Origin of the sequence: Hungatella sp. SB206 (genome assembly GCF_051132295.1) — a bacterium.
GTDB classification, from domain to species: domain Bacteria; phylum Bacillota; class Clostridia; order Lachnospirales; family Lachnospiraceae; genus Hungatella; species Hungatella effluvii.
Genome location: NZ_CP096603.1, coordinates 5,828,168 through 5,870,000, shown reverse-complemented (window position 1 = coordinate 5,870,000; position 41,833 = coordinate 5,828,168). Strand labels below are relative to the sequence as shown.

The window sequence follows — 41,833 nt, the reverse complement described above, 5'->3', positions numbered from 1 at the left end:
AAGAAAGACTAGAAAATTTCTGGTGCCGATGCGCTTAGGGGAAACACCCGTACCCATCCCGAACACGATGGTTAAGACTTAAGCGGCCGATGGTACTATGCTGGAGACGGCATGGGAGAGCAGGTGGGTGCCAGATTATCTATGGGGGTGTAGCTCAGTTGGGAGAGCACCTGCCTTGCAAGCAGGGGGTCAAGAGTTCGAATCTCTCCATCTCCATTCGGTATGAAGAAGGAAGCCGTCAGGCGGAATGAAGCATGCCAGCATGTACCTTGAAAACCACATATTGAATATATCTAGATAGATTCTTTTAAGGGATTTCGATCCTGAGAAAGAGTAAATCAAGACATCCGAGGTGTTATATCGTAACAGATATAACCGAAAAATTATAAACTCGTTATTACTGTAACGTACAGTGATAACAAACCTAAGACCAGAGATTCAACGCTATGAATCTTAGACGAGTAGCCCGCACCCTTAACAGGGTAAGCCCCCTCCTTAACAGTCAGGGGATGGTGCGAAAATCGAACTGGTTAAGCTATAAAGAGCGCAGGGTGGATGCCTTGGCACTAAGAGCCGATGAAAGACGTGATAAGCTGCGAAAAGCTTCGGGGAGGAGCAAATATCCTTTGATCCGGAGATATCTGAATGGGGAAACCTGGCTGAGCAAACCTCAGTCGGCGTATGGTGAATCCATAGCCATACGTTGGGAACCCGCTGAACTGAAACATCTAAGTAGGCGGAGGAAAAGAAAGAAAACTCGATTTCCAAAGTAGCGGCGAGCGAAATGGAAGGAGCCTAAACCGGCGTGCGTGCATGCCGGGGTTATGGACTGCTAAAAGTGACTCGTATGGTAACAGAACGGCCCTGGAAAGACCGGCCACAGAGGGTGAAAGCCCCGTATGTGAAACCAGAAGAGAGCGAGCAGATTCCAAAGTACCACGAGACACGAGAAACCTTGTGGGAATTCGGGGGGACCACCCCCCAAGGCTAAATACTCCTTAGTGACCGATAGCGCATAGTACTGTGAAGGAAAGGTGAAAAGGACCCCGGGAGGGGAGTGAAAAAGAACCTGAAACCCTGTGTTTACAAGCTGTGGAACCACATTTTAGGTGGAACCGCGTACTTTTTGTAGAACGGTCCGGCGAGTTGCCGGGACTGGCAAGGTTAAGCACTGAAGGTGTGGAGCCGAAGGGAAACCAAGTCTTAATAGGGCGAATAAGTCAGTTCAGGCAGACCCGAAACCGGGTGATCTACCCATGTCCAGGTTGAAGTTTCCGTAAAAGGAAATGGAGGACCGAACGCACATCCGTTGAAAAGGGTGGCGATGAGGTGTGGGTAGGGGAGAAATTCCAATCGAACCCGGAGATAGCTGGTTCTCCTCGAAATAGCTTTAGGGCTAGCCTCGTATTAGTTTAGCGGAGGTAGAGCACTGAATTCTTAAGGGGGCGTCAAAGCTTACCAAGAGATATCAAACTCCGAATGCCGCATAAATGATGTACGGGAGTCAGACTGCACGAGATAAGTTGGGTAGTCAAAAGGGAAAGAGCCCAGACCTACAGCTAAGGTCCCAAAGTGTGTGTTAAGTGGAAAAGGATGTGGGATTTCAAAGACAACTAGGATGTTGGCTCAGAAGCAGCCACACATTCAAAGAGTGCGTAATAGCTCACTAGTCGAGAGGTCCTGCGCCGAAAATGTCCGGGGCTGAAACACAACACCGAAGCTTAGGAATTGACGTAAGTCAATTGGTAGAGGAGCATTCTTAACTGCGGAGAAGCGTTACCGTAAGGAGGCGTGGAGTGTTAAGAAGAGAGAATGCCGGAATGAGTAGCGAGATGGAGGTGGGAATCCTCCAGGCCGAATATCTAAGGTTTCCAGAGTAAAGCTGATCTGCTCTGGGTAAGTCGGGGCCTAAGGCGAGGTCGAAAGACGTAGTCGATGGACAACAGGTTGAAATTCCTGTACCGCGTATTATCAGAACTGTGGGGACACAGAACCGAAGCCAAACCCGGGAATGAAAAGACCGGGGCAAGCGCCGGACTGGTTAGACTGGAAAATCCGTTTAACAACAGGAAAGCGTTAAGCGTACCGAACAAAAGTAGGGAAGTTGGTATAGGGGCTGTCAAGAAAAGCCGCTATTGTGTAATACGTGCCCGTACCGTAAACCGACACAGGTGGATGAGGAGAGAATCCTAAGGCCGGCGGGAGAAGCATTGTTAAGGAACTCGGCAAAATGACCCCGTAACTTCGGGATAAGGGGTGCCCACGAGAGTGGGCCGCAGAGAATAGGCTCAAGCAACTGTTTAGCAAAAACACAGGTCTATGCAAAACCGAAAGGTGAGGTATATGGGCTGACGCCTGCCCGGTGCTGGAAGGTTAAGAGGAGAGGTTAGGAGCAATCCGAAGCTTTGAATTTAAGCCCCAGTAAACGGCGGCCGTAACTATAACGGTCCTAAGGTAGCGAAATTCCTTGTCGGGTAAGTTCCGACCCGCACGAAAGGCGTAATGATTTGAGCGCTGTCTCGACAATGCACCCGGTGAAATTGAAGTACCAGTGAAGATGCTGGTTACCTGCGCCAGGACGGAAAGACCCCATGGAGCTTTACTCCAGCTTGATACTGGGATTCGGTGTCGCATGTACAGGATAGGTGGGAGGCTAAGAAGGTAGGATGCCAGTCTTACCGGAGCCATTGTTGGGATACCACCCTTGCGATATTGGGTTTCTAACCTGCGGCCATGACCTGGCCGGGGGACAATGTCAGGTGGGGAGTTTGACTGGGGCGGTCGCCTCCGAAAGAGTATCGGAGGCGCTCAAAGGTTCCCTCAGAATGGACGGAAACCATTCGAAGAGTGCAAAGGCATAAGGGAGCTTGACTGCGAGACTGACGGGTCGAGCAGGTACGAAAGTAGGACTTAGTGATCCGGTGGTATAAAGTGGGATTGCCATCGCTCAACGGATAAAAGCTACCCTGGGGATAACAGGCTTATCACTCCCAAGAGTTCACATCGACGGAGTGGTTTGGCACCTCGATGTCGGCTCATCGCATCCTGGGGCTGAAGTAGGTCCCAAGGGTTGGGCTGTTCGCCCATTAAAGCGGTACGCGAGCTGGGTTCAGAACGTCGTGAGACAGTTCGGTCCCTATCCGGCGTGGGCGTAGGATATTTGAGAGGAGCTGTCCTTAGTACGAGAGGACCGGGATGGACTGACCTCTGGTGTACCGGTTGGGTATCAAACCCATGGCCGGGTAGCCAAGTCGGGAAGGGATAAACGCTGAAGGCATCTAAGCGTGAAGCCCCCCTCAAGATGAGATATCCCATCGCAAGAGTAAGACCCCTTGAAGACGACGAGGTAGATAGGGCAGAGGTGGAAGCATGGCAACATGTGGAGCTGACTGTCACTAATAGGTCGAGGGCTTAACCAAGTTGGTTTAGGTTGTCAGAAATGGCAGAGGAAGTAAGAACGGATGAAAGATATGTACAATGTGTGGTTTTGAGGGTATATGCCCTAAGAGAAAACGGAGAGATGAGAGTCGCTTCGTTTTTATAGAATAAGCGCGAGTGGCTCAGTGGTGGAGTACAACCTTGCCAAGGTTGGGGTCGCGGGTTCGATCCCCGTCTCGCGCTCTTGTTATATAAGAAAACGGATTTCCAGAGATGGAAATCCGTTTTTGCGTTACACCCCAAAGTGTATCATATACTTCTGTTCATCGATCGCCTGGCTGATCTTGTCTGCAAGCGCAATCAGGTTGTGATCGTGATTGATTCTTTTGTCGCTGATCACGATATCCTGCAGTGCGGGGAGAGACTCCGGCGGGATTAAGGTAACACCATATCTGTCGAGGGCAAAGGAGGGGCGGCTGAGGGACTGTGTGTAGGTCCGGATCAACAGCAGCCGCGGCCACCAGTCATTGATATACTTGTCGTCATTGATGGCAACACAGCCATACTTCTGAGGTTCATATTTCACATAATTTTTTTCTGGATCGATTGTATCCATGATTCCAAATTCTGTCTTTATCATAAGCTCACCTGAATTCTACAGCAGCACAGTGTCCCGGTGGATTACCCGCAGGGAACAACTGTTTCAATTAACCGGTCGGCAGTTTCTTCGTCTGCGGCGATGGAGAAGAGATAGACCACTTTGTTGTCCTCATTTCGCAGGTAGACGTTCATCTCGAGGTTCTCCGGTATTTTACAGACCATTTTCTGATAAGTCTGGCCGGCCACGGTCACGGGCCGCGGGGCAGTCGGAGTCAGATCGTATTTCCCCCAGAATGCAGAAAATACATTGAGATCGTCCCTCAGAATCTGCTCCATTGGATCACTGTTATACTGAATGACGACTCCAAACAGCGACTGATCCGGAGTGACAGCCAGGAAATCGTAATAGCTTGGGATATAGTCATGAGCGGAAAGTACATTCAGTTCTTCGGCGGTCTGCACAAAGGTATATTCCGGCAGCGTAATACGGATTCCGGCCCAGGGATGCTCATAGACTGAATTCTCGAACCGGCCGGAGGGAAGATGGACGAAAAGAGGGTCCGTTATGGGCGTCTCTTTCCAGGCTCCCGAGCGTTCGAAGCTGTAGGTATGGCCTTCTATGTCGCGCGTGGTGTCGCTCACCATTATTCCATCGGCATCAAAGTAATACCAGCCGTTTCCATCCCTGATCCAGCCGCCGCGTATCAGGGTGCCGTCAGAGAGCGCATACTGCCATTGATTTCCCTTGTGCAGCCAGCCAGTGCTTTGACTCCTGCTGGCTGTGCTTACCGTGGCATATGCCTCCTGCGGCCGGACAGCCGAAACTGTACCTGCGAGTGCCAGGGACAGACATAATCCTGCGGAAATGGTAAGAAGACGTTGGTTTAATCTCATGAAGCTATGATCCTCCTGTCAGTAATACCGTCTTGCACGGTGAATTACAGTAAGTGTATCTCTTTTTGGATTGTCTGTCAAATATAAGGATGAATGAGCTGACGTTTAAATTTACAGAAGATGTATTATCCGTTATAATCAGGACAGAGGCAGTATCAGATAAGACAGCACACCGAGACGAAAGCGAATAAAGATAAGACCGTGCATTAAGACGAAAGAAAAGCAACCGGCCGGGGCTGGAAAGGGGTGGGAATGTGAGTGAACCTGTTGCAAAGCGCCAGATGTTTGAATATGACGGGGATAATCCGTTTCATATCTATAATATTCCCTATTATCCGTCGAGCAGTGATGAACTTCTGTTTAATCACTGGCACGAGGAACTGGAGATTGTTTATACGCTGCAGGGGAATAGTCTGCATTATATTGATGGGACCTGCATCAAGTCACAGCCGGGAAGGCTGATCGTCGTGAATTCAGAAAGCAGTCATAATATCATACCGGACCGCACGGTATATGGAAGCGGAAGAAAAGTGGTTATTGCGCTGCTTATTTCGCGGGAATTTCTGGAAGGAGTATTTCCGGATTTTAAAAACATGTATTTTCTCAATGAAAAGGAATTGACGACTCCGGAAATAGGGGATTTAATGATGAGGCTGTCCCATTACGGCGATGAGGCTGAGACGTCATGCTATGAGCGGATTTATATAAAAGGACTGGTACTCCAACTTCTCTACCATATCACGCAGGAGGGAGTGGCGGAGAAAAATGTGATCCTGCCGCTGAACAATCAAAAGAACATTGAGCGGCTGAAAGGCGTCCTTCAGTTCATCGAAAACCATTACATGGAAAAGCTTTCTCAGGCGGAGATCGCGGATAAGTTTTACTTTTCCAAAGAGTATTTCGCCCGTTTCTTCAAGAAGCACACGGGGATGACCTTTATCGAGTACCTGACGAAATACCGCCTTCAGAAGGCGCGGATGCAGTTGATGGCTTCTAATTCCGGAATTCTCGAGATTGCTCTCAATAATGGTTTCTCTGACGACCGGAGACTGATTCTGGCGTTTAAGGAGGAGTATGGCACAACCCCGTTCCAATATAGAAAAATGGAAAGAAATAAAGAAGAATAAAGAAGAATAGCGGTTGTATTTTCATGTACAGGTCAATATATGGATGTTTTTGGCTAAAATACGCAAGGAATTCCCTGTCCGTCTCCGTTATAATGAGGATTATAAAAAATCAAGTTACAGGAGAGGGGAAGCAATGGGAAAAAAGAAAACCGGTTTATCATGGTCAGAAAAAATTTCTTATGGTATGGGAGACTGCGGCGCCAATGTGACAGTAGCCCTGTGTTCCACATTTTTGACTGCGTATTATACGGACACTGTGGGGATCGCTGCCGCCGCGGTCGGCACTATGATGCTGCTGGCGCGCGTGTTCGATGGGGTTACCGATATTATCATGGGGGCGATTGTCGATAAGACGAAGACCCGCTGGGGCAAGGCAAGGCCATGGGTGCTGTGGACGGCGCCGCTTATGGCGATCGCTCTGATCCTGGAGTTTAATGTTCCCGGAGGCTTAAGCGGGAATGGAAAGCTGGTCTATGCGTATCTGACCTATATTTTCCAGAACTGTATCGTGTATACAGCCAACAACCTGCCGTTTAACGCACTGCTGTCGCGCATGACGCTGAATGTTCAGGACCGCGCCTCCGCGGCGACTACGCGTTTCGTCATGACTCAGCTTACAACGCTGATTATCAATGGGGTGACAGCAACCCTCTTGTCTACGGCGGGATGGTTCTGGCTGTCGATTATTTACGGCATCGTAACATTTTTTATGTGTCTCATCTGCTTTCTGGGTACCAGGGAGCATATCGGAGAAGACGCGGAAACCGGTGTGGTTCAGGTGGAGAATGTTCCGCTGAGTACAGCACTGCCGGCACTTTTCAAAAACAGGTATTTTTATATTCAGAGTCTGCTGTTTATGTTTCTGTATATTGGAATCGTCAGTACCGGTTCCACAACATTCTATTTTTGCAATATCGTTTTAAATAATCTGGGTTACTTAACCTACATATCCATGGCGACTACGATTCCGGCCATCATCGTGAATCTTATGCTGCCGAAGGCCATTCAGAGATACGGAAAATGGAAACTGATGATTGGCGGTGCATTTCTGATGGCTCTGGGCGGGCTGATCATCGGTGCGGCCGGTTCCAGCTTCCCGCTGGTTCTTCTGGGGCTGATCATAAAAGGAACGGGAATGGGACCAATCATGTCCGGTATCTTTGCAATGACCGCGGATGTCGTGGATTACGGTGAATGGAAGACCGGAGTCCGCTCGGAGGGACTGGTCAACTGTTGTACATCCTTCGGTATGAAGGTTGGAATCGGCCTCGGCTCCGCCCTCTGCACCTGGATCATTACCATGGGCGGATATGACGGGACCGCCGCGGTGCAGCCGGCTTCCGCTGTTACTATGATTCGGTTCGGGTTTGGATACAGCGGTGCGATCATCGCGGTGATCTGCCTGGTTCTGTGTTTCATGATGAATATCGATAAGTATATTGCGTCGATTCAGAATGACCTGGAAGCAAAACGGAATATAAAATAGAGAGGTACAGATAACTATGTCAGAAATGAGTGATACAATTCGTAGACTGTTTCGGGAGGGGGATGAACGGCGGGATGCCGGTCTCACCACACCGGAGGGAATCCGGCGTTTTGACGATATCGTCTATGGGGAAGATGCAGAGCGGCAGATTCTCGATGTATACCGTCCAAGAGACAAGGCGGGGGTACTCCCGGTTATTGTGAGTGTTCATGGCGGCGGATGGGTGTATGGTGATAAGGAGAGGTACCAGTACTACTGTATGGATCTGGCATGCCGCGGATTCGCAGTCGTAAATTTCACCTACCGTCTCGCGCCGGAATATAAGTTTCCGGCGGCGCTGGAGGACACAAACCGGGTGTTTGCCTGGGTGCTGGATCATGCGGAGGAATATGGCTTTGACCGGACGCGGGTTTTCGGTGTGGGGGATTCCGCCGGGGCCCACAATCTGGGACTTTATGCCGCTGTCTGCACAAACCCGGAATATGCGGCAAAGTATCCCTTTCAGCCGCCTGAGGGATTTGTGCCGACGGCTGTTGCACTGAACTGCGGTGTCTATCGGGCACCAGTCTCCGAAGACGAGAAGGACCAGAGCAATCTGCTTATGGCGGACCTTCTGCCGGAGAGAGGGACGAAAGAGGAATACGAGAAAATCAGCCTCGTGAATTACGTGACCAGTCAGTATCCGCCGGTGTTTCTCATGACGGCTGCCGGAGATTTTCTGAGAGAACAGGCGCCGCTTCTGGTGGAGAAGCTGATGGAGTTTGAGATTCCGTTTGTATACCGGTATTATGGCAGCGCGGACCGGCCTCTGGGACACGTGTTCCACTGCAACATCCGCCTGCAGGAGGCTTCGCGGTGCAACGATGAGGAATGCGGTTTTTTTCGAAGCTATTGTTGATTCACCGCGGCCATCTGATCCAGAATAGTGAGAACTTCGGAGAGTTCATATATGCTGTAATCAGCAAGTGTACGGTCAAAATGAAAACGGTCGTCGATGAGCGCAGCTACGGTCATACCGGCTCCGTGGCCGGCCATGATACCGTAAGTGGAATCTTCCACGACGAGACATTGTGACGGTGTACACTGCAGGACGCCTGCCGTATGCAGATAGATTTCCGATTCCTACTGGTCGATGAGGCGAGAGCCAGCAGATAGCCCCGGTCTTTTATTTCTTTTAGAAGGCCGGGTACCATTTCTTCAGACACTGAAACGTGTGGTTCAAATATACGATTTCACTGTCGATCAGAACACCGTCCATATCAAAGATCACTGCTTTTATTATCTGAAATTATCCTCCTGCTCTTTCCTGTCACTCTTTTCCTGTTCCGACCGGTACATTCCGATCTGTGCCTTTCCGGTAGCAACCATCTCTCCGGCAAGCGCGGGCGCGTCATTGTCCAGTCCCATCCTGCATCGAATGGCCAGTTCCAGCGCCATACCCAGATTAATTCCATATAAAACCGTCAGCCGCGGGTCTGTATCTGTCAGCGCGGCGGCACATTTATAAGGAGATCCGCCGATCATATCGCACAGTATGAGAAGCTCGTCACAAGTCTGCATGGTTCCGACTGCATCTTTTAAATGTTCCATCAATGTGTCCCAGCTTTGCCCGAATTCAAAATCCACGGCAGCCAGCAGCTCCTGATGTCCAATCAGCAATTCCAGCGCGCTGACCAAACCGGAGGCAAACTGCCCATGTCCTGTGATAATCAATCCTGTCATGCATTTCTCCATTCTTTTTGTATTTGCCGCAGCTTTTATTTTATAATCTCCTATATCATATACTATATACAAAAAAAGCGCAATTCCCCGTCCCTTTCCGGATGTAGTTTTTCCTGTTTTCTCCCCGGTTTTCAAAAATGTCAGAAAACCTAATAATTTCCACCAAAAACAGAATTGCTATCTCTTTAGGAAACGCTTAGAATAAAATCAGAACATTCTGTTAAAAATCGGGGGATTGCAGTATGAAAATTGGAAAAAAGATACTTCTGACCAGTGTATCCTTGATTACAGCCGGTATTCTGGCAGCGGGAGGGATTATCAGCTCGGTTTACATAAGACGTCAGCTGGACAGTACGGGGGTGTATGTGGAGACGTTGGTTGACCAGATCGCCGTCAACATCGGAACGAGAACACGGGAATATGAGGATACGATGTTAAATATGGTGCAGAACTGGGATTTGTTCGGCAGCTATTTAAATAAAAAGGACAGTAATATCTATTACAACCGCCGCGCCGTGGCTTCCTTCGTGAATCAGAGAAATACATCGAGGTCGCCAATCCTGGATTTCTACGCATTGGACAACAGCTCAGTGATCACCTATTATGATTATAAAACACAAAGCTTTAAGGATGTGAACCAGGAGATTGCAGACTATATCCGGGTCAACAGAAAAGTAATACCGAAAGGCGCCATTTGGAGGTGTTTTGTCTCAGAGCCGGAAAAGGTCTACATGATCCGGTCTATTTACAGTCCGGTCAGGCTGGAGTATGACGGTGTGATCGCGGTGGGGATCAGCAGGGATATATTTGAACGTCAGTTTCTGGCACTGGAACAGAGCAAAAATGGAAAGGTTACCATCTTAAACCCGGAGGGGGAGGTGATCTTTGGAAGGAACGGCGAACAATTAAATCCTGCGTCCATACTGGAGAAGAGCAGGGAGTCCGGTGATTCCCGCCATTTAATCAGGAGCGGAAGCAGGAGCTATCTGGTCCGAAATAAGGAAACCGAGGACAAGAAGTGGAACGTGATCTATCTTATTAACGAGCAGGAGCTCTTCGGCCCCATGAATCAGATGCTGGTGGCAATTCTGATCGTCTGCTCAGCGACCATACTGGCGGCGGTAATCTGCGCCGCGGTGATCTCTGGCAGTATTACGAGGGGAATCCGCCAGCTGTATGATCACATCCAGCGCCTTAAGCAGGGGGAGTGGACCACGCTCTCCGTCCCCTATTCCAAAGATGAGATAGGCCAGATTACCATTGCATTCAACGATATGGCGGTCAGCTTACAGGACATGGTGGAACATCTGGCCAGACAGAAGCTGGAGACGGAGCAGGCGGAGTATAAGGCGCTTCAGGCGGAGTACGGGGCACTTCAGGCGAGAGTGAATCCACATTTTATTTTCAATGCCATGGAGTCCTTAAATGCTGTTGCCAAATTAAACGGACAGGACACAATCGCCTCCATCTGTACGTCTCTGGGACGGCTGATGCGTGTGGCCATTAACCGGAGAAAGAGCACTGTGACGCTGAGGGAGGAGCTCAGCTATGTCAGTGACTATCTGGAGGTCCAGAAATTCATGATGGAGGACCGGCTGGAGGTGTTTTTTGATGTGGAACCGCAGGCGGAGGAGTACCAGGTGCCTTCTCTGCTTTTACAGCCGCTGGTGGAAAATGCGGTCATTCATGGGGTGGAGAATTTAAGCGAGGGGGCAGTGATCTTTGTCTCGTCGGATCTGATTGCCGGGCCGAAGGGAGAAGGGGCCGTGGTGATACAGATTGCAGATAACGGAGCGGGAATGGACGAGGAGACTCTGAAACGATACTGCGATTTTTCTGTCAGTGCGGAGGAAGACAGTTCCAGCCATTTCGGCCTGGTAAGCGTAGAGAAACGGATAAAAATTCTGTACGGGCAGGAGTACGGAATTACAGTGTCGAGCCAGGTGGGGAAGGGGACTGTCGTGAAGGTAGTCCTTCCTGCCATCGACAGAAACGGGGGATTTACATGATTAAAATTATGGTAGTCGATGACAATGCTCTCGTCCGGCGGGCTGTCTGCGAGACTATTGACTGGGCGGCCATGGGCTGCGAAATCGAGGGAAGGCTGACGAATGGGATCGAGGGATTCCGATATGCGAAGGAGCATCATCCGGATATTATTATCACCGATATTAAAATGCCTGGAATGGATGGCCTGGAGATGGTTAAGGCCTTGAAAGTGGAGTACGATACGTTTGCGTCGATTGTCATTACCGGTTTTGACGAGTTTCAGTATGCACAGCAGGCGCTGCGGCTGGGGGCGGCGGATATTCTGTTGAAACCGATTGAAAATAAGGAACTGGTGGAGACGGTGAGGCGGATTGCCAGAGGGAGCATGGAGGGGAGGTACGGAGTCGGAGGCCTGAAGGGAGAAAGAAATCTGCCTGGAGAAGGAAAACCGACCGGAAATGTAAGCCTCAATGGAACGTGCAGCCTGACTGAAAATCAAATCCTGACTGAAATGACCCGAGAGGGGAATATGCAGTATCTGGAAGAGAAGAAGGAGGAGCACTACGCCATAGTGGTGCGCCGGGCGCTGGCGTATATGCGGGAAAACTTAAGCAGGAAGATCACTCTGACGGAACTGGCCGACTACGTAGGATTGTCGGCGGCTCATTTAAGCCGGCTGATCAAAAAAGATACGGGGAAGAGTTTTATTGACGTTCTCAATCAGATTCGCCTGGAGACAGCGGTCCAGCTGCTCCGTGAGGGCAGATATAAGGTCTATGAGGTATCCAACATGGTGGGAATCGACAATTATGCGTATTTTTATCAGTTCTTTAAAAAAGAAACGGGAAAATCACCGACGGAGTATATTCAGAACGGAACGTAATACATTTATTCCGATCGGGCGTCCGCCTGGTAATTTGGCATCGCAGATAAAAAAATGTCATAATAACTAATAAAATATCATTTTTATTAAATTGTTTGTGCATGTTGAATGATATACAATAGTGTCAGTGGGAACCCCAAGAACAAAGAAAAGGAGAAGAGATATGAGAAAGAGAGAAAAAAGATGGGTTAGTCTGGCACTGGCGTCATGTATGGCCATCGCGGCTGTGACGGGATGTAGCTCGGGATCCGGGAAGACCGGAGAGACGAAGAGTGCTGCCCAGGCAGAGGCAGAAACAAAAGCAGAGGCAAAGAAGGAGGAGGGTAAGGAAGAGAAAAAAGAGGAGAGCAAAGAGGAAGTTACACTGACATTTCTTCACCACATGGGGGAACAGGGGAAGAAAGACGGACTGGTAGCGCTGTCGGAAGCATTTACGAAGAAGTATCCGAACATAAAGATCGAAGTGGAGTTCCTTTCCAGAGATGATTTTATCAATCAGTACAAACAGCGGGTAGCGGCGGACAATGCGCCTGATTTCATCAATTACCGGCCGTTTGAGACGCCGGAGGTCATCGAAGCCGGGCTGGTGGAACCGCTGGATCCCTCCATTTTCCCGGATAATATCGACAAGAATTGTATCGATTCCATATCACTGGACGGAAAGATCTATGGAATTCCTCTGGACAGAGGCGGATACGGCTTCTATTACAACAAAAACATGCTGGAGAAGGCAGGAGTGAAGCCGGAGGATTTAGATACGATGTCGGGAGTTTTAGAGGCCTGCCAGAAGATAAAGGATGCAGGAATGGTTCCGCTGGCTTCCGGTTATGCGGAATCCTGGACAGAGAATATCATCATTGAGGGCCAGACTTTTACGGGACCGATGGTTGCCGATCCGATGATTTTTGAGAAACTGATGAGTGGGGAAAAGAAATTTTCCGATTATCCGGAGTTTGTGGACATTATTACGCACGGTCAGAAGCTGGTTCGCGATTACGCGCTGGTAGATGAGAAGGCGGCAAGCCAGCAGGCTTCCGACCAGTATGCGCAGTTTGGACGCGGCGACGCAGCCATGATGATGCAGGGAACATGGGCGATCTCCGATATCCGTATTGCACAGAAGGCAGCAGGCAATACGGATGAGTTTGGATTTACGTATTATCCATGGTCTGATGATCCTGCAAAGAACTATATGCCGGCCAATGCCGATGACTCCTTCATGATTTCATCCGGGAGCAAGCACATGGAAGAGGCCATGCTGTTCGCAGAGTTTGTTCTGACACCGGAGGCGGGAAAAGTATGGGCCAACGCATCGGGCTGTATCAGTGCTCTCTCGGGCGTCAGTGCGGATAATCCGGATCCGCTTCTCACGATCTTTACGGAGGTTCTGGACGAAAAGGGATACTATTTTGAGATGAATCCGGGCCTGGCGGGCCAGTATTACCAGGATTTTGACAAGATCTATATCGAGGGAAGAATTGCGGGGGATTCTCCGGAGACGGTGATCGAGAAGTGGCAGAAATCATTTGACAATATCCGGGCAACAGGGGGCTGACGGGAATTGACGAAAAGGGAGCGGCCGGAACGCGGCGGCTCCCTTTTTTAGAAAGGAGGCGTATGCTATGAAAGGCAGATGGAAGTCTGTTAAGAGAAACAGTATTGATTTCATGTTTTTACTCCCGGCCGCCCTGGTATTCCTTTTCGTCATCGCAGTCCCGTTTTTTCAGGCGTTCGGGATTGCGTTCACAAACTGGAACGGTCTGTCGAAGGAGTATGATTTTGTGGGGCTTAAGAACTTAACCGCCCTGTTTCACGATACACAGACGATCAATGCAGTCTCCAATACTATGGAGTACACAGTAATTACCTGCATCGGCGTCAACATCCTGGCACTGGCCATAACCGTAGGATTAAATTTAAACGTCGCAGGCAACCGGTTCTTGAAAAGCGCCATGTTCCTTCCGATTATCGCCAGCCTGGTAATCACGGCTTTTATCTGGCAGAGAATTTATGGAGACGTATTTCCGGTGAACTTCGGCATTGTAAGCCCTCTTACCAGGCTGACCACGGTGATTCCGGGAATTGCCCTGATGTGTCTGTGGCGGGATACGGGGCTGGCCATGGTGATCTACAACGCCGGTATTCAGTCGGTGCCCGGAGACCTAAAGGAGGCGGCCCGAATCGATGGGGCAAACGCGTGGCAGTCCTTCTGGAACGTGACATTTCCCATGCTGGCCCCGGCCTTTACCACCTGTGTCACACTGTGGCTGGGGTATGGGTTAAAAGTCTTCGACTATCCGAAGGCGGCAACGGGTGGGGGACCGGGAAAGGCGTCCGAGACGTTTTCCCTGTTCGTATACAATCATTTCTTCACGAATAACAGGGCTGGATACGGGCAGATGGCCGGCCTGGTGATGCTGATCTTCGTAGTGGGAATCACGGGAGTGGTTACGAAGCTGCTGCGGAAGAGGGAGGTGCAGCTGTGATGGGAAAGAAATTACATACGGCCTCCGGCCGGCGTTTTATCCTGCTGAGCCTGGTCATGTGGTGTGTGACGATTCTGTTTCTGGCGCCGTTTTACGTCCTGATTATCTATGCGTTTAAGCCGAGGGAGGCGACTATGCTCAAGAACCCCCTCGCATTTCCGGATACGCTCTATCTTCAAAATTTTGTGGAGGCGGTGCAGAAATCTGATTTCCTGAGGGCCTTTACCAATTCCACGGTATCTACCGTGTGCGGAGTCGTTGTTCTGGTTCTCATCTGTTCCATGGCGGCTTATATCGTGGTGCGGCGGGGAAACAACCGGTTTTACGGAGTCTGGCAGTACATTTTCCTGGCTTCCGTCATGCTGCCGTTTCAGACCATCATGTTTCCGCTCTATAAGAATCTTATGAACCTTCATCTCTTAAACAGCCGTCCAGCCTATGTGCTCGTGTCTGTGGGATTTCAGATGGGATTTGACATCTTCCTCTACTGCGGCTTTATCAAAACCGTTCCGGTGGAGCTGGAGGAAGCGGCGGCGATCGACGGATGCAGCAGGATGGGGACCTTTTGGAGAATTGTTTTTCCATTATTAAAGCCGGTTACCATGACGGTTGTCGTATTATCGGCGCTGGGAATCTGGAATGACTATCAGATCGCCCTGGTTGTGGTATCCAAGGAGGCCGTGAGGACACTGCCCGTGGCGCAGCAGTCATTTATCGGGCAGCAGATCTCGTATCTGAATTTGGCGTCTGCGGCGTGCCTCCTCTCGATTCTTCCCATGTTTTTCTTATTCCTGTTTTTACAGAAATTCATCGTGCAGGGAGTGACCGCGGGGGCGGTTAAGGGATAGTTGGGCTTTATCAAAATGCTCAGGAAGGAGATGCAAAATGAAAATAAATAGAACGGATCTGCCCGGAAGGGCGCGGGAACTGGCGGCGGCCATACAGAAACGGTATCCGGAGGCGGATGAGTATCCATACCGTTCCTGGAGCTATCCGCAGGGCTATCTTTTGATGGGATTTATTCATTTATGGGAGAAAACCGGGGATGAGCTGTACTACCAGTATGTGCTTGCATACTGTATGGACCATGTAGCAGAGGACGGAAGTGTCCGGGGCTTTACGGGATGCAGCATGGACGACATGATGACTGGGGCCGTGCTGGTCTGGATGTATGAGCAGACGGGGGAGAAACGGTTTGAGAAGGCATGCAGAAAGATCCGGGAAACCTACCGGGATTATCCGCGGACGAGAGAAGGAGGTTTTCTTCATAACCGTACCGAGTTTCCGGGAGAAATGTGGGTGGACGGCGTCTTTATGGGGCAGATGTTTTTATGCCGGTACGGTGCCGTATTCGGGGAGACGGAGTGTTTTGACGAGGCGGTGCTGCAGCTGGAACTGATTTACCGGTACTGCCATGTGCACGACGGTCTTTTGGTACACGCCTACAGTGAGGGCTGTCTGGCTCCCTGGGCCGGTCCGGACGGCAGATCAGGATGTGTCTGGAGTGAGGGACTGGGGTGGTATGCCCTGATTCTGACTGAAGTTCTCGATCTCCTTCCCGCCGGTTATGAGGGAAAGAGAGCGGTGGAGGATCAGCTGAATCAGCTGCTGGCCGGCCTGGAGAAATATCAGAATCGGGAGAACGGTCTGTGGAGACAGGTAGTGGACCGGACTGATGACGTGGATAACTGGTGCGACACCTCGGGAAGCGCCATGTTTTTGTACACCTGGAAATGGGCGGCGGATAAGGGAATGGTGCCGGAGGAGACGGCGGAGCCTGTCTTAAGAAAAGGATACGAAGGGCTTCTTGCCCGCATCGTCCCGGGGGAAGACGGGCTGCCTGATGTCCATACGGCGTGCCAGGGGCTCTGCGTCCAGAAATGTTATGAGGACTATATCCATTATCCAAAGACCGTAAATGCACAGGAGGCGGTATGCGGCTGTCTATGGGCTCTGGTGGCAGCGATTGGTTAGGATCTGCTTGAACAGACCAATGCATTCCGGGCAAACAAAAAAGGAGAAGCGTATGAAAGCGTTAATTGTAGATGGGGAAGGCCGTTTATCGGTGGAAGAGATAAGCATGCCGCAGATTGGCCCGTGCCAGGCTCTTGTGAAAATGGAGAGCTGCGGGGTATGCAACGGAACGGATAGTAAGCTGATTCACAGGACATTTAAGAATTTCCACACATACCCTGCCATACTGGGGCACGAAGGTGTGGGAAAAGTGGTAAAAACGGGAGAATTTGTGGAAAACCTCCATGTGGGCGACCGTGTGCTGCTCCCATTTCTGGAGGAGGCGGCCGATGGATACATTCCGGGCTGGGGCGCCTATGCGGAATACTGTGTGGTGGGAGATGAGAAGAGTGCCATCCGCCATGGGATGGGTCCTGGCACAAAACAGTGGAACGAGGCCTATGCAGCTCAGACCGTTATACGGCCGGAGGATCGGGTGGATGCGGTGGGCGCTTCTATGATTATCACGTTTCGGGAGGTCTTAAGCGCCATCCGAAGGTTTGGATTTCAGCCTAATGAGACCGCAGTGGTATTCGGTGCGGGTCCGGTAGGACTCTGTTTTACCAGGTTTTTAAAGCTGCTGGGGCTTAAGACGGTCATCACTACGGATATTCTGGAGGACAAGGTGGAGACAGCGAGGCGGATGGGGGCTGATTACGCGTTTCATTCTGCCTCCTGCAATGTGACGGAGGAGGTGAAGCGGATTTTCCCGGATGGCGTGGATTATGTGGTGGACGCAGTGGGCGTCAATGCATTGATTAACGAGGCGATGGGGCTGGTGAAATACAACGGAAAAATCTGCTGCTACGGTATCTCTCCTGAACTGTCCATGAAGCTGGACTGGAGCAGCGCTCCCTATAACTGGACGCTCCAGTTCGTGCAGTGGCCCAGTAAGAGGGGGGAAGGGGAAGCCCATTCCCAGATTATGGCGTGGATTAACCAGGGGGTCCTGGATCCTATGGACTTTATCTCCGATGCGTTCCCCTTTGAGCGGATCACCGACGCATTTGAACTGATCGAGGCGAAGAAGCCGGATACGAAGAAAATCGTGGTTCGATTTTAGAAATGGAGGAGTTGGAATGAGAGAGAGCAGACTGTTTTGCACGCTGCCGGAGTACGTATGCACACCTGACGGGATGGCAGTAGACCGCCATGGAAATCTGGTGCTGTCCTGCCCGAATTACGCGGATGACAGCATTTCCGGCTGTGTGGTCCGCATCGATAAAGAGGGCCATGTGCGAAAGTGGTTCGACGTACCGGTTCATCCGGAGACCGGGGTGGCCAGAAATATGGGGATCGCCTTTGATGACGAGTGGAATCTCTATCTCTGCGACAACCAGGGCTGGAGTGAACGGGAAGAGCTGCTGTACAAGGGCAGAATTCTGAAGCTCACGGTAGATGAGGAAGGTAACATCTTAAAGACTGTCGTCGTGGCGGAACACATGGAGCATCCTAACGGTATCCGCATCAGAGGCGGGTACATGTACGTCACACAGAGCTATCTGCATCCGGTTAAGAGGCCGGATGGAAAGTTGGTGAGCTGCGTATACCGGTTCGGCCTTGACGAGGAGGGGATTCAGATTACCAATACCCTGGAGGACCGCCATATCTTCGCCACCTTTGTGACGGAGAATCCGGACTGCCAGTATGGCGCCGACGGGATCGTCTTTGATCAGGAAGGACGGCTCTATGTGGGGAATTTCGGGGACGGAGCCGTTTACCGGATTACGTTTAAGGAAGACGGAAGCCTGGACGAAAACACGCTGTTCGCCCGGGATCCGGAGGAGCTTAAAAGCACGGATGGCATGATATTCGACGAGGAAGGAAACTTGTATATTGCGGATTTCTGTGCCAATGCGATCGTGCAGGTGACACCCGGAGGAACGGTACGGCGGATTGCCCAGAGCCCGGACTGCAAAGGCGCGGACGGGGGACTGGATCAGCCAGGGGAGCCGATTGTATGGGACGGCCGGATTATCGCTTCCTGCTTCGACCTTGTGACGGGACCGGGAAAGGTGAATTTAAAACATGAAATGCCGGCTGCGCTGGTGCAGCTGCCGCTGTAAGGAGGCGCCATGGGACAGGGAACTTTAGGAAATGCGGAAGGCTGCGGGGACAACTGTATTCTGGCCCACGATCTTGGAACCAGCGGAAATAAGGCCACACTCTATCGCGCAGACGGAACGCTTATAGCCAGCTGTGTCCACGAATATCCAACGAGTTACCCGCAGCCGGGGTTTGTAGAACAGGACCCGGAGGACTGGTGGAATGCAGTCTGTGCGTCGACGAGAGAACTTTTGGAAAAAAAAGGGATACGTCCGGAGAGGATAGCCGCCGTGTCCTTCAGCGCCCAGATGATGGGCTGCCTGCCTGTGGACCGGGAGGGAAATCCCCTGCGCCCGATGATCATCTGGGCGGATACGAGAGCGGTGGAAGAGGAACGGTGGATGGTGGAACGTATCGGTATGGAGCGCGGATATGAGATTACGGGCCACAGGCTCAGCGCCTCCTATTCCGCGGCAAAGCTCTTATGGGTGCGCCGCCGCGAGCCGGACGTCTATCGCCGCTGTTATAAGATGCTGCATGCCAAGGATTTCATCATCTGCCGTCTGACGGGGAAGTTCGTGACGGATTACAGCGACGCGTCGGGAACGAATCTCTTCGATATCCGGGCGAAAATGTGGTCCGAAGAGATATTAAGGGCACTGGACCTCGATGAAGAGCTGCTTCCGGAGCTGCATCCATCGACCGATATCGCCGGGGGCGTGACGAAAGCAGCCGCAGAGGCCACCGGACTTTTGGAGGGAACGCCTGTCGTGATCGGAGGCGGGGATGGAAGCTGCGCCTGTGTCGGGGCCGGTGTGGTGGATGAGGGGAGTGCCTATCTGGTGCTGGGATCATCGTCCTGGATATCGCTGGCGTCGAGGGGGCCGTTATTCGATCCTGAGATGCGGACATTTAACTGGGTTCATTTAGACCCGGAGCTCTATACTCCCTGCGGTACCATGCAGGCGGCAGGCTATTCCTATCAGTGGTACCGCAATACGCTGTGCCGCGGAGAGATGGAGGAGGCCGCGAAAACGGGAGAAAGCCCTTATGAGCGGATCAACAGGGGAATCATGGAATCCATACCGGGAGCGGGCGGTCTTCTATACCTGCCCTATCTTCTGGGGGAGCGCTCACCGCGCTGGAATCCGGATGCCAGAGGCGCCTTTTTGGGCATGTCGGTGACGATTGGAAAGCATGACTTATCCAGGGCCGTGCTGGAAGGCGTTGGTTTCAATCTGCGGGTTATTTTAGAGAGTATGCGGCGGGAACGTGAGATGAAGGAGCTGATGCTCATCGGCGGAGGCGCCAAGGGGCAGACGTGGCCCCGGATTCTCTCGGATATCTTCCAGATGCCATTAAAAATACCGGCATACCGGGAGGAGGCAACCAGCATGGGCGCGGCGGTGTGCGCCGGCGTGGGCGTGGGAATATACCGGGATTTCTCCGAGGCGAAAAAAATTAACACCATCGTGGATACGGTGATGCCGAGGGAGGAAAACCGTCTGCGGTACGACCGCCTGTATGAGATATTTAACCATGCGTATGACGCTCTGACGGGAGTCTATGGCGAACTGGGGGCTTATCGAAAAGAGATGGGGGAAAAACATGAATAATTTTATCTGGTACAATCCTACCCGCATCCTGTTTGGAAGGGGTACCCATAACGAGGCGGGGCGGGAAACGGCTGCTTACTCCAGGCGGATTCTGCTGCTGTATGGAGGAGAGAGCTTAAAAGCTGCGGGGACGTACGGTGCGATCACAAAATCACTGACAGAGGCTGGTGTGGAATACCGGGAGCTGGGGGGCGTCCGTCCCAATCCCAGACTGTCGCTGGTGCGTCAGGGGATTTCGCTGTGCAGGCGAGAAGGGCTGGATTTCGTGCTGGCAGCAGGAGGAGGCAGCGTGATCGACACGGCGAAGGCCATTGCGGCAGGCGTCTTATATCCGGGCGATGTGTGGGATTTTTACCATACTAAGAAGCGGCCGGAGAAAGTCCTTCCCACGGGGGTGGTCTTAACCATTCCGGCGGCCGGGAGCGAAAGCAGTGACGGCAGCGTGATTACGAGAGAGGAGGAGAATGAGAAGAAGTCGTTCTGCTCACCGCTTTTGTATCCGAAGTTTGCCATTTTAAATCCGGAGCTCTGTTACACACTTCCGAAACGGCAGATTGCAGCAGGGAGCGCCGATATACTGGCCCATGTGATGGAACGGTATTTCTCTCCCAATGGGAACACGGAGCTGTCAGACCGTCTCTGTGAGGCGGCCATGAAGACGATCATCCACAATGTGCCGCTGGCATTAGCGGATCCGGACCGGTACGAGGTCTGGGCCGAACTCATGTGGGCGGGAAATGTGGCCCACAACGGACTGTTGGGAAAAGGAAGGGAAGAGGACTGGGCCAGCCATAACATTGAGCATGAGCTGAGCGCCCTCTACGACATTGCCCACGGAGCGGGGCTGGCCATCGTATTTCCGGCGTGGATGAAGGCTGTGAGCAGGAGAAATCCGGAGCGTTTTGCACAGTTTGCGGAAAGGGTATTCGGAATCGAAGCGGAGGATAAGCGGGAGGATGAGATGGCCGCGCTGGGAATCAGCTGCCTGGAGAATTTCTTTAGGAAACTGGGGCTTTTTACCACGCTCTCAGAGGCCGGAATTGATGACAGCCAGTTTTCGCGAATGGCCGGGCGTGCAGTTGCGGGCGGCAGCCTGGGAAGTATGGAAAAGCTGGACCAGACAGCGGTAATGGAGATTCTGGAGCTGGCCAGATAAGGAATGAGGAGGGAGACAGACATGAAGATAACGCCAAAGGAACTGGCCGGGTATTTTGATCACACCCAGCTGAAGGCCTATGCGGTACGGACTGATTTTGAGAAGCTGTGCAGGGAGAGCAGGGAATACGGATTCCGGATGGTAGCCATCAATCCGGCCCCGGTGGCTCTGTGCAGAGAGCTGCTTTCCGGCTCCGATGTCCATGTGGGAGCCGCCATCGGTTTTCCGCTGGGGCAGACGACGATCAACGACAAGGCCAGTGAGACGAAAGAGGCCATCCGAAACGGGGCCGATGAGATCGACTACGTCGTAAACCTGACGGAGCTGAAAGAGAAGAACTACGGATACGTGGAGCGGGAGATGGCTTCCATCGTGGAAACGTGCAGGGAGGCGGGAGTAATCTCCAAGGTCATCTTTGAAAACTGCTATTTAACGGATCAGGAGAAGGAGGCGCTCTGCCGGATTGCCCTGGAGGTGCGGCCTGATTTTATCAAGACCTCGACTGGCTTTGGCAGCGGCGGCGCCACGACAGCTGATATCATGCTGATGAAACGGATGGTGGGAGATGCGGTGAAGATAAAGGCGGCGGGGGGAATCCGTACGCTTGACACGGCGCTTGAGATGATCGATATGGGGGTGAGCCGGATCGGATCGACGGCCAGTGTTTCGATCGTGGAGGAACTGAAAGCGCGGCAGCGCGAGTCCTGAAGTATGTTTGTCATAATCTGAAGAGACTCTTATAAAGACTCCCGGACAGGCACACAGAAACGGTATGCAAAATGGTGTACAGAAACAGCCGGATGTGGTACAATGCAGGTATGAGTTTTAGCACATACATCGTACACATGCGGCCTGTTTCAGCCGTTTTGAGTGCTCAGGACAAGGAGGAATGATTTATGGAAAGAGCGATTACAATCAGTCGTGAATTTGGAAGCGGCGGACGTGAACTGGGAGTGAAACTGGCTGAGAGTCTGGGAATTCCGTTTTACGATAAGGAATTGATTTCCATGGCTGCGGAGGAGAGCGACATGTCAGAGGACGCATTTCTTCATTATGATGAGAACATGCCATTCATAAAAGATCCGCTGGACCGCCATTTTTACTCGCCGTTTTCTTCCATCTATCAGGTTCCCATGTCGGATCAGATCTTTTTGGCGCAGTCCAGGGTGATTCGGAAGCTGGCGGACCAGGGCCCCTGTGTGATCGTTGGACGGTGCGCGGATATGGTTCTGGAGAACAGTGTGAATCTGTTCATTTACGCCAGGATGAAGGACCGGATCAGACGTATGAATTCCTTGGAGACAGGCGTCGATCCTGTGAAGATGGAGAGCAGAATCCGCGAGGTGGACCGGAAACGGAAGGATTACTATCAGTATTACACCGGCAATGAGTGGGGAAAGGCCCAGAACTACCACCTTTCTCTGGAAAGCGGTCTGGTAGGCGTGGACGGCTGCCTGAAGGCGGTCCTGGCCTATTTGGAATCGGTGCAGTAGGATAAATACGATATGCCCCGGAGCGGGACAGGCCCGATGCAGTACGCAGAGCTGCGCGGCCGTGAATATGGATATCAGATTCCTCAGAAGTCGGGCAGCCGGCTTTTGGGGAATTTTCTTGTATTATGTCCACCTTTGTACTATAATAATATACATTATGGATTTTGATAAAATCTTGATGGAAGTGCGAGGTGGAAAGAAATCGATGCAGTTTGCTGAGAGAATGGACCGATTCGGAGAAGGAATATTTTCTAAATTACTGGAGATAAAAAGACAGAAGGAAGAGCGGGGAGAGACCGTGATCGATTTAGGCGTGGGGGCGCCTAACATACCGCCGGCCAGACATATTACCGATGCCCTGTGCGAAGCGGCAGCGGATCCGAAGAATTACGTCTATGCCATCAGCGACCAGAAGGAGCTTTTGGAGGCGGCAGCCCAGTGGTATGAGAGGCGCTACGGCGTGAGCCTGAAACCGGAGACAGAGATCTGTTCTCTTTTGGGATCTCAGGAAGGACTGGCCCATATTGCGCTGTCTGTTGCCGATGAGGGAGATGTCGTTCTGGTTCCCGATCCCTGTTATCCTGTTTTTGCGGATGGTCCTCTTCTGGCGGGTGCCACCCTTTTTTATATGCCTCAGAGAAAGGAAAACGGATACATCATCGATGTGAGCGAGATTCCGGAAGAGACGGCGAAAAAGGCGAAACTCATGGTCATTTCCTACCCGAACAATCCGACCACGGTCATGGCACCGGACTGCTTTTACGAGGAGGTCATCGCGTTTGCGAAAAAGTATGACATCATCGTCCTGCACGACAACGCGTACAGCGAGCTGGTATTTGACGGGAAGACGTGCGGAAGCTTCCTTCATTTTCCAGGTGCGAAAGAGGTTGGCGTGGAATTTAACTCCCTGTCCAAGACCTACGGGCTGGCAGGCGCGAGAATCGGCTTCTGTGTGGGCAATGAAGAGGTAGTGAGCCACTTGAAGATGCTGAAATCTAATATGGATTACGGCATGTTTCTGCCTGTCCAGAAGGCGGCGGTCGCGGCGATTACGGGAGACCAGGCCTGTGTGGAGACCACGAGAAAGGCCTATGAGCGCAGGCGGGACGCCCTGTGTGACGGGATGACGGAGATCGGATGGAAGATGGACAAGCCGGAGGCCACCATGTTCGTGTGGGCAAAGATACCGGATAATTTTTCCGATTCCACCTCCTTTGCCATGGAACTGGCCGAAAAGGCAGGACTTCTGGTCACTCCGGGAAGCGCCTTCGGACCTTCCGGCGAGGGATATGTGAGGCTGGCCCTCGTCCAGGATGAGGACGTACTTAAAAAAGCGGCGAGGCTGGTCGATGAAAGCGGTATGCTGCGATGAAAATGAAGAGGAGACAGTATCTCTGGAGTGCCGCGGCGGTGCTTTACGTGCTGTTTATTTTTTCCAATTCCATGAAGACGGCCGACCTCTCCTCCGCGGACAGCGGGGCGGTGCTTAAGCTGGTGCAGCAGGTTCTGACAGCGGGAGGCGTGGACAGCACGATCATTACGGAGCATGTGATCCGCAAGACGGCGCATTTTACGGAATACGCCGCGCTGGGAATACTGCTCTGCCTCTGTTTTCGGACGTTTGCCCTGTCACTGGACAGGCGCGTTCTGTCTCAGGTGCTTGTAAGCTTTCTGGTGCCGTTTACCGATGAGACAATACAGCTTTTTGTGGCTGGCCGGTCAGGACAGATCAGCGATGTCTGGCTGGACTGTGCGGGAGCGGCCTTCGGAACCGTGGTATTTATGGCAGCTGCACGGATTTTAAGCAGGACGGGAGTAAAAAAACGTGATAAAAAATTATAAGATAGTTCTTCAGTATGACGGAAGCCGCTATGACGGCTGGCAGAAACAGGGCAATACGGGAAACACGCTTCAGGGTAAGCTGGAGGGGATTTTACTGAAACTCACCGGCCGGCCGGTGGAGGTGCACGGATCGGGGCGGACAGACGCCGGAGTCCATGCTCTGGCCCAGACGGCTAATTTCCATGCAGATACCGGTATGACGGAAGACCAGATCAGGGCATACTTTAATCAGTACCTGCCGGAGGATATCGCCGTGCTTTCTGTGGAGACGGTGCCGGACAAGTTCCACAGCAGGTTGAATGCTGTGAAAAAGACGTATTTATACAGGATTGAGATGGGACTAAAGAAGGATGTATTCGAGCGGAAGTACTGTTACGGACTCGGAAAATCTCTGTCGGTGAAACGGATGGAGGAAGCGGCGGCCTGTGTTCTGGGGGAACACGATTTCAAGAGCTTCTGCGGCAACAAAAAGATGAAAAAGTCCACAGTGAGGACGATTTCGGATATCACATTTGAAAAAGAAGGAACGAAACTGTTGATCCGCTATACGGGAAACGGTTTTTTATATCATATGGTCAGAATTCTCACGGGAACGCTGATCGAGATTGGGCTAGGAGAGCGCAGTCCACAGGAAATGAAGGAAATCCTGCTGAAACTGGACCGACAGGCAGCCGGCTTTACGGCGCCGCCGGAAGGTCTGTTTCTGGAGCAGGTTATGTATGAGGACAGGGAGTAACATGACAGATTTTTTAGTGAAGACATTTGTTAAGGATTATGAGAATACAGGAGATATCGGCGTGAGAACGGAGTATGGCCTGATGGCCAGCACCGTGGGCATCTGCTGCAATGTGCTTTTATTTGCGGCAAAGCTGTTTATCGGACTGCTGATCAACAGTATTTCCGTCATGGCTGACGCATTTAACAACTTATCGGATGCAGCCTCCTCCATCATCGGCTTTATCGGCGTGAAGATGGCGGGCAAGCCGGCGGATGAGGACCATCCCTTCGGACACGGCCGGGTGGAGTATATCGCGGCGTTTATCGTGGCATTTATCGTCATCCAGGTGGGTTTTTCGCTGTTTAAGACGTCTCTTGGCAAGATTCTTCATCCGGAAGAGATGACGTTTAAGTATATTTCCATAGTTATTCTTCTTATGTCCATCTGCGTGAAGCTGTGGATGGGAATGTTTAACAGAAAGCTGGGAAAGAGGATCCATTCCTCTGTCATGATGGCGACCGCGGCGGATTCCATGGGCGATGTGGGCACAACATCAGCGACCATACTGTCCATTCTGGTTTACGGAATCTGGGGGCTCAATATCGATGGAATCGTGGGCCTTATCGTGTCGCTTATCGTCATGTGGGCAGGTGTCGGGATTGCCAAGGACACTTTGGCGCCCCTGATCGGAGAGCCCATCGATCCGAAGCTTTACCGGGAGATCACGGAATTTGTTGAAAGTTTTGACGGAATTGTGGGGAGTCACGATCTGATCGTACATAATTACGGGCCTTCCAGAAGCATGGCGTCGATCCATGCGGAGGTACCGAATGATGTAAGCATTGAAAAATCCCACGAAATCATCGATTATGTGGAGCGGGAGGCACAGCGCCGCTTCGGTATTTTCCTTGTGATCCATATGGATCCCATCGAGACGAAGGACTGCAGGGTAACGGAATTTAAGGAAATGGTGGAAGCTATCGTTAAGAGCATCGATTCCAAATGCAGTTTCCACGATTTTCGTATGGTTGAAGGTGAAAAACAGATTAATCTGATCTTCGATCTGGTCGTTCCCAGGGATTACGACAGGGCGGCGAGGGAACAGATCAGGACAGAGATAACAGAGAAGGTAGCAGAGCGGGATAGCAGGTGCTGTCTGGTCATGACGACAGAAAGCGGCTTTGGTGTGGAAGAATAAGGAAACAAAAAAATTTCCATAATATGCAATAAGAAGACAGCATCCTGCATTAACTTAGTAGAAAGGAAATCGACTCCATGTTGTTTATGGGTATGATGAGCCTTGATGGGCCGGAAGACTACGGCCGGTTAAGCGATGAGGTGCTCCTTAATAAGGTTGGAACGGGAGACCAGGAAGCGTTCAGACAATTATATCAGAATACAGACCGGTCAATTTACGGGTTTATCCTGTCTATTGTAAAGAATCCCCAGGATGCCGAAGAGATCATGCAGGAGACCTATATAAAGGTATGGACTTCCGCTGCGGGTTACAAGTCCCAGGGGAAGCCGCTGGCATGGATGTTTACCATAGCCAGGAATCTATGCTACATGAAGTTTCGCAATCAGAAGCATGAGTCCGATATCGCATTTGAGGATCTGGAAGGCGAAGAGACAGGGGAAGTATGCCCGGAGATTGAACAGGCGGCGGATAAGCTGGTTTTGGCCGCGGCGCTCAAGATCCTGAAAGAAGAGGAGAGGGAGATTGTCCTTCTGCACGCGACTGCCGGGATGAAGCACCGGGAGATCGCAGCTTCATTAGGCATGCCTTTGGCTACCGTCCTGTCTAAATATAACCGTGCAATGAAGAAATTAGAAAATTATCTGACATAAAGATCAAGGAATAAAAAGAGAGGAGGAAGTGTTCATGTTTCACAAAACCGACAGACAACTGAACAGAGAACAGATAAAAGCGCATTTGAAGTCTGCGGTCATGGACCTGACTCCGAATGTATTGGATAAAATCGATTTGAGTGTGCCCCAGATGGCAGCGGAGGAGCTGCATGAGGAGGCGGGAAGAGCCGTGAGCTCCATCACTGTGATGCGAAAGCGGATGCGCGTGGTTGCAGCTCTGGCCGCAGCGTGCCTCTGTATGGTGGCAGTCGCCGGAGGCACATATACGTACCGCAACGGAAAAGTGGACTCCGTGATCGGCATCGATGTCAATCCCAGCGTGGAGCTGTCCGTGAACCGGAAGAACCGGGTGTTGGAGGCAGCGCCGCTGAACGAAGACGCGAAAGCCATTATGGAAGACATGAATCTAAAGGGTGTTGATCTTAATGTGGCGGTGAACGCGGTGATCGGTTCCATGGTGACCCATGGCTACCTGGATGATCTGGACAACGCCATTCTTGTAACTGTCTCTAACGACAGCGTCAGCAAGGCATCGGCCCTGCGGTCGTCGGTCGTGAATGATATTCAGAATTCCCTGGAAGAAAATCAGGTGAAAGCCGTGGTATACGACCAGCAGGTCATCGAAGAGGACCATGTGAAGGCGCTGGCGGACGATTACGGAATATCCTATGGAAAAGCATATTTTTTGAAAGAACTGATCGATCAGAATCCGGCTCTGACCATGGAGGACATGGAGAAGCTGGCTCCCCTGACCATGGAGGAGATTGCAAAGGAGATTACGGAGCGTTCCTATGCGGTAGGAGGCCACGCAGGTGTGAGCGAGGATATGACCACCACCGCCCAGACGACCACGCAGCCGGTCACGACAGTGCCTGTGACAACAGAGGCGACGACAGAGGAAACGACGACGGCGGAGGAATCCGAGACCGAGACGGGGAATCAGACGACAGCGGCTCCGGTTCCGCAGACGACAGCGCCGGCTCCCACCGATCTGCCGGTGATGACGACAGAGGCGCCGACGACGGAAGCGCAGGTGCCGGTCTCAGACGCGAAGATCAAGATCGATTACGTCGATTATGAGAATGGTGTGGTGACAGTCAACTTTAAGACAAAGGTAAAGTGGAAGAACCCCACCGTATCGGTAAAGGATGAGGGTGGAACCACGTATTCCGCCATGGTAGGCGATACGGACAGCTCCACCTGTGAGATCTACGTAAGCGGCCTGGAAGGCGGAAACTCATATACGTTCGTTCTCGGCGGAATATCCCCGAAGAACGGGAAGCAGACGACAGTGAAGGGAACCTTCGAGACTCCGGTAATCGGGGATGGCGATGCCAACGAGGAACCGGTAATGCCGCCGGATACAGAAGAAACAAAGGAAACGGAAACACAGCCTCAGATCACGGAATCGTCTGAGGCTTCTGCCACATCAACGGCCGAAACAGAATCCGTACCGGAGACGGAGAGCACCCAGGCCACTGAGCCCACGACGGATGCACCGACCGAACCACAGACCCAACCGCCGGCTGCTGCGACGTCTGCGGTGTAATGCGAACCCTGTCATTTGCTGCACACGAAATATGGTCTAAACTGTTTGATTTGAAGGAATAATAAAGAAAATAGAAAAAATATGGAAAAAGGGCTTGACGAGGAGAATATGGTATAGTATAATACAACCGTTGTGTTGATGGGCTATCGCCAAATGGTAAGGCAACGGACTCTGACTCCGTCATTTCAAGGTTCGAATCCTTGTAGCCCAGTTAAAAAGCTTTTAAGCATAAGATCTTGTGCTTAAAAGCTTTTTTATTTTCCAGGATTAGGGTGTCAAAAGGTCATTAATCTTTTGACACCCTAATCCTGGAAAATAAAAAAGAAGCTCCATATAGGAACTTCTTTCTCATATAATTTATTACGTCCAATCTTCTATCTGTAATCCGGTGACACGTGCAAACTCCCTTGTATTATTTGTCACAAGCACAAGGTTCTGTGATTTGGCATGTCCCGCGATTAACAAATCCATGGGGCCAATCGGCGTGCCTTTTTTCTCCAGTTCAGCCCTAATCTCCCCATAAACCTCCGCAGCGCGGCTGTTAAAATCTAAAACAGTAATTGCAGATAAAAATAAAGACATCGCAATGCGGTTTTTTTCTACGGCTTGGCTCTTTTCTACACCATGCATGAGTTCCGCGTATGTTATCACGGAGATACATAAGTCTTCAGGGTTCTGTGCCAGTACTTTTCTGATCACCGATTCCGGCTTGTTTTTTATAGCATAAATACAGATGTTTGTATCCAGCATGTATTTCATAAAACTTCCCTCTCCTGCTCTACAGAATCACCGCGCCCTTCATTCATAAAATCGTCAGAAAACAAACTCAATCCGCTTAAAAAACCGGCCCATTTATTTTCTGTCGGCATTAAAAGTACTACGTCTCCTATTTTATTAACTGCGACCTCCTCACCCTGGAAGCGATATTCCTTCGGCAGCCTTACGGCCTGGCTTCTACCATTTTCAAATAATTTTGCTGTCATCATTATGATACACCTCCTTATGGTTTAAGTATATACCACGATATATACTATGTCAAGGATACTGTATTGACTGTTTTTGAATGATATTTTTTTGATAATTATCAGCGGTTTCTGAATTCACTCGGCTGAATTCCCGTATAACTCTTAAATGCACGGCTGAAGTAGAAGCCGTCTTTATAGCCGACCAGCTCTCCGATCATCTGGATCTCCATATCCGGATTGTTAAGGAGCAGCCGCTTGGCTTCGTTCATTCTCAGCTTTGTCAAATATTTGGACGGAGTTTCTCCCGTATATTTCTTGAATATTTTCCCCAAATACTCCGGCGTATAACAGAATTTCTCGGCCAGCTCCTGAAAGGAGACATCGTGCTGATAGTTTTCCTGAAGATATTTTTCCAAAAGCTCGCAGATGGACTTCTGATCCAGGGCGCTGTTCCTGGTCCGGTAGGTCTCCAGCTCCTCGGTCTCCGTCCCCATCGTGATCAGCAGTTTCTGAAGCGACTCGGAGAGCGCCTGAGCGGTCACCGGTTTCAACAGATAATCCCTGACTGCGAACTTGATGGCGGCCTGAGCGTAGGAAAAGTCGTCATAGCCGCTGAGGATGATGATCTTCACTCCCGGATGATTCTTGTGCAGATACCGGGACAGCTCCAGGCCGTCGCACTGCGGCATGCGGATATCGGTGATGACAAGGTCGGGACAGTCCTTTTCCACCTTTACGATAGCCTCCATTCCGTTGGCTGCCTCCCCAATCAGGGTAAGCGGCAGGTCCAGGGCTGTGATCTTTTTTATTAAGTTTTTGCGTATCAGGCTTTCGTCCTCCACGACCAGATACTTATAATGGGGGATGCTGCTCATGGTATTCCTCCTTTTAATGGTAAACAGGCCCGCCAAGGATAAAGATCGTCTTAAGCGGCAGTGTATTTTCGATTTCAAATACTGCCTTCTCTCCGTAAAGCAGTTTTAGCCGGAGATATACGTTCTTCAGTCCCATGCCTCCGATCTGCATGGATTTCAACTCCTCATTGAGGTTTAAGTTCCGGTACAGGTGAAGCAGTTCCTGCTTCTTCTCATCTTTTAGATTGCCGCCGTTGTCCTGGATTCGCAGCAGCCAGCGGTCGTGTTCGATGGAAGCGGAGATGGTGAGCTCCCAGGGCGGCTGTTTGTCGAAGGCGTATTTGAAGGCGTTTTCCACCAGCGGCTGGATGATCAATTTGGGAATGCAGATGTTTTCGGCCTCTTCCTCAATGGTAAAGGTGTAATGGAATTCCTCGGTGTAGCGCATCTGCATGATCTCTAAGTACCGTTTGGTGTAGAAGATCTCCTCTTTTAACGGAACGATCATCTCGCTGGAGGAGGAGATATACCGGAAATAGTCACACAGGGCCTGGCACATCTGAATGATGTCCTCATTCATCTCTTCCTCGGCCATGACGCTGATATTTGTCAGGCTGTTGTAGAGAAAATGCGGATTGATCAGCGATTGTGTGGCCTGCAGCTTGGCTCTCGTCTCCTCGCTCTGGGATAAGAGCACTTCCTGGGAGGTGCTGCGGAGTTTCTCATACATGCTGCGGATGGATTCGCACAGCATGGAAAGTTCTGTGATATTGCTGTCCGCGGAAGTCAGATTCACCTTATTCTCGTCCAGCACCCGGTTGATGGTGATCTTGCCGGTGGCCGCCGTCAGCTTCCGAAGCGGTGCGGTCAGCCGTTCTGAGATGTAGAAACAGATCAGGAGGGTGAGTAAAATGGAGAAAATACCGATCAGGGCGAACATTACCCGGAAGGTGTTAAGAGGCTCGTAGATGGCCGCTTTCGGCTTCGTTAAGATCACGGTCCAGTTATAGTCCGGCGTGGTCCGGTATGTAAAGAGAAGGTTCTCGCCTGCGTCGGTTTTTAAAAGCCTGCCGGTATTTTCCGGAAGGCCTCTGTGCTCAATCAGCCCATAGTAATCGGGCACAGCTTTCGTATCATTGTAGGGGTAGACCAGCTCTTTTCTGGAATTGTAAATGTAGACGCGGCTGTCAGGGTTCTGGTTTTCCAGCTGGGTCGCCAGAGAGAAGATGGTATCGCAGTCCTGTATGACCTCGACGATGCCTTCCGGCTGTCCTCCGGTGTCGAGAAACAGACGCACCAGGGATATGAACTTCTGAGAATCTTTATTGCCGCCCCTTGCAGGTAAATCCTTCTGCACTTCCGGATTGCTGATATACATGTGGCCGTTTTGCGCCATGGTCTCCTCGTACCAGGGAAGTGACTCCAAGTCTACGGAAGAGAGCAGCAGCCAGTATCCGGCCACGGAACCGTCCATGGTGTAGATCCGGACATCGGAGGCAGACTGATAGGCGCCGATGATTGCGGTGACGATATCGTGGATGGCCAGCGCCTTCTCACGGGAGGCCGCCAGACGGCGCGGGTCCGTTCCATACCTCTGATAGGAGGCTGAGAACTCTTTGAAATTGGACTTTACCGCGTTGGAGTATACGATATTCATGGAAATGGTCGATATGTTGTTTAATTGGGTTTCCACAGAATTTTCCACAGAGGCGCACATGTTTTCTAAATCTTTTCTCGCCTCATCCAGGGCATTTTTCCTGTAATGTGTGTAGGTGAAAAAGAAGAAAATCCCCAGCAGAAGCAGGATGAACAGGCCATATATGACAAAAAGATACATCTTTTGGGAATAATGCTTTGTCGTCTTTTTGATAAGAACGCCACCTCCCTTCGTGAGTGCTATTATACAATGTAGTTCAAAAAAATGCAAATGGTAGTTCGGAATTGTCTATTTTGTAAAAATGACTCTTATGTTATGATGAATTTACGCTAAAGAAAACGTATTTTATCGATAAAATATAGACGCAAAAGACAAGTGTGGAAAAAGAGTGAGAATCAGTTGAGAAAAGGAGAACAGATATGAAAAAGATGATAAAGAGAGCATTAAGCCTTTCTATGGCGGCGGTCATGGCGGCGGCAGTGGTGACGGGCTGTGGATCAGACAGCAATACAGGTGCGGAAAAGGATGGGAAGAAGAGCGTAACCCTGACCTTCGGCAGCCACCAGAGCGGTCTTCCGACATCGGGAATCGTCCAGGATTTAGCAAAGGAATTCGAAGCTGAGACCGGAATCAAAATCGACTTCCAGATTTCCCCCGACGCCCAGTGGAGAGACTTAATCAAGGTGAAGCTGGATTCCGGGGAGGCGCCGGATATCATCTGTGTGGATACGCCCATCGGTCTGGCCTCCAGCATTCACATGGACCAGTACAGTGCTGAGCTGACCGGACAGGAGTGGGTGAGCCGCATGGAAGACAGCGCCCGTTCGGCTGTCTCCGTGGATGACAAGGTATACGGCATCACCTTCCCGGGAGCGAAGATGTATTTCTATCTGTATAATAAAGACATATTCAGCCAGCTTGGACTGGAGGCGCCTGCTACATACGAAGAATTCAGGACGGTATGCCAGACCATTCAGGATTCCGGAACGACACCGGTCTATGAAGCCACCACAAACGGCTGGCATCAGGTACTTCCCCTGTTTGAGACCGGCGGATTATGGCTGGCCGATGATCCTGAGGTCTACAACAAGTTAAATGCGAATGAAGTGGATTTAGACTCCATTCCCCACTTACTGAACATCATTACAGAATTAGATGAGTGTGCAAAAGCCGGATACTTCGGAGATGACTACTTAAGCAACGCATGGGAGAATGCAAAAGAGGCCATAGCCACGGAGCGGTGTGCCATGACCATTGCCGAGCTGGGATTCCGCGGTGAGATCGAAGCCGATTATCCGGACTTCAAGGCGACAGAGAAGCTGGGGGCGTTCGTTATGCCGTGGGATGACAACAAAGCAGTCGGCGTCAATCCCGCCAGCAATGCCTACTTTATCAACAAGGACAGCAAATACGTGGAAGAGGCAAAACAGTTCTTCGAGTTCCTGGCGAAACCGGAAAACCTTCAGAAGCGTCTCGACGGACAGCCGGAATTGAGCGCACTCTGCTGGCCGGAGATTAAGAGCAAATACTCCGATGAGGACCAGAAGTTCTTAGATTCCCTCACAAAAGCCAACGTGGTGCAGACTTCTGTGAACTACATCGACAGCCAGTGGATGGATGTTGGAAAAGATTTGGAGGCAATGTATACCGGAGCCATGACGCCCCAGGATGTGCTGGATACGATCATGAGACGGCGTACCGAACAGGCGGAGCTGCAGAAGGACCCGGGCTGGGTAAAATAACGGCGGCGGAAAGGAGGTACGGTCATGAACAGAAACAAATTATATCCCTGGTACTTTGCCAGCGGCGCGGCGATTCTCTTTTTCCTGCTGTGCTTCCTTCCAGGTCTGCTGGGTATCGCATATTCGTTTACAGACTGGAACAATTTCAGCGATGAGATCAATTTTGTCGGCCTTACCAACTATAAAAAGATCTTTCAGGGCAATTCTGAGTACTTGAAATATATCGGCAACACCGTGCTGTTCACGGTTGTTACCACAGTCATGAAGACGGTTGTCGGCCTTGCGCTGGCCCTTCTTCTGACCCAGAAGTTTATCAAATGCAAGAATTTCCAGCGTATGATCATCTTTTCCCCACAGGTCATGTCGTATCTGGTGGTAGGCCTCGTGTTCCGGAGCATGCTCCATCCGACCACCGGCTTCTTAAACAATTTTCTGAGGGGAATCGGGCTTGACGGGCTGGCTAAAAACTGGCTGACCGATTTAAGTCTGGTGTTCCCGACGGTCATGACCGTGGATACCTGGAAGGGCATGGGCTACATCATGGTTGTCGTCATCGCCGGGCTGATGTCCATCTCGCCGGAGTACTACGAGGCGGCCAGCATCGACGGCGCCAATTTCTTCCAGAAGCTGTGGGATATCACGCTGCCCTTATTAAAGCCGGTTCTTGTCAATGTAACGGTTTTAAATGTTACATACGGCCTGCGCGTATTCGATATGATCTATTCCCTGACAAACGGAGGCCCGGGAAACGCTACAGGCGTAATCAACACAGCTGTTTACAAGGAATTCTCCAAGGGAGATTTAGCTATGGGCACCACGCTGTCCAGCGTCCTGTTTTTCTTTGTGCTGGCGCTGCTTTACTTTATCATCAAATCCATGGAAAATAAGGAGGTGGAAGCATGATGGGAAGAACCGGCAGAACTATCGGCAGTGTGGCCGGAAACCTGATCTCGATCGTAATCAGCCTGATCGTCATTATCCCGCTGGTGGTGCTGTTCTTAAATTCCTTTAAGACCTCAGCCGAGGCCAACCGGATGACGCTGTCACTCCCGACGAAATGGGTATTTGAAAACTATGCTACCGTCATCGAACAGGGCAAACTTGTGTCCTCCTTCTTCAACGGACTCCTCTATGCGGCCGGTAGCGTAATCATCGTAGTCGGACTGGTTGCGGCAGCAGCCTTCGTCATATCCAGAAACCAGAAGGGCGTCAACCGTTTTCTATATTACTTTATCATCTCCGGCATCGCCATGCCGATCAACAATGTAGCTTTGATGAAGGTCATGCAGGCGTTTCATCTGGTCAACACCAGAATCGGCATCATTCTCTTATATGCCGCGATCAACATACCGCTGAGCCTGTTTCTGGCCTACGGCTTTGTGGCGACGATTCCGCGTGAGATCGACGAGGCGGCGGTCATCGACGGATGCAAGCCGTGGCAGCTCTTCTTAAAGGTGATTGCGCCGCTGTTGAAACCGATTGTTTCCACGCTGTTTGTGCTGGATTTCATGGCAGTATGGAACGATTTTACCATGCCGCTGTATTACTTAAACAATTCCAGAAAATGGCCCATGACGCTTGCCGTCTATAACTTCTTCGGGGCCTTCCAGAATTCCTGGAACCTGGTGGCGGCGGATATCATGCTGACGCTGGCGCCCGTACTGCTGGTCTTTATTCTGGGGCAGAAATACATAGTGGGCGGTGTGTCGGCCGGATCTGTAAAAGGTTAAAACAGAGCCGTTAAAGACGGCTGAAAAAATAAGCCTGCAAGGAGGAAGAACGAATGACAATGCAGAAGATCTGGGATCTGATCCGGGAAATGACCCTGGAAGAGAAGATCGGGATGATTCATGGACAGGGGATTTTCCATACGAAAGGTGTGGAGCGCCTCGGAATTCCGCCGCTCTGGATGTCGGACGGCCCCATGGGGGTCAGAAAGGAACTGCAGGACGACAACTGGGCGCCTAAGGGGACGACGGACGATTACGTGTCCTACCTTCCCAGCAATACGGCCATCGCCTGCACCTGGAACCGGGAGCGGGCGGCAGACATGGGATGCGTGCTGGGGCAGGAGGCCAGGGGACGTGGAAAGGACGTGATCCTGGCTCCGGGAATCAATCTGATTCGTTCCCCACTCTGCGGCAGAAATTTTGAGTACATGAGTGAGGATCCCCATCTGATCTCGGAAATGGCAGTTCCGCTTATCCGGGGCATTGAGGAGCAGGATACGGCGGCCTGTGTGAAGCATTTTGCCTTAAACAATCAGGAGACACGCAGGCTCGATGTGGAGGCTGCCGTGGATGAGCGGGCGCTCAGAGAACTCTATCTCCCCGGCTTCGAGGCCGCGGTGAAAGAGGGAAAGACGAAGACGCTGATGGGAGCCTACAACCGGTTCCGCGGAGAACACTGCTGCCATAACCATTACCTGCTGCAGGACATTCTCCGCGGGGAATGGGGCTTTGACGGCGTGGTCATATCCGATTGGGGAGGCGTCCACGACACGATGCAGGCCGCCGAAAACGGACTGGATATCGAGATGTCGGTGACCAGTGATTTTGATCAGTACTGCATGGCGGATCCGCTGGCGGAAAGGGTCCGATCCGGAGATATCCCCGAGGCGCTGCTGGACGAGAAGGTTAAGAATATTCTGGTTCTCATGGACCGGCTCCATATGCTGGACGGCGTCAGAAAGAGAGGCTCCTATAACACGAGGGATCATCAGGAGGCAATCCTCAAATGTGCCGAAGAGGCGATTGTGCTGTTAAAGAATGAAGGCGGGATTCTTCCGCTGAAGCCAGTGAAACGCCTGGCGGTAATCGGGGAAAATGCAGGGAAGATGCATTCTGGCGGCGGCAGCGCGGCGATCAAGGCGCTTTACGAGCTTACACCGCTTATGGGACTTAAGATGGAGCTGGGCGGAGCGGTCAGCGTAGAGTATGCTCCAGGCTACCAGAGCGACGGTGAAAAGTCGGTGGAACAGGAAAACTGGCAGGCGGAGAGCCTGGAGGAACGGGCCTATAAGGCGTCATATAAGGGAGACGGAAGCGATGCGGCGGAGAAACGCCGCAGAGAACTCATAAGGGAAGCCGCAGCCCTGGCAGAATCCTGTGAAAACGCCGTTTTGTTTATCGGGCTGAATCACGAGTTCGATCTGGAGGGATGCGACCGGACGGATATGAAGCTTCCTTACGGACAGGAGGAACTGATCTCCGCTGTCCTGGATGCCAATGAGAATACGGTCATCGCAGTCACAGCCGGTTCTCCGGTGGACATGGAGGTCTTTGCCGACCGGGCGAAGGCCATTGTATACAGCAGCTACAATGGAATGGAAGGCGGCCTGGCCATGGCAGAGGTCCTTCTCGGCAGGGTGAATCCTTCCGGCAGGCTTCCATTTACCATCCCGAAGCGGCTGGAGGACTGCCAGGCCCATTCCATCGGAGAGTTTCCGGGCGGTGATTCCGTTGCCTATCGGGAAAGCGTCTACGTTGGCTACCGGTATTACGAGACGGAGCGAAAAGCGGTCCGTTACTGCTTTGGCCACGGATTGTCCTATACGGAGTTTTCCTATGGGGATTTAAAGCTGGAGCGGCGGGAAGACGGCATCTATGGTACTGTGACGGTGAGAAACTGCGGCTCTGTGGCTGGAGCGGAGGTCGTGGAGATTTACGTCGGCGCAGCCGGAAAGACTGTCAAACGGCCGGCCAGGGAGCTTAAGGGATTTGTGAAAGTCCACCTTCAGCCGGGCGAGGAGCGCGCCGTGGATTTCCGGCTTCCATGGAAAGCATTTTCTTACTACAATGAGGAGAAAATGACGTTCGAAGTGCCGGAGGATGAGTATTCGGTCTGCGTGGGGCGGTCCGTTGGTGATGTGCGGCTTGTTCAGACCGTTGAAATTAAAGAAAACGATGCATTAGGAGGAAAAAGTCGATGAAATTCACAGAAGGATACTGGTGTACCAAAAAGGAAATCACTCCGCTTTACGCGGCAGAATTCGCGGACAGCCGGATACATGGGGATGAACTCATAGTCTATGCGCCGGGAAAGCATATTACGGGAAGAGGGGACTGCCTGAATCTGGGGATGCTCACCATTTGTCTCTCCAGTCCAATGGAAGATGTGATCAAGGTTTCCGTGAGGCATTTTGAGGGAACCGCTTACCGCGGCCCCTTCGCCGGGATTAAGGAGACCGCCCCTCATGTGACAATCGAGGAAACAGAGGAGGAAATCCGCTATCAGAGCGGCCGCACATCTGCGGTTATCGATAAGAGGCCGAACGGCTGGGGAATCCGTTTCCTCGATGGAGACCGGGAACTGACCAACACCGGATTCCGCAACATGGCTCATATGACTAACCGGGATACGGGAAAAACCTATATGGTGGAGCAGCTGGCTATCGATGTGGACGAATGCATCTATGGACTTGGTGAGCGGTACACCCCGTTTGTGAAGAACGGCCAGATGGTGGAAATGTGGAATGAGGATGGCGGAACGGCCAGCGAAATCACCTACAAGAATATTCCGTTTTATATTACCAACAAGGGGTATGGCGTGCTTTTGGATCATGAGGGGGATGCCGCCTATGAGATTGCCAGCGAAAAGGTGGAGCGCCTGCAGTTTTCCGTGGAAGGGGAACGGCTCGATTACTACGTGATTAACGGTTCCACCCCGAAGGGAACCATATCCAAATATACGGAGCTGACCGGCAAACCGGCGCTGCCTCCGGCCTGGTCCTTTGGCCTTTGGCTTACCACCTCCTTTACGACCAATTACGATGAGGAGACGACCTCCGGCTTTATCCAGGGCATGGCGGACCGGGATATACCGCTGCACGTGTTCCATTTTGACTGCTATTGGATGGAAGCGTATGAGTGGTGTAATTTTACGTGGGATCCCAGGACATTTCCGGATCCGGCCGGTATGCTGAAACGGTATCACGACCGGGGATTAAAGATCTGTGTGTGGATCAACCCGTATATCGGACAGAAATCTCCGCTGTTCCATGAGGGCATGGAGCATGGCTATTTAATCAGAAAGACGAACGGGGATGTATGGCAGACCGATATGTGGCAGGCCGGTATGGGACTGGTAGATTTCACCAATCCGGACGCGGCCGCATGGTATCAGGGAAAGTTAAAGACGCTGCTGGACATGGGCGTAGACTGCTTTAAGACGGATTTTGGTGAGAGAGTTCCAGTGAAGGATATCGCTTATTTTGACAATTCCGATCCGGTTAAGATGCACAATTACTATACGTTTCTCTATAATCAGACCGTATTCCAGCTTCTGGAACAGGAGAGAGGAACAGGGGAAGCCGTGCTGTTTGCCCGTTCTGCGACCGTGGGAGGACAGCAGTTCCCGGCTCACTGGGGCGGTGACTGTTCGGCGACCTATCCATCCATGGCGGAAACCATCCGGAGCGGCCTCTCTCTGGCCTGCGCGGGCTTCGGCTTCTGGAGCCATGATATCAGCGGTTTTGAAAATACGGCGCCGGCCGATATCTATAAAAGATGGTGCCAGTTTGGCCTTTTAAGCTCCCACAGCCGTCTCCATGGCTCTTCCTCCTACCGCGTGCCGTGGCTGTTTGATGACGAAGCCTGCGACGTGCTTCGGAAGTTTGTGAAGCTGAAATGTGCGCTGATGCCGTATCTCTACCGTCAGGCGGTAAAAGCCCATGAAGAGGGAATCCCGATGATGCGTCCGATGTTCGTGGAATTCCCGGAGGACCGGGCCTGCGAGCCGCTGGATAAGCAGTATATGCTGGGTGATTCTCTGCTGGTGGCCCCGGTATTTAAGGAATCCGGCGAGGTGGAATACTACTTACCGGAGGGAACCTGGGTGAACTTGCTTACCGGAAAGACCGTCGCGGGAGGCAGATGGCAGAAGGAGACACACGATTACTTCTCCCTGCCGCTCATGGTGCGCCCCGGCAGCATTGTGGCAGTCGGACGGGAGAGCAGCAGACCGGATTACGCGTATGCGGAGGGAGTCAGATTCCTTCTGTATCTCCCGGAGGATGGAATGACCGCGGAGACCGGCGTAACGGACTTAGAAGGCCACGTGGTGATGACCGCAGCGGCCAGCCGGGCAGATGGAACAATTACGCTTCGGGTGGAAAGAACCGCTGCGGCTGCTTCCGAAGGCGGTTCGGCAGACTTTTCAACAGACGTTTCAGCGGGCTTTACGTTTGAGGTCCTGGGAGACGAAAAAGTGGAAGTGGTGGTTGCATAATGCGTTTACTCTTTTCGGATTATCAACGTTCTTTCAGCCGGAACTGCTCGACCAGTCCGTTTAAAAGGATCGCCTGATCGGACAGCTCTTCACTGGCCGCGGCACACTCCTCGGCGGTTGCAGAGTTGCTCTGGATTACGGCGGTAATCTGATCGATTCCCATGGTGATCTGTGAGGTGGCCTCCGCCTGCTTTAAGGAGGCTTTGGAGATGAGGTCCACGGTCTCGGCTACCTCCACGGCACCGTTTACGGCTTCTATCATGGCGGCGGCTGTCTCGGAGGCAATCGCCGCGCCGTTTTTCACCGCCTTCATGGAGCTCTCGATGAGAGCGGAGGTGTTTTTGGAGGCGTCTGCCGTATCCCCGGCAAGGTTTCTGACCTCATTTGCAATGACAGTGAAGCCCTTTCCGGCAACACCGGCTCTGGCCGCTTCCACGGAGGCGTTGAGTGCCAGAATATTCGTCTGGAGCGCAATGGATTCAATGGTTTCAATGATGTTGCCGATCTCCCGGGAGCTGCTGCTGATTTCGTCCATGGCGGCGATCATGCGCTGCATCTGCTGATTGCTGGCGTACATCTGATTGCCGACCCTGCGGGCTTTCTCACTGGCCTGCTCCGCGTTGGAGGCATTGCCCCGGATCTGTCCGGAGATGTCTCCGACAAATGCAGCCAGCCCTTCGATGGAACCCGCCTGCTCGGAGGTGCCCTGAGAGAGGGACTGGGCGCCGGTGGCTACCTGTTCCGCACCGCTTGCAACCTGATCGGAGGCACGGTTGATCTGTCCGATAATTCCATTTAGGGACCCGGAAATACGTTCCAGTGCCTCTTTGATCTTCCTGAATTCACCGGCGTAGTCATAGGTCAGTTCAAACGCCAGGTCACCGTCTGCAATCTGGTTGAGCACGGCAGAGATTTCCTTAATATAATTCACATAATCCTTAAGCCGCGATACTGTCTTGTTAAAATTTACGGCCAGGGAGCCCAGTTCATCTTTCGAGTCATACGTGATCACTTCATTTAAATTGCCATCCGCGATTCGGGCGGCGGCGTTGTCGAGTTCGTTGACAGGGAAAAGGATGGCTTTCACTGTGGCAAGGGATAACAGAAATCCCGCGGCGATCAGGAGTACAATGATCGAGATCAGAAGCATCCACGCTCTGGAATAGAGAAGCGTGCTTTCGTGGCTTGCATTCTGGGCGTTTGTCTTGCTGTATTCGACCAGCTCCTCGAAAATCTCGGAGGCTTCGTCAAACAGCTTCTGGGAATCGGCCCGCGCGATCACCATGGCCTGTTCCATCTCACCGCTGCGGCTCAGTTCGACTACGGTGTTGTGTAGCTGCAGGTAATCGGCCCAGGCCAGTCTGGCGGAGGCGAGCAGCTGTTTTTCCTCATCACTGCTGCCGAGCTGATCGTATTCGGCGAATTTGGCGTCGATTTCAAGGAGAAGGTCTGCCATCTGTTCTTCCCGCAATGCCATGATTTCCGGCTCCCAGGCAATGATGTGTCCATATTCCCTGATG

At 51.7% G+C, this 41,833-nt stretch carries 35 protein-coding genes, 3 tRNA genes and 2 rRNA genes (1 of these 40 only partly in view); 31 read left to right on the top strand and 9 right to left on the bottom strand.

Features of this window, described 5'->3' with window-relative positions; translation table 11 throughout:
- Positions 1 to 18: 18 nt before the first annotated feature.
- The 4 genes from rrf to M1L66_RS26025 all read left to right on the top strand — a co-directional run bounded on the left by rrf (position 19) and on the right by M1L66_RS26025 (position 3,621).
- Positions 19 to 136: ribosomal RNA gene (gene rrf, locus M1L66_RS26040) — 5S ribosomal RNA — on the top strand.
- Positions 137 to 143: 7 nt separating this feature from the next.
- Positions 144 to 216: transfer RNA gene (locus M1L66_RS26035), tRNA-Ala, on the top strand.
- A gap of 312 nt (positions 217 to 528) precedes the next feature.
- A 23S ribosomal RNA gene (locus M1L66_RS26030) occupies positions 529 to 3,419 on the top strand.
- Between the two features lie 130 nt (positions 3,420 to 3,549).
- Positions 3,550 to 3,621, top strand: a tRNA-Gly gene (locus M1L66_RS26025).
- Between the two features lie 49 nt (positions 3,622 to 3,670).
- Here M1L66_RS26025 and M1L66_RS26020 read toward each other — a convergent pair.
- Positions 3,671 to 4,018 carry a hypothetical protein gene (locus M1L66_RS26020; RefSeq protein ID WP_434688794.1) on the bottom strand — a complete coding sequence of 116 codons (348 nt, stop codon included), beginning with the start codon at positions 4,016 to 4,018 and terminating at the stop codon, positions 3,671 to 3,673.
- A gap of 41 nt (positions 4,019 to 4,059) precedes the next feature.
- Entirely contained in the window at positions 4,060 to 4,872 is an 813-nt protein-coding gene (locus M1L66_RS26015) for a choline-binding protein (protein ID WP_434688793.1), read from the bottom strand.
- A 254-nt stretch (positions 4,873 to 5,126) separates the two neighbouring features.
- Here M1L66_RS26015 and M1L66_RS26010 point away from each other — a divergent pair, with 254 nt between their 5' ends.
- The 3 genes from M1L66_RS26010 (at position 5,127) to M1L66_RS26000 (ending at position 8,383) form a co-directional block, all read left to right on the top strand.
- Complete coding sequence (locus tag M1L66_RS26010; protein WP_187024618.1) at positions 5,127 to 5,999, top strand: AraC family transcriptional regulator; 873 nt, start codon at positions 5,127 to 5,129, stop codon at positions 5,997 to 5,999.
- A 133-nt stretch (positions 6,000 to 6,132) separates the two neighbouring features.
- Entirely contained in the window at positions 6,133 to 7,485 is a 1,353-nt protein-coding gene (locus M1L66_RS26005; RefSeq protein ID WP_434688792.1) for an MFS transporter, read from the top strand.
- A 16-nt stretch (positions 7,486 to 7,501) separates the two neighbouring features.
- Positions 7,502 to 8,383 (top strand): alpha/beta hydrolase, encoded by an 882-nt coding sequence (locus tag M1L66_RS26000; protein WP_434688791.1) that lies wholly within the window; start codon positions 7,502 to 7,504, stop codon positions 8,381 to 8,383.
- Here the strand turns inward: M1L66_RS26000 and M1L66_RS25995 are convergent.
- Positions 8,374 to 8,574 carry a hypothetical protein gene (locus tag M1L66_RS25995; RefSeq protein WP_434694333.1) on the bottom strand — a complete coding sequence of 67 codons (201 nt, stop codon included), beginning with the start codon at positions 8,572 to 8,574 and terminating at the stop codon, positions 8,374 to 8,376. The two genes, M1L66_RS26000 and M1L66_RS25995, sit on opposite strands and share 10 nt — an antisense overlap.
- Before the next feature lie 189 nt (positions 8,575 to 8,763).
- On the bottom strand, positions 8,764 to 9,207 hold the full coding sequence (locus M1L66_RS25990) for a PTS sugar transporter subunit IIA (RefSeq protein WP_187024621.1): 444 nt from the start codon (positions 9,205 to 9,207) through the stop codon (positions 8,764 to 8,766).
- A 242-nt stretch (positions 9,208 to 9,449) separates the two neighbouring features.
- On the opposite strand from M1L66_RS25990, the gene M1L66_RS25985 reads away from it, so the two are divergent.
- From M1L66_RS25985 to M1L66_RS25895, 19 genes are all read left to right on the top strand, one after another.
- Positions 9,450 to 11,216, top strand: coding sequence for a sensor histidine kinase (locus M1L66_RS25985; RefSeq protein WP_187024622.1), 1,767 nt, complete (start codon positions 9,450 to 9,452; stop codon positions 11,214 to 11,216).
- The gene (locus M1L66_RS25980; RefSeq protein ID WP_187024623.1) at positions 11,213 to 12,079 is read left to right on the top strand and encodes a response regulator transcription factor; all 867 of its coding nucleotides are present in this window, start codon (positions 11,213 to 11,215) and stop codon (positions 12,077 to 12,079) included. Before M1L66_RS25985 ends, M1L66_RS25980 begins: the two co-directional genes overlap by 4 nt.
- 163 nt (positions 12,080 to 12,242) lie before the next feature.
- The gene (locus M1L66_RS25975; protein ID WP_187024624.1) at positions 12,243 to 13,634 is read left to right on the top strand and encodes an ABC transporter substrate-binding protein; all 1,392 of its coding nucleotides are present in this window, start codon (positions 12,243 to 12,245) and stop codon (positions 13,632 to 13,634) included.
- A 67-nt stretch (positions 13,635 to 13,701) separates the two neighbouring features.
- A complete protein-coding gene (locus M1L66_RS25970) occupies positions 13,702 to 14,565 on the top strand; it encodes a carbohydrate ABC transporter permease (RefSeq protein WP_434688790.1) in 864 nt (287 codons plus the stop codon).
- Positions 14,565 to 15,413 (top strand): carbohydrate ABC transporter permease, encoded by an 849-nt coding sequence (locus M1L66_RS25965; protein ID WP_055654372.1) that lies wholly within the window; start codon positions 14,565 to 14,567, stop codon positions 15,411 to 15,413. The genes M1L66_RS25970 and M1L66_RS25965 overlap by 1 nt, the downstream gene beginning before the upstream one ends.
- 37 nt (positions 15,414 to 15,450) lie before the next feature.
- Positions 15,451 to 16,539 (top strand): glycoside hydrolase family 88/105 protein, encoded by a 1,089-nt coding sequence (locus M1L66_RS25960; RefSeq protein ID WP_187024626.1) that lies wholly within the window; start codon positions 15,451 to 15,453, stop codon positions 16,537 to 16,539.
- A gap of 52 nt (positions 16,540 to 16,591) precedes the next feature.
- Positions 16,592 to 17,641 (top strand): zinc-dependent alcohol dehydrogenase, encoded by a 1,050-nt coding sequence (locus M1L66_RS25955; protein ID WP_434688789.1) that lies wholly within the window; start codon positions 16,592 to 16,594, stop codon positions 17,639 to 17,641.
- Between the two features lie 16 nt (positions 17,642 to 17,657).
- Complete coding sequence (locus M1L66_RS25950) at positions 17,658 to 18,644, top strand: SMP-30/gluconolactonase/LRE family protein (protein ID WP_187024628.1); 987 nt, start codon at positions 17,658 to 17,660, stop codon at positions 18,642 to 18,644.
- Positions 18,645 to 18,653: 9 nt separating this feature from the next.
- Entirely contained in the window at positions 18,654 to 20,240 is a 1,587-nt protein-coding gene (gene xylB / locus M1L66_RS25945) for a xylulokinase (protein WP_434688788.1), read from the top strand.
- Positions 20,233 to 21,396 (top strand): iron-containing alcohol dehydrogenase, encoded by a 1,164-nt coding sequence (locus M1L66_RS25940; protein WP_434688787.1) that lies wholly within the window; start codon positions 20,233 to 20,235, stop codon positions 21,394 to 21,396. Before xylB ends, M1L66_RS25940 begins: the two co-directional genes overlap by 8 nt.
- A 21-nt stretch (positions 21,397 to 21,417) precedes the next feature.
- On the top strand, positions 21,418 to 22,104 hold the full coding sequence (gene deoC / locus M1L66_RS25935) for a deoxyribose-phosphate aldolase (RefSeq protein WP_434688786.1): 687 nt from the start codon (positions 21,418 to 21,420) through the stop codon (positions 22,102 to 22,104).
- Positions 22,105 to 22,292: 188 nt separating this feature from the next.
- Entirely contained in the window at positions 22,293 to 22,889 is a 597-nt protein-coding gene (locus tag M1L66_RS25930; RefSeq protein ID WP_187024632.1) for an AAA family ATPase, read from the top strand.
- Between the two features lie 205 nt (positions 22,890 to 23,094).
- Complete coding sequence (locus tag M1L66_RS25925) at positions 23,095 to 24,261, top strand: aminotransferase class I/II-fold pyridoxal phosphate-dependent enzyme (protein ID WP_187024633.1); 1,167 nt, start codon at positions 23,095 to 23,097, stop codon at positions 24,259 to 24,261.
- Positions 24,258 to 24,731: a VanZ family protein gene (locus M1L66_RS25920; RefSeq protein WP_243270526.1), complete on the top strand. Its 474-nt coding sequence runs from the start codon at positions 24,258 to 24,260 to the stop codon at positions 24,729 to 24,731. The genes M1L66_RS25925 and M1L66_RS25920 overlap by 4 nt, the downstream gene beginning before the upstream one ends.
- On the top strand, positions 24,715 to 25,467 hold the full coding sequence (gene truA / locus M1L66_RS25915; RefSeq protein ID WP_187024634.1) for a tRNA pseudouridine(38-40) synthase TruA: 753 nt from the start codon (positions 24,715 to 24,717) through the stop codon (positions 25,465 to 25,467). Before M1L66_RS25920 ends, truA begins: the two co-directional genes overlap by 17 nt.
- 1 nt (position 25,468) lies before the next feature.
- On the top strand, positions 25,469 to 26,647 hold the full coding sequence (locus M1L66_RS25910; RefSeq protein WP_187024635.1) for a cation diffusion facilitator family transporter: 1,179 nt from the start codon (positions 25,469 to 25,471) through the stop codon (positions 26,645 to 26,647).
- 77 nt (positions 26,648 to 26,724) lie between these two features.
- The gene (locus M1L66_RS25905) at positions 26,725 to 27,297 is read left to right on the top strand and encodes an RNA polymerase sigma factor (protein WP_002602284.1); all 573 of its coding nucleotides are present in this window, start codon (positions 26,725 to 26,727) and stop codon (positions 27,295 to 27,297) included.
- Between the two features lie 34 nt (positions 27,298 to 27,331).
- Positions 27,332 to 28,867 (top strand): anti-sigma-I factor RsgI family protein, encoded by a 1,536-nt coding sequence (locus tag M1L66_RS25900; protein WP_434688785.1) that lies wholly within the window; start codon positions 27,332 to 27,334, stop codon positions 28,865 to 28,867.
- A gap of 139 nt (positions 28,868 to 29,006) precedes the next feature.
- Positions 29,007 to 29,078 (top strand) — tRNA-Gln (locus M1L66_RS25895).
- A gap of 149 nt (positions 29,079 to 29,227) precedes the next feature.
- On the opposite strand, the gene vapC is transcribed toward M1L66_RS25895, so the two are convergent.
- The 4 genes from vapC to M1L66_RS25875 all read right to left on the bottom strand — a co-directional run bounded on the left by vapC (position 29,228) and on the right by M1L66_RS25875 (position 32,523).
- Positions 29,228 to 29,626 (bottom strand): type II toxin-antitoxin system tRNA(fMet)-specific endonuclease VapC, encoded by a 399-nt coding sequence (gene vapC, locus M1L66_RS25890; protein WP_187024637.1) that lies wholly within the window; start codon positions 29,624 to 29,626, stop codon positions 29,228 to 29,230.
- Positions 29,623 to 29,853, bottom strand: a complete 231-nt coding sequence (vapB, locus tag M1L66_RS25885; protein WP_187024638.1) for a type II toxin-antitoxin system antitoxin VapB — start codon at positions 29,851 to 29,853, stop codon at positions 29,623 to 29,625. Before vapB ends, vapC begins: the two co-directional genes overlap by 4 nt.
- Before the next feature lie 98 nt (positions 29,854 to 29,951).
- Complete coding sequence (locus M1L66_RS25880) at positions 29,952 to 30,707, bottom strand: response regulator transcription factor (RefSeq protein ID WP_434688784.1); 756 nt, start codon at positions 30,705 to 30,707, stop codon at positions 29,952 to 29,954.
- Between the two features lie 13 nt (positions 30,708 to 30,720).
- Positions 30,721 to 32,523, bottom strand: coding sequence for a cache domain-containing sensor histidine kinase (locus tag M1L66_RS25875; protein ID WP_187024640.1), 1,803 nt, complete (start codon positions 32,521 to 32,523; stop codon positions 30,721 to 30,723).
- Between the two features lie 239 nt (positions 32,524 to 32,762).
- On the opposite strand from M1L66_RS25875, the gene M1L66_RS25870 reads away from it, so the two are divergent.
- The 5 genes from M1L66_RS25870 to yicI are packed head-to-tail and all read left to right on the top strand — an operon-like array spanning position 32,763 to position 40,313.
- Positions 32,763 to 34,085: an ABC transporter substrate-binding protein gene (locus M1L66_RS25870; protein WP_187024641.1), complete on the top strand. Its 1,323-nt coding sequence runs from the start codon at positions 32,763 to 32,765 to the stop codon at positions 34,083 to 34,085.
- A gap of 24 nt (positions 34,086 to 34,109) precedes the next feature.
- A complete protein-coding gene (locus M1L66_RS25865; protein ID WP_002602290.1) occupies positions 34,110 to 34,988 on the top strand; it encodes a carbohydrate ABC transporter permease in 879 nt (292 codons plus the stop codon).
- Positions 34,985 to 35,815, top strand: a complete 831-nt coding sequence (locus tag M1L66_RS25860; protein WP_434688783.1) for a carbohydrate ABC transporter permease — start codon at positions 34,985 to 34,987, stop codon at positions 35,813 to 35,815. Before M1L66_RS25865 ends, M1L66_RS25860 begins: the two co-directional genes overlap by 4 nt.
- A gap of 53 nt (positions 35,816 to 35,868) precedes the next feature.
- Entirely contained in the window at positions 35,869 to 38,016 is a 2,148-nt protein-coding gene (locus M1L66_RS25855; RefSeq protein WP_434688782.1) for a glycoside hydrolase family 3 C-terminal domain-containing protein, read from the top strand.
- Positions 38,013 to 40,313, top strand: coding sequence for an alpha-xylosidase (gene yicI / locus M1L66_RS25850; RefSeq protein WP_434688781.1), 2,301 nt, complete (start codon positions 38,013 to 38,015; stop codon positions 40,311 to 40,313). The genes M1L66_RS25855 and yicI overlap by 4 nt, the downstream gene beginning before the upstream one ends.
- A 22-nt stretch (positions 40,314 to 40,335) precedes the next feature.
- Here the strand turns inward: yicI and M1L66_RS25845 are convergent, their stop codons facing one another.
- Positions 40,336 to 41,833: the 3' portion of a methyl-accepting chemotaxis protein gene (locus tag M1L66_RS25845; protein WP_434688780.1), read on the bottom strand. It continues 191 nt past the right edge of the window; the window shows 1,498 of its 1,689 coding nt (coding positions 192-1,689); its start codon lies off the right edge, out of view; it ends in the stop codon at positions 40,336 to 40,338.

Bases quoted from the DNA above. Each gene is read 5' to 3' on its own strand.
- M1L66_RS26020 (WP_434688794.1), bottom strand. From the start codon at position 4,018: ATGATAAAGACAGAATTTGGAATCATGGATACAATCGATCCAGAAAAA.
- M1L66_RS26015 (WP_434688793.1), bottom strand. From the start codon at position 4,872: ATGAGATTAAACCAACGTCTTCTTACCATTTCCGCAGGATTATGTCTG.
- M1L66_RS26005 (WP_434688792.1), top strand. From the start codon at position 6,133: ATGGGAAAAAAGAAAACCGGTTTATCATGGTCAGAAAAAATTTCTTAT.
- M1L66_RS26000 (WP_434688791.1), top strand. From the start codon at position 7,502: ATGTCAGAAATGAGTGATACAATTCGTAGACTGTTTCGGGAGGGGGAT.
- M1L66_RS25990 (WP_187024621.1), bottom strand. From the start codon at position 9,207: ATGACAGGATTGATTATCACAGGACATGGGCAGTTTGCCTCCGGTTTG.
- M1L66_RS25985 (WP_187024622.1), top strand. From the start codon at position 9,450: ATGAAAATTGGAAAAAAGATACTTCTGACCAGTGTATCCTTGATTACA.
- M1L66_RS25980 (WP_187024623.1), top strand. From the start codon at position 11,213: ATGATTAAAATTATGGTAGTCGATGACAATGCTCTCGTCCGGCGGGCT.
- M1L66_RS25975 (WP_187024624.1), top strand. From the start codon at position 12,243: ATGAGAAAGAGAGAAAAAAGATGGGTTAGTCTGGCACTGGCGTCATGT.
- M1L66_RS25970 (WP_434688790.1), top strand. From the start codon at position 13,702: ATGAAAGGCAGATGGAAGTCTGTTAAGAGAAACAGTATTGATTTCATG.
- M1L66_RS25965 (WP_055654372.1), top strand. From the start codon at position 14,565: ATGGGAAAGAAATTACATACGGCCTCCGGCCGGCGTTTTATCCTGCTG.
- M1L66_RS25960 (WP_187024626.1), top strand. From the start codon at position 15,451: ATGAAAATAAATAGAACGGATCTGCCCGGAAGGGCGCGGGAACTGGCG.
- M1L66_RS25955 (WP_434688789.1), top strand. From the start codon at position 16,592: ATGAAAGCGTTAATTGTAGATGGGGAAGGCCGTTTATCGGTGGAAGAG.
- M1L66_RS25950 (WP_187024628.1), top strand. From the start codon at position 17,658: ATGAGAGAGAGCAGACTGTTTTGCACGCTGCCGGAGTACGTATGCACA.
- xylB (WP_434688788.1), top strand. From the start codon at position 18,654: ATGGGACAGGGAACTTTAGGAAATGCGGAAGGCTGCGGGGACAACTGT.
- M1L66_RS25940 (WP_434688787.1), top strand. From the start codon at position 20,233: ATGAATAATTTTATCTGGTACAATCCTACCCGCATCCTGTTTGGAAGG.
- deoC (WP_434688786.1), top strand. From the start codon at position 21,418: ATGAAGATAACGCCAAAGGAACTGGCCGGGTATTTTGATCACACCCAG.
- M1L66_RS25930 (WP_187024632.1), top strand. From the start codon at position 22,293: ATGGAAAGAGCGATTACAATCAGTCGTGAATTTGGAAGCGGCGGACGT.
- M1L66_RS25925 (WP_187024633.1), top strand. From the start codon at position 23,095: ATGCAGTTTGCTGAGAGAATGGACCGATTCGGAGAAGGAATATTTTCT.
- M1L66_RS25920 (WP_243270526.1), top strand. From the start codon at position 24,258: ATGAAAATGAAGAGGAGACAGTATCTCTGGAGTGCCGCGGCGGTGCTT.
- M1L66_RS25910 (WP_187024635.1), top strand. From the start codon at position 25,469: ATGACAGATTTTTTAGTGAAGACATTTGTTAAGGATTATGAGAATACA.
- M1L66_RS25905 (WP_002602284.1), top strand. From the start codon at position 26,725: ATGTTGTTTATGGGTATGATGAGCCTTGATGGGCCGGAAGACTACGGC.
- M1L66_RS25900 (WP_434688785.1), top strand. From the start codon at position 27,332: ATGTTTCACAAAACCGACAGACAACTGAACAGAGAACAGATAAAAGCG.
- vapC (WP_187024637.1), bottom strand. From the start codon at position 29,626: ATGAAATACATGCTGGATACAAACATCTGTATTTATGCTATAAAAAAC.
- vapB (WP_187024638.1), bottom strand. From the start codon at position 29,853: ATGATGACAGCAAAATTATTTGAAAATGGTAGAAGCCAGGCCGTAAGG.
- M1L66_RS25880 (WP_434688784.1), bottom strand. From the start codon at position 30,707: ATGAGCAGCATCCCCCATTATAAGTATCTGGTCGTGGAGGACGAAAGC.
- M1L66_RS25875 (WP_187024640.1), bottom strand. From the start codon at position 32,523: ATGTATCTTTTTGTCATATATGGCCTGTTCATCCTGCTTCTGCTGGGG.
- M1L66_RS25870 (WP_187024641.1), top strand. From the start codon at position 32,763: ATGAAAAAGATGATAAAGAGAGCATTAAGCCTTTCTATGGCGGCGGTC.
- M1L66_RS25865 (WP_002602290.1), top strand. From the start codon at position 34,110: ATGAACAGAAACAAATTATATCCCTGGTACTTTGCCAGCGGCGCGGCG.
- M1L66_RS25860 (WP_434688783.1), top strand. From the start codon at position 34,985: ATGATGGGAAGAACCGGCAGAACTATCGGCAGTGTGGCCGGAAACCTG.
- M1L66_RS25855 (WP_434688782.1), top strand. From the start codon at position 35,869: ATGACAATGCAGAAGATCTGGGATCTGATCCGGGAAATGACCCTGGAA.
- yicI (WP_434688781.1), top strand. From the start codon at position 38,013: ATGAAATTCACAGAAGGATACTGGTGTACCAAAAAGGAAATCACTCCG.